This is a genomic window from Hymenobacter frigidus (assembly GCF_014640435.1).
In the GTDB taxonomy this organism is placed as follows: domain Bacteria; phylum Bacteroidota; class Bacteroidia; order Cytophagales; family Hymenobacteraceae; genus Hymenobacter; species Hymenobacter frigidus.
This window is the reverse complement of sequence record NZ_BMGY01000029.1, coordinates 1-56,848: the sequence shown is the minus strand read 5'-3', so window position 1 is coordinate 56,848 and position 56,848 is coordinate 1. Positions and strand designations below refer to the sequence as shown.

44 protein-coding genes are annotated in these 56,848 nt (G+C 61.8%); 18 read left to right on the top strand and 26 right to left on the bottom strand.

The features are described from left to right. Nucleotides 1–1,362: 1,362 nt before the first annotated feature. From IEW17_RS14555 to uvrA, 5 genes are all read right to left on the bottom strand, one after another. A complete protein-coding gene (locus IEW17_RS14555) occupies nt 1,363–2,529 on the bottom strand; it encodes a hypothetical protein (RefSeq protein ID WP_229749015.1) in 1,167 nt (388 codons plus the stop codon). Nucleotides 2,530–2,553: 24 nt separating this feature from the next. Then, a complete protein-coding gene (locus IEW17_RS14550; RefSeq protein WP_188562782.1) occupies nt 2,554–2,712 on the bottom strand; it encodes a hypothetical protein in 159 nt (52 codons plus the stop codon). Between the two features lie 267 nt (nt 2,713–2,979). Further along, nucleotides 2,980–4,308, bottom strand: coding sequence for a tyrosine-type recombinase/integrase (locus IEW17_RS14545; RefSeq protein WP_188562781.1), 1,329 nt, complete (start codon nt 4,306–4,308; stop codon nt 2,980–2,982). A 232-nt stretch (nt 4,309–4,540) separates the two neighbouring features. Further along, complete coding sequence (locus IEW17_RS14540) at nt 4,541–5,182, bottom strand: methyltransferase domain-containing protein (RefSeq protein WP_188562780.1); 642 nt, start codon at nt 5,180–5,182, stop codon at nt 4,541–4,543. A gap of 56 nt (nt 5,183–5,238) precedes the next feature. Further along, the gene (gene uvrA / locus IEW17_RS14535; RefSeq protein ID WP_188562779.1) at nt 5,239–7,779 is read right to left on the bottom strand and encodes an excinuclease ABC subunit UvrA; all 2,541 of its coding nucleotides are present in this window, start codon (nt 7,777–7,779) and stop codon (nt 5,239–5,241) included. A gap of 123 nt (nt 7,780–7,902) precedes the next feature. Between uvrA and IEW17_RS14530 the strand changes: the two genes are divergently transcribed. Continuing rightward, entirely contained in the window at nt 7,903–9,333 is a 1,431-nt protein-coding gene (locus IEW17_RS14530) for a hypothetical protein (protein ID WP_188562778.1), read from the top strand. Nucleotides 9,334–9,418: 85 nt separating this feature from the next. Here the strand turns inward: IEW17_RS14530 and IEW17_RS14525 are convergent, their stop codons facing one another. The 6 genes from IEW17_RS14525 to pxpB all read right to left on the bottom strand — a co-directional run bounded on the left by IEW17_RS14525 (nt 9,419) and on the right by pxpB (nt 16,690). After that, the gene (locus tag IEW17_RS14525; RefSeq protein WP_188562777.1) at nt 9,419–10,948 is read right to left on the bottom strand and encodes an NCS1 family nucleobase:cation symporter-1; all 1,530 of its coding nucleotides are present in this window, start codon (nt 10,946–10,948) and stop codon (nt 9,419–9,421) included. Between the two features lie 155 nt (nt 10,949–11,103). Then, nucleotides 11,104–12,705, bottom strand: a complete 1,602-nt coding sequence (locus tag IEW17_RS14520) for a glycerol-3-phosphate dehydrogenase/oxidase (protein WP_188562776.1) — start codon at nt 12,703–12,705, stop codon at nt 11,104–11,106. A 175-nt stretch (nt 12,706–12,880) separates the two neighbouring features. Continuing rightward, the gene (locus IEW17_RS14515) at nt 12,881–14,086 is read right to left on the bottom strand and encodes an NRAMP family divalent metal transporter (RefSeq protein ID WP_188562775.1); all 1,206 of its coding nucleotides are present in this window, start codon (nt 14,084–14,086) and stop codon (nt 12,881–12,883) included. Further along, complete coding sequence (locus tag IEW17_RS14510) at nt 14,083–14,865, bottom strand: LamB/YcsF family protein (RefSeq protein ID WP_373286167.1); 783 nt, start codon at nt 14,863–14,865, stop codon at nt 14,083–14,085. The genes IEW17_RS14515 and IEW17_RS14510 overlap by 4 nt, the downstream gene beginning before the upstream one ends. 68 nt (nt 14,866–14,933) lie before the next feature. Beyond that, on the bottom strand, nt 14,934–15,941 hold the full coding sequence (locus IEW17_RS14505) for a 5-oxoprolinase subunit C family protein (RefSeq protein WP_188562774.1): 1,008 nt from the start codon (nt 15,939–15,941) through the stop codon (nt 14,934–14,936). Continuing rightward, nucleotides 15,938–16,690: a 5-oxoprolinase subunit PxpB gene (gene pxpB / locus IEW17_RS14500; RefSeq protein WP_229749014.1), complete on the bottom strand. Its 753-nt coding sequence runs from the start codon at nt 16,688–16,690 to the stop codon at nt 15,938–15,940. Before pxpB ends, IEW17_RS14505 begins: the two co-directional genes overlap by 4 nt. A 47-nt stretch (nt 16,691–16,737) precedes the next feature. Between pxpB and IEW17_RS14495 the strand changes: the two genes are divergently transcribed. Further along, nucleotides 16,738–19,395, top strand: coding sequence for a M1 family metallopeptidase (locus IEW17_RS14495; RefSeq protein ID WP_188562773.1), 2,658 nt, complete (start codon nt 16,738–16,740; stop codon nt 19,393–19,395). Nucleotides 19,396–19,703: 308 nt separating this feature from the next. On the opposite strand, the gene IEW17_RS14490 is transcribed toward IEW17_RS14495, so the two are convergent. The 7 genes from IEW17_RS14490 to IEW17_RS14460 form a co-directional block, all read right to left on the bottom strand. Then, complete coding sequence (locus IEW17_RS14490; protein WP_229749013.1) at nt 19,704–20,192, bottom strand: hypothetical protein; 489 nt, start codon at nt 20,190–20,192, stop codon at nt 19,704–19,706. A gap of 191 nt (nt 20,193–20,383) precedes the next feature. Next, entirely contained in the window at nt 20,384–21,082 is a 699-nt protein-coding gene (locus IEW17_RS14485; protein ID WP_188562771.1) for a hypothetical protein, read from the bottom strand. Between the two features lie 163 nt (nt 21,083–21,245). Then, nucleotides 21,246–21,770, bottom strand: a complete 525-nt coding sequence (locus tag IEW17_RS14480) for a GNAT family N-acetyltransferase (RefSeq protein ID WP_188562770.1) — start codon at nt 21,768–21,770, stop codon at nt 21,246–21,248. Nucleotides 21,771–21,809: 39 nt separating this feature from the next. After that, the gene (locus tag IEW17_RS14475) at nt 21,810–22,025 is read right to left on the bottom strand and encodes a helix-turn-helix domain-containing protein (RefSeq protein ID WP_188562769.1); all 216 of its coding nucleotides are present in this window, start codon (nt 22,023–22,025) and stop codon (nt 21,810–21,812) included. Nucleotides 22,026–22,028: 3 nt separating this feature from the next. Then, complete coding sequence (locus tag IEW17_RS14470) at nt 22,029–22,646, bottom strand: hypothetical protein (protein ID WP_188562768.1); 618 nt, start codon at nt 22,644–22,646, stop codon at nt 22,029–22,031. Nucleotides 22,647–22,751: 105 nt separating this feature from the next. After that, complete coding sequence (locus tag IEW17_RS14465; RefSeq protein ID WP_188562767.1) at nt 22,752–24,323, bottom strand: ABC transporter permease/substrate-binding protein; 1,572 nt, start codon at nt 24,321–24,323, stop codon at nt 22,752–22,754. Then, nucleotides 24,311–25,258 carry an ABC transporter ATP-binding protein gene (locus IEW17_RS14460; RefSeq protein WP_188562766.1) on the bottom strand — a complete coding sequence of 316 codons (948 nt, stop codon included), beginning with the start codon at nt 25,256–25,258 and terminating at the stop codon, nt 24,311–24,313. The genes IEW17_RS14465 and IEW17_RS14460 overlap by 13 nt, the downstream gene beginning before the upstream one ends. Before the next feature lie 161 nt (nt 25,259–25,419). Here IEW17_RS14460 and IEW17_RS14455 point away from each other — a divergent pair, with 161 nt between their 5' ends. From IEW17_RS14455 to IEW17_RS14435, 5 genes are all read left to right on the top strand, one after another. After that, on the top strand, nt 25,420–26,547 hold the full coding sequence (locus IEW17_RS14455) for an alpha/beta fold hydrolase (protein ID WP_188562765.1): 1,128 nt from the start codon (nt 25,420–25,422) through the stop codon (nt 26,545–26,547). 281 nt (nt 26,548–26,828) lie between these two features. Then, nucleotides 26,829–27,824, top strand: coding sequence for a DUF1028 domain-containing protein (locus IEW17_RS14450; protein ID WP_188562764.1), 996 nt, complete (start codon nt 26,829–26,831; stop codon nt 27,822–27,824). Between the two features lie 54 nt (nt 27,825–27,878). Then, the gene (locus IEW17_RS14445; protein WP_188562763.1) at nt 27,879–29,531 is read left to right on the top strand and encodes a M28 family peptidase; all 1,653 of its coding nucleotides are present in this window, start codon (nt 27,879–27,881) and stop codon (nt 29,529–29,531) included. A gap of 178 nt (nt 29,532–29,709) precedes the next feature. After that, nucleotides 29,710–32,244 (top strand): zinc-dependent metalloprotease, encoded by a 2,535-nt coding sequence (locus IEW17_RS14440; protein ID WP_188562762.1) that lies wholly within the window; start codon nt 29,710–29,712, stop codon nt 32,242–32,244. Between the two features lie 145 nt (nt 32,245–32,389). Next, a complete protein-coding gene (locus IEW17_RS14435) occupies nt 32,390–32,812 on the top strand; it encodes a BrxA/BrxB family bacilliredoxin (RefSeq protein ID WP_188562761.1) in 423 nt (140 codons plus the stop codon). Nucleotides 32,813–32,941: 129 nt separating this feature from the next. Here IEW17_RS14435 and IEW17_RS14430 read toward each other — a convergent pair whose 3' ends face one another. Then, a complete protein-coding gene (locus IEW17_RS14430; RefSeq protein ID WP_188562760.1) occupies nt 32,942–33,340 on the bottom strand; it encodes a GxxExxY protein in 399 nt (132 codons plus the stop codon). A gap of 111 nt (nt 33,341–33,451) precedes the next feature. Next, entirely contained in the window at nt 33,452–35,656 is a 2,205-nt protein-coding gene (gene recQ, locus IEW17_RS14425) for a DNA helicase RecQ (protein WP_188562759.1), read from the bottom strand. A 344-nt stretch (nt 35,657–36,000) separates the two neighbouring features. Here recQ and IEW17_RS14420 point away from each other — a divergent pair, with 344 nt between their 5' ends. Further along, nucleotides 36,001–37,014 carry a KpsF/GutQ family sugar-phosphate isomerase gene (locus IEW17_RS14420; protein WP_188562758.1) on the top strand — a complete coding sequence of 338 codons (1,014 nt, stop codon included), beginning with the start codon at nt 36,001–36,003 and terminating at the stop codon, nt 37,012–37,014. A gap of 53 nt (nt 37,015–37,067) precedes the next feature. Further along, nucleotides 37,068–38,150, top strand: a complete 1,083-nt coding sequence (locus tag IEW17_RS14415; RefSeq protein ID WP_188562757.1) for a mannose-1-phosphate guanylyltransferase — start codon at nt 37,068–37,070, stop codon at nt 38,148–38,150. Between the two features lie 373 nt (nt 38,151–38,523). On the opposite strand, the gene rlmB is transcribed toward IEW17_RS14415, so the two are convergent. Both rlmB and IEW17_RS14405 read right to left on the bottom strand, forming a co-directional pair. Beyond that, complete coding sequence (rlmB, locus tag IEW17_RS14410; RefSeq protein ID WP_308420623.1) at nt 38,524–39,585, bottom strand: 23S rRNA (guanosine(2251)-2'-O)-methyltransferase RlmB; 1,062 nt, start codon at nt 39,583–39,585, stop codon at nt 38,524–38,526. Continuing rightward, the gene (locus IEW17_RS14405; RefSeq protein WP_188562756.1) at nt 39,522–40,853 is read right to left on the bottom strand and encodes a GWxTD domain-containing protein; all 1,332 of its coding nucleotides are present in this window, start codon (nt 40,851–40,853) and stop codon (nt 39,522–39,524) included. The genes rlmB and IEW17_RS14405 overlap by 64 nt, the downstream gene beginning before the upstream one ends. Nucleotides 40,854–40,970: 117 nt before the next feature. Between IEW17_RS14405 and IEW17_RS14400 the strand changes: the two genes are divergently transcribed. Together IEW17_RS14400 and IEW17_RS14395 are read left to right on the top strand one after the other, a co-directional pair. Further along, nucleotides 40,971–41,192 carry a hypothetical protein gene (locus IEW17_RS14400; RefSeq protein ID WP_188562755.1) on the top strand — a complete coding sequence of 74 codons (222 nt, stop codon included), beginning with the start codon at nt 40,971–40,973 and terminating at the stop codon, nt 41,190–41,192. Further along, nucleotides 41,185–41,367, top strand: coding sequence for a hypothetical protein (locus IEW17_RS14395; RefSeq protein ID WP_188562754.1), 183 nt, complete (start codon nt 41,185–41,187; stop codon nt 41,365–41,367). Before IEW17_RS14400 ends, IEW17_RS14395 begins: the two co-directional genes overlap by 8 nt. A gap of 57 nt (nt 41,368–41,424) precedes the next feature. Here IEW17_RS14395 and IEW17_RS14390 read toward each other — a convergent pair whose 3' ends face one another. From IEW17_RS14390 to IEW17_RS14375, 4 genes are all read right to left on the bottom strand, one after another. Continuing rightward, nucleotides 41,425–44,436 carry a glycosyltransferase family 117 protein gene (locus IEW17_RS14390; protein WP_188562753.1) on the bottom strand — a complete coding sequence of 1,004 codons (3,012 nt, stop codon included), beginning with the start codon at nt 44,434–44,436 and terminating at the stop codon, nt 41,425–41,427. 200 nt (nt 44,437–44,636) lie between these two features. Continuing rightward, nucleotides 44,637–45,290 (bottom strand): T9SS type A sorting domain-containing protein, encoded by a 654-nt coding sequence (locus IEW17_RS14385; protein ID WP_188562752.1) that lies wholly within the window; start codon nt 45,288–45,290, stop codon nt 44,637–44,639. A gap of 273 nt (nt 45,291–45,563) precedes the next feature. Continuing rightward, nucleotides 45,564–46,187: a hypothetical protein gene (locus IEW17_RS14380; RefSeq protein ID WP_188562751.1), complete on the bottom strand. Its 624-nt coding sequence runs from the start codon at nt 46,185–46,187 to the stop codon at nt 45,564–45,566. Nucleotides 46,188–46,555: 368 nt separating this feature from the next. After that, nucleotides 46,556–47,308 carry a biotin--[acetyl-CoA-carboxylase] ligase gene (locus IEW17_RS14375; protein WP_188562750.1) on the bottom strand — a complete coding sequence of 251 codons (753 nt, stop codon included), beginning with the start codon at nt 47,306–47,308 and terminating at the stop codon, nt 46,556–46,558. Between the two features lie 73 nt (nt 47,309–47,381). Between IEW17_RS14375 and rsfS the strand changes: the two genes are divergently transcribed. The 7 genes from rsfS (at nt 47,382) to IEW17_RS14340 (ending at nt 56,758) form a co-directional block, all read left to right on the top strand. Continuing rightward, nucleotides 47,382–47,762, top strand: a complete 381-nt coding sequence (gene rsfS / locus IEW17_RS14370) for a ribosome silencing factor (protein WP_188562749.1) — start codon at nt 47,382–47,384, stop codon at nt 47,760–47,762. A gap of 234 nt (nt 47,763–47,996) precedes the next feature. Then, nucleotides 47,997–50,120, top strand: a complete 2,124-nt coding sequence (gene ftsH / locus IEW17_RS14365) for an ATP-dependent zinc metalloprotease FtsH (protein WP_188562748.1) — start codon at nt 47,997–47,999, stop codon at nt 50,118–50,120. Nucleotides 50,121–50,213: 93 nt separating this feature from the next. Continuing rightward, nucleotides 50,214–50,873: a LutC/YkgG family protein gene (locus IEW17_RS14360; protein WP_188562747.1), complete on the top strand. Its 660-nt coding sequence runs from the start codon at nt 50,214–50,216 to the stop codon at nt 50,871–50,873. 100 nt (nt 50,874–50,973) lie between these two features. Then, nucleotides 50,974–51,741 carry a UDP-2,3-diacylglucosamine diphosphatase gene (locus tag IEW17_RS14355; protein WP_188562784.1) on the top strand — a complete coding sequence of 256 codons (768 nt, stop codon included), beginning with the start codon at nt 50,974–50,976 and terminating at the stop codon, nt 51,739–51,741. A gap of 22 nt (nt 51,742–51,763) precedes the next feature. Next, nucleotides 51,764–52,642 carry a hypothetical protein gene (locus IEW17_RS14350; protein WP_229749012.1) on the top strand — a complete coding sequence of 293 codons (879 nt, stop codon included), beginning with the start codon at nt 51,764–51,766 and terminating at the stop codon, nt 52,640–52,642. Nucleotides 52,643–52,755: 113 nt separating this feature from the next. Beyond that, nucleotides 52,756–53,922 (top strand): zinc-dependent alcohol dehydrogenase, encoded by a 1,167-nt coding sequence (locus IEW17_RS14345; RefSeq protein ID WP_188562745.1) that lies wholly within the window; start codon nt 52,756–52,758, stop codon nt 53,920–53,922. Between the two features lie 157 nt (nt 53,923–54,079). Then, nucleotides 54,080–56,758, top strand: coding sequence for a S8 family serine peptidase (locus IEW17_RS14340; protein WP_188562744.1), 2,679 nt, complete (start codon nt 54,080–54,082; stop codon nt 56,756–56,758). Nucleotides 56,759–56,848: the final 90 nt, after the last annotated feature.

The window sequence follows — 56,848 nt, the reverse complement described above, 5'->3', positions numbered from 1 at the left end:
CTATCAAGCTGATTTTAGCTCAAAACTCACCCTCACCCCTTAATTTTTAACACAGTTCATGTTAAGCACCACGGTTTCCCATTTACCGAACAGCCGCTTCAACTCTTCACGTGTGGTGGTGAGCTTCTGGGCATCGATAGCAAGATGTAGCTTACTAAAACGGACCGCTAATCCCCTGAACTCTGCACGGTATCGGGCTTCCCAAGCTGCCAAGGCCTGCACGGCTTCTGGCTCTAGTGGTTCGCTTATAGAGTAGTGTTTGATGAATTGGCTGTATCTCATGCGAATACCTTAACTCTTGGCAACAAGTAGGAGTAGGGATTTGGTCATAAGTCAGTGTTCTTGGTGTACGTTACCTTGGCGTTGTTCACCGTCTGGCTGTTTTGGATGGTATAGGAGCGAAGATGGAAAACCAAAGCTAGCACCACCGACGATGTAGTCGGGCTTACTGCTGTTTGTAACTCAATGCGTCCTTCCTGTACTCCGCTTGGCACCGGCCGGATAGCCAAGTTTAAACCAATCATGGTGAAAGGGATTACTATAAATTTTTATAGTTCTCTATGCTCAGGTAAGAGGCAATCCTGTTTCCACAGCGGGAGAGACCTTAGGCATTGAAAGCGCAGTCCCACGTTTGTAAATGGGGTGCCACTCACCCACTGATTGACAGCAATATGCAGGCATTGGGCCTAAAAAAAGGCAAAATCGGCTTTTTAAACTTGTCGCGCTTGTAGGTAGGTAGCAGATTGCTGTTTAAAGCCGCGCAGAGGCCAAAAATGCTGTTATTATTAGGTACGAAAAGGTGCCTTACACCATTGTTTTTACTCAAGTAGACCTCAATAAAGTGGGGTTAGCTGCTATTCAGGAACGTATAATTTAACTTCTTAAAGACCAAGCGAAATCGGAGTGCTAACGGCATGCAACGGTTCAGCCTGACGGACCCCTGGAGAGCCATAGTAATTACCGAGGGCTTCTTTTTAAGGGGTTTTGGGCCGCTACTACACCCCAGGATTCACCAAATTTCCATCAGGTAACAACGTTCTGCTCTCCTCTGCGTGGAGTCATTCGCTGCGCTGCTTCCTTCGCTGGCGCCGGTGGCCACGGTGCTACCGTAGACGCTGCTGGTTGCGCTTCTCGTTGCGCTGTGCTGCATTCCAAACCCAAGCCCCACGGGCAGCAGCTAGCCCCGTTGAGGGTGCTGAAGTTCTTTCTCTTGGGAAGCAAAAAAGTCCCGCGATGCCAGCCACAACCGGTGCCAGCCGATTGTTTTTGATACCACGAGACTCTTTGCCTAGTAACTGATTGATGTATTGTTGCTTACATAGGTCTTACTTGTTTTTGAAACGGCATTGTTATACGGGTGGGTTATGCAGCTACTTGCTGGGCTTCTGTTGGAGCTGGTAACGCTGACGAAGCCGGAGTGAATTTGGCGAGCTGCTTAGCTAGGGTTTCGGTTAGCTGATGACGCTGGGCAACGGCGCGGGCCATGTCGAGGTGAATACTTTCACCGGTGTGGGCGAATTCGGCAACATGGTATTTGATAACGTTTTTCTCCATCGTCAGGGTGCTGGTAGTAGGCCGGAGTTCGACTGTTTTGTTAAGTTCGGCTTCACCGTGAATAGTGTAGTCAATCAGCGAAACACGGGTGCAATTCTGAGGACGGGTAGCATCTTTCTTGCGGATGTCGAGCGGCCAAAAATGCTGAAACAACTGCGCGAGGTAAGCGGGACTGTTGAGTCTTTGTAAATCAATGCAATAACTAGTTGCTTCCGTCTGTTTGCCTGTGTTTGAAACGGCATTGTTGTACCGGTACTCTTTCAGGGCGCGAGCCTTGATGCTGACTTCGACGCTGTACACTGGCTTACTGGGGTCGAACCCATTGGCAAGGTGCCAGTCGGAAACGTACTGTTTTGGCTGGCTGGCCAGCTTAAAGGACTTGTCGTAAATCTTAACGGTTACTGTCTCGCTATCCTTGCCGAAATAGGTAGTATTGAAAATCTTGCCCGTACGTTCGTCCCTGGCCCCAATGACGGTTTCGTGCTTGTCATTGCGGCGCATGATGCGCTGGTATTTACCCGTTTTGCCGGTAAGGCGCTGAATAAGTTTGGCGGGGTCGATTTGTTGCGTGTAAAGGCAAATGTCGAGTTGGCTAGAGTTAGCTACTTCCAGCCCAAAAGCCTGAAGGAATCCGGCCAATTCCCCGCCGTGGTTGAGGGTGTAAAAGGCTTCGTTGGTGACATGGAGCGGCCGGAGGTTCTTGCTGACCCCATACTTTTTGGTTCTATCGGTCAACATGAAGCCCAGGAGCTGGCCACCGGTGTAGATGTTGAGTTGTAGATGATAGGCGGCATCGTTGCTGTGCACCTTTTCAACGGTGTAGGTCCCGGCCGTGTAGGTGTCCTTGGCGGCGGAGTAGGTGAGGTTGACGAGGTCTGCCGGGGCCGGGCCGGTGATAGATAGCGTGGTAGCGGGCTGGACATTTACGCGGTACAAATCGGTACAAATAGCGTAACGGTTGATAACATCTGGCACTGTTAAGAGGGTAAGCGGAATCGGTTATTTGGCTCCGTGCTGGGGCTGTGCGGCAACATAGCATTCGAGGTAGCGTCGAATGACTGCGGAGAGTGTCTGGCAATTAGTTTGAGCGGTGGCGTTGGCCTTTTCGATAAGGACAACGGGGGCTTTGAAGTTGAAGAGCTTGGTGGGTTTTTCCATGTGCGGGGTTTTGCTTAAATAGTCGCCTGTCGGTAAATAAGCGACTTGACCAAACATACACCGACTACCCAATGCGACGAAAATTAATCGTACTGGTTTGACATGAAAAAAGCCCCAGCGGTGAAGCTGAGGCTGTTTTTGCCGTGGGTCTGGGAATTACTAACGGTTGTGGCTGGCAGCGTAGCGGGCTGAACTGGAGGCCTAGGGGGCGTTGGTAACTACGTCGGCGCTGTTCACCACCATGCTAAGCGGTGAAGTAGTTAAGCTTTAGGCGTTGAAGGCATCAATAAACTGCCGAGCAGCTTCAACCTCGCCCTGCATCGCGTTCTGGTACTTGCGGAAGCTTCGAGGGTCCGAGTGATTGCTCCATTTCATGGTAAAATGCTGAGGGACAGACTTTTGAATACACATTGTGACAAAACTTCTGCGAGCTGTGTGGGTTGTTATCCACTGCCATTTAGCCTTTGTGGTTTGCGTCTTTCGCTTGCCAACAGCGTGAAGCTGAGTGATTGACTTTTGAAGACTGGGCGTCGTCTCGGCTAACACTTTCATCACGTCCTTGAGCACCCTGTTATACTCCTGGTTGCTGACGCTAATTGGCTCGGTGCCGATTTCGGCGAGTATTCGCCCGGCCGTTGGGAATAGGGGTACTGAGGAAAAATCGTCTGTTTTGCTTATGTCAATTCGCACCGTGTCGCCGTCAACATGTGAGGCGTTCAGCCTTACTACGTCGGAGAACCTGAGGCCGCTCCACGCCTGCAAGAGAAACAACTGTTGAACCCGGTGCATCCTCGGGTTATGGGTAAGGTCTAAGGCCTCTAAAGCTTTGAGTTCTTCAATGCTAAGCGTTATCACGACAAGGTTCTTCGGCGGCTTAACCTTGTATTTGGGCTTGAGGTCCTTGTAATGAAAGCCTAATTGCTCTTGGTGGGACTCAAGGAACTTCTTCATCGCTATCACCCGGCGCTCCACGGTGGTGTTGTGGAACCCCCTTGATGTTAGCCAACCCTGGAACTCATCGAAGGCATCAACGGTGAGCGTCTCAACGTCCCAGTCCTGCTTTTTATCTTCCTTATAACCACGTAGGTTTTCCTGCAGCGCGGAGTAGACCTTAAGGCTGTTCGGCTTCACATCCTTCGTTTCAATGAAGGCACCCAGGGCATCGATAACGTTGGTGAGCTTGGGAGCTTCGGGGGGTGAAGCCTCTTTCGCTATATCGTTGATGACCTCCACCTGCTTAATGGTTGGCTTTTCACCGTGCTGCTGGAAGTACTCACGGATAATAGTATCAAGCTTGCTCTTGAAATCTTTGAGCTTGTTGTTAGCGGTGGCCACTGGGTTAGGCTTGGTACCCGTGGAGTTCTTTTTGTCATCCTCCACGCTGACGGGGGGAACATCTTCGATACCACTGGGGCGTATCTCTAGCTTAACAGCGTTCCAATTTTTCTCCCGGACCCGGTACCCTGTGGGAAACCATTTCACCTTACCGCCGTGGCTGTATTGCGCTACGATGCTGCCCAACTGGGTAGCTTGGCTGATGTTAACAAGACGAAGTTTGGTTTCGAGAGCGTTGCGGGTTTCGTTTACGTGTTTCATGCGGTGCCGGGGGAGTTACACAGTAGTTACACAGTAAAGTTAACGGAAAGGAGTGGAGATAACAAACCTGTTTTACCCAAAAGGCTTATTTTTGAGCTGTTTAAGCACGTTTAGCTGGTAGACAACAGAATGCATATCCGGTACGGGGAGTCCAGTCCTCGCTACCTAAAAGGCCGTTTCCAGATTGGAAACGGCCTTTTTTCTTTTTAGCCTTTTGGTTTGGGTAGCATAATCAGGAAGCTGCCCGCGCAATTACGGCGTACAGCGGGTCGGAGCTGCCGGGAGGCTGCGGACTGCGGTCAAGCAGCTCGATGCCGTGCCAGCCGCCGGCCGCCAGTAGGTACTGCCGCACCAGGGCGAGGTGGCCACGGTCGTCGAGGGCGTGCCAAGCGGCAATGGCTTTGCTGGGAAAGCACCGGTTCGAGAACGTGATGACCAGCGGCGCTTCGGGCCGGAGCACCCGGGCCAACTCGCGCAACACCGCCACCGGTTGGGTCAGGTAGTCGATGGAAACACAGATGGCCGCGCCGTCAAACGCAGCGTCGGCAAAGGGCAGGGTGGGCTGCTCGTTGAGGTCCTGCACCACAAAGGAATCAAGACGGGGATTGGCGTGCAGCTCGGCGGCGTTCATGCCCAGGCCCACCACGCGGCGGTAGGGCATTTCGGCGGGCAGGTGGCTCACCCAGCTGCTCATCAAATCCAACAGCTCCGTATCGGGCAGAAAGTAGTTGCGGTAAAGCTGGGTGACGGCCGCAATGGCGGGGGCGTCAATGTGCGTTACAAAGCGCGGGAGGCGGTAGAAGTCTGCGTCGGGCGTTTCGTCCTGGCGGCGGAAGGTGTGGTCGGGAAACGGCTGGTTGGTGTTGGGGTCCATGGGGCAGGGAAAATGCTGGGCAATGAAGGCTTGGTAGGTGCCGAAGGGCCGCGTCGCTACCCCGCCGGCTGCAAAAACCGTTTTAGGTAAGGTGCGGTTCGGCTGTCTTTCGCTTGCGCTACTTCGGCGGGCGGCCCGGCGGCCACCACGCGGCCCCCTTCCTCGCCCGCGCCGGGGCCGATATCAATGACCCAGTCGGAGCCGGCCACCACGCGCATGTCGTGCTCTACTACGATGACGGTGTTGCCGGCCGCCACCAAGCCGTCGAGCTGGAGCAGGAGCTTTTCCACGTCGGAGGGGTGCAGGCCGGTGGTGGGCTCGTCGAGCACGTAGAGCGTGTTGCCACGCCCGATGCGCTGCAGCTCGGTGGCCAGCTTGATGCGCTGGGCTTCGCCGCCGGATAGCTCGGTGGCGGGCTGGCCGAGGCGCAGGTAGCCCAGGCCCACCTCGCGCAGCACGGTGAGGGCGCGGTGTACGGGCGGCTCTTCGGCGAAGAAGGCCCAGGCGTCGTCCACGGTCAGGCTTAGCACTTCGGCGATGTTTTTGTCGCGGTACTTGATTTCGAGGGTTTTGGCGTTGTAACGGGCGCCGTGGCACACGGAGCAGGGGGCATACACGCTGGGCAGAAACAGCAGTTCCACCATCACGAAGCCTTCGCCCGAGCAGTTTTCGCAGCGGCCCTTGGCCACGTTGAAGGAAAAGCGGCCGGCGTCGTAGCGGCGCTTGCGGGCCTCGGGGGTGGCGGCGAACAGCTTGCGCACGTGGTCGAACAGGCCGGTGTAGGTGGCCATGTTCGAGCGCGGCGTGCGGCCGATGGGCTTCTGGTCCACGCGCACCAGCCGCTTGATGCCTTCCAGGCCGGCCGTAATCTGCCCGCCGAGGGTGGCCGGGGCGGGTTGGTCCAGGGCGTCGGCCTCCTCGTCTTCGGGATTGAGGACTTGGCCCAGCTGCCCGGCCACCAATTCCACCAATACCTGGCTCACCAAACTGGACTTGCCCGAGCCCGACACGCCCGTGACGGTGGTGAATACGCCCAGCGGAAATTCCACGTCGAGCCGGTCGAGGTTGTTGCGCGTCACGCCGGCCAGCCGCAGCCAGCCGCTGGGCGTGCGCGGGGGCCGGTCGGGCAGCACGGGGGCCTCAAAAAGAAACGGGCGCGTTTGCGATTCCAGCACGGTTTTCAGGCCCTCGGGCGGGCCGCTGTAGAGGATTTCGCCGCCTTTCTCCCCCGCGGCCGGTCCCACGTCCACCAGCCAGTCGGCCTGGCGGATGACGTCCAAATCGTGCTCCACCACGAACAAGGAATTACCCGCGTCCTTCAGGCCGGCCAGCGCCGTGAGCAGGGCTTCGGTGTCGGCGGGGTGCAGGCCGGCGGAGGGCTCGTCCAGCACGTACACCACCCCAAACAGGTTGGAATACAGCTGCGTGGCCAGCCGCAGGCGTTGCAGCTCGCCCGGCGAGAGCGTGGGCGTGCCGCGCTCCAGCGACAAGTAGCCCAGGCCCAAATCGAGCAGCACCGCCAGCCGGGCCGCCAAGTCTTCGGCAATGAGCCGGGCCACGATGGCCTGCTCGGGGTGCCGGTTATCGTGCGGCTGCCGGCCGGCCGTGCCTTGGGCGTAGGGGCGCAGCAGGGCTGCCAGGCGCTGGAGCGGCAGCCGCGCCATCTCGGCAATGTCGATGCCGGCAAATTTCACCGACAGGGACTCCGGCCGCAGGCGCTTGCCGTGGCAGGTGGGGCAGTCGCTGCCCAGCATGTACTGCGCCACGCGCTTTTTCATCAGCGCGCTTTGAGTGGTGGCGAAGGTGTGCCGCACGTACCGCCGCACGCCCGTGAAGGTGCCCATGTAGTTCGGCTGCTCGCGGCGCTTGATGGCCCGCTGGGTTTGCTCGGGCGAGTAGCCGGGGTACACGGGCAGCACCGGCTGCTCGTCGGTGAAGAGTATCCAGTCGCGGTCCTTCTGTGGGAGGTCGCGCCAAGGCGTATCCACGTCGTAGCCCATACTCACCAGAATGTCGCGTTGGTTCTGGCCGCCCCAGGCTTGCGGCCAGGCCGCGATGGCCCGCTCCCGGATGGTGAGCGAGGGGTCGGGTACCATCGTCTGCTCGGTCACTTCGTACACCCGGCCCAGGCCGTGGCAGTTGGGGCAGGCGCCTTCCGGGGTGTTAGGCGAAAAGGCTTCGGCGTAGATAATGCCCTGGCCGGCCGGGTAGTCGCCGGCCCGCGAATACAGCATCCGCAGCAGGTTGGCCAGCGTGGTGACCGAGCCCACCGACGAGCGGGTGCTGGGCGCGCCGCGCTGCTGCTGCAAGGCCACGGCCGGCGGCAGCCCGTCAATGGACGTGACTTCGGGCACCGCCATCTGGTGAAACAGCCGCCGGGCGTAGGGCGACACCGATTCCAGGTAGCGGCGCTGGGCCTCGGCGTAGAGCGTGCCGAACGCCAGGCTCGACTTGCCCGAGCCCGACACGCCGGTGAACACCACCAGCGCATCGCGCGGAATGTCGACGTCGACGTTTTTGAGGTTGTGCTCGCGGGCCCCGCGCACGCGCACGAAGCCGGAGAAATCAGCGGGGGAAGAGGGAGGAGTTGTCGGCATAGCGGGAAGCAGGGAAACGGTCGGAAGATGCATACGCAGGCGGCGGGCTGGCATCCGGAAAAAAGGTTGCCCGGCATTGGCGATTGGGAGCCTTACTTTGGGAAAGCCTTGAATTTCCGTCTGATGATGTCTACCCGTTTTTTGCTGCTGGCCTTGCTGCTAGCGGCGCTACTGCTGGCGGCTGCCCCCGCTGCCCGCGCTCAAACCTATTACCTCGATTTGACCGGCCAGCTGCTGAGCGTACCCAACCGGACCGTGACGGTAGAGCAGGTAGTGGATGGACGCGAAGGACACGCGGCCACCGGGGTGGTGTACCGGGGGCTGGGCAACAAATCGGCCGCTGTGCTCTTCCGACAAGGCCTCGCGCCCGAGCTAACGGCGTTCGTGCAAGCCCAACTGCCGGCCCGGCCCACCGACCACTCGGTGGTGCTGTGCCTGCGGCAGCTGCGCGTGAGCGAAACCATAACCCGGATGACCGAGCAGGCCAGCGCCGACCTGGCCGCCGATGTGTATGAGCACCTGACCGATGGCTACCACTTTGTGCAAAGCGTAGGAGGGCACACCAACGCCCGCGCGCTCGAAACCACGTACTTGCACGCCGAGCACGTAGCCCTGCTGCTGGGCCAGTGCATGGAACAGTTGAACCGGGCCGATTGGACGGCCGCGGCCGCCCGAAAACCTCTCTCCTTGGCCGCGCTGGCATCCGATGTGCCGGCCAGCCTGGCCGGGGGCGGCCGCCGCGGACCGGTACCGCCCATTCTGCGCCAGGCCCCGCGCCGGGGCATGTATTATCGTTTCGAGCAGTTTCTAGCCAACCGGCCCGATACTTCCCTGGCATTTCGGCTCGATACCATCCGGCTGCGGCTTGGAAGCGAGTTGGCGATGCAGAAATGGGCGGGGGTAGCGCGGGTGCGCCCCTTGCCTACCGACGGGAGCAGCCACCGCAAGGAGTTCACGGGCCTGTGGGGCTTCTCAGATGGGCAGCAACTGTTTGTGTTGCACGGCAAGCGGTTTTTCCCGCTGGTGCGGCAAGGTAGTTTTTTCACGTTTGTGGGCGAGGCCCCTCTTGACCAGGAATACGTCCTTGCCCGGGCCGAAGCGCAAGCGCGGGCTGGGGTGATGGGGGTGGCCCTGATGAACAAGCCCGACCACACGGCTGAGCCCATGCCTTACGCCCTCGACATGCGCACCGGCGAGCTGGCGGCCTATCCCGGCTCACGGTCTTCCGCCCGCCCCGACACCGCGTTTATCTACGTGTACCGGCCGGTGCCGGCTACTGGCCCGGCGCTGGTCAAGGTTCGGGTGAATGGTCGCGAAGTGGGGAGCCTGCGCCCTGGCCAGTACCTTGAACTGCCGTGGTTCCGCCACGCCCAACCGTTGCAGCTGTGCTTCGACGGTTTGCCAGTAACGACCCCCTGTCAATACCTGGTGCCTGATAAAGCTCAGCTTAACTATCTGAAAATAAATGCCTCCGGTTCGGCTAGCTCCTGGCAATGGATGCCGCCCGCCCAGGGCTCGGCCGACCTGGACGAATTGGATAAGCAGCGCCAATAGCGCCAAAGATTACTCGCGTAGCCATCATCAGCAAAAGTCCGGGACACCAGGATTGCTGAATGGCCGCGCTACTGCCAAGCGGTGTTTATCGAACGATTGAAGAAATAGTGCTGGCCCGTACGCTGGCTGAGGCAGCCGTTTCCACAGGCAGGCCAGCCGTTTGCCCGCGCATCAGCAGCCAATACACGCCGCCCGAGACCAGAAAGCCCACGAACCACGCGTAGTTGTAAACCGCCACCAGCGCCGGCCACACGGTACCCTTTTCCAGCACGCCGATGGCCGTGAGGAAGCCGGGGATGTTGGGCGCAATGCCCACGGCCAGCGCCAGCATGGCGGCCCAGTTCACGCCGTGGCGGTAGGCGTAGCGGCCGGTGTACTGGTACAGGTCGGGCACGCTGAGCTGCTGGCGGCGGAGCACGTAATAATCCACAATCATGATGCCGCCGATGGGCCCCAGCAGCCCCGAGTAGCCCACCAGCCAGGTAAAAATGTAGCCCGAGGGGTCGGCGATGAGCTTCCAGGGGAAGATGAGCACGCCGAGCACGCCGGTGAGGTAGCCGCCGGTTTTGAAGCTGATGCGGGTGGGCGAAAAATTGGCGAAGTCGTTGGCCGGGCTCACGATGTTGGCCGCGATGTTGGTGGCCAGCGTGGACAGGGCCACCGCCAGCATGGCCCCGCTCACCAGCAGCCGGCTCTCGAACCTGGCGGCCAGCACCACGGGGTCCCAAATGGTTTTGCCGTAGATGACGAACGTGGCCGAAGTCACCACCACCCCCACGAATGAAAAGAGGGTCATCGAGGCGGGCAGCCCGATGGCTTGGCCCACTTGCTGGGCCCGCTGGCTGGTGGCGTAGCGCGTGAAGTCGGGGATGTTCAACGAGAGCGTGGCCCAGAAGCCCACCATGCCCGTGAGCGAGGGGAAAAAGAAGGCCCAGAACTGGGCGCTGGAAGTGAACTTGCTCGGCTGCGCCAGTATCGGCCCCAGCCCGTTGCCGGCCGCTATGGCCCACCACAGCAGCGCCAGCGCGGCCACCGGCAGAAAAAACGCCTTGAACACCAGTAACTTGCGGATGCTCTCCACGCCCCGGTGCACCACGCACATGTTCAGCAGCCAAAACAGAAAAAACAGCAGCGCCGGCCCCGTGGCCAGCCCCCAGCTGGCCGGAAACACCGCCGGCAGCGTGGCCAGCCCCGGCACCCACAACACCGCCATCTGGTAGAGCGCGTAGCCTCCAATCCAGGTTTGGATGCCGAACCAGCCGCAGGCGATGATGGCCCGGAGCAAGGCCGGCACGTTGGCCCCGCGCACGCCAAAGCTGGCCCGCGCAAACACCGGAAACGGGATGCCGTACTGCGCCCCGGCCCGGCCGTTGAGCAGCATGGGCACCAGCACAATGCTGTTGCCCAGGAAAATGGTGAGCAGGGCCTGCCACCAGTTCATGCCGCCCTCAATGAGCGAGCTGGCCAGCATGTAGGTCGGGATGCACAGGCTCATGCTCACCCAGAGGGCGGCGTAGTTGCCGGTGCCCCAGCTGCGCTCGGCCGGGGCCACGGGGGCCAGGTCGGGGCTGGTGAGGCCGGGGGCGTAGGTTGCGGCTTGGGGCGAGGAATTCATGGCGGTCAACGGAAGAAGACGCAATCAGAACGTCATGCTGAGCGAAGTGTAACGAAGCCGAAGTATCTCTACCTCAATACTAAGCTAATAGATTGAATTACTTGCTCGGTAGAGATGCTTCGACCGCGCGGCCGCCCGATAAGCATGACGTTCATTCAGCGCGGAACTGTCGGCGTAACCAGCAAATACCCCCGCGCCAGCTCGCCGAACGCCGCCACCTGCCGCGTCTGCCAGTCCGCGTCGAACCCCAGCTCCTGGGCCAGCAGCGCGGCCACGACTGGGGCCACGCGCATAGCCGTGGCGGCGTCCAGAAATAGCAGCCGCACGCGCCGGGCCAGCACGTCTTCCACGGTGCGGGCCATCTCAAACCGGGCCGCCCACACCACTTCGGCCTGCACGAATTCCAGCTCGTCATCGAGCTTCGCGCCCAGGGCCGGGTTTTCGGCCAGCAGTTGTTGTAGCCCAGCGGCGTCGCCGCCGTAGTGCGCGAATGCCGCCTCCCCCGTGGCCGCAGTGGCCGCTTCGGCGCCGTGGATGGCCAGCTGGGCGGTTTGGCTGGCCGCGGCTGGTAGCTGACCCAAGGAAATGGCTTTGTCGATGGCGTCCTCCCCCATACGGCGGTAAGTGGTCCATTTGCCGCCCGTGATGGTGACGAGGCCGCTGGCCGAGGCCACGATTTTGTGGCTCCGCGAAATCTCCTTGGTTTTGGTGCTGCCGCTGGCGGCGGCGGCCAGCGGGCGCAGGCCCACAAAGATGCTGCGCACGTCGGCGCGGGTGGGGGCGCGGGTGAGGTAGTGGGCGGCGGTGCGCAGTAGGAAATCTATTTCGGCTTCCTGGGCCCGGGGCTCCAGGCTGGCGGTGGGCACGGGCGTGTCGGTGGTGCCCAGCACCACGCGGCCCAGCCACGGCACGGCAAACAGCACCCGGCCGTCCTCTGTGCGGGGAATCATCAGGGCGGCCCCGCCGGGCAGAAACGACCGGTCCAGCACCAGGTGCACGCCCTGGCTGGGCCGCACCAGCGGGGGCGCTCCGGGCTCGTCGAGCCGGCGCACGTCATCCACGAAAATGCCGGTGGCGTTCACCACGGTCTTGGCGCGCAGCTCGTATTCGCGGCCGGTTTCGTGGTCGGTGGCGCGCACGCCGGTCACGCGGCCGTGGGCATCTTTGAGCAGGCCCAGCACGCCGCAGTAGTTGAGGGCCGTGCCGCCGTGGTCGATGCAGGTTTGGGCCAGGTTCACGGCCAGCCGGGCGTCGTCGAATTGGCCGTCGTGGTAGCGTACGCCGCCGCGCAGGCCCCTGGGGCGCAGGTTGGGCAGCTGGCGCAGGGTTTCGGCCCGGCTCAGGTGTTCCGATGCGCCGAGGCTGCGCCGGCCGGCCAGCAGGTCGTACAGCTTTAGACCGATAGTGTAGAACGGGCCGCCCCACCAGTTGTAGTTCGGAATGATGAACGCCTGGTTGTGGCACAGGTGCGGGGCGTTTTGCAGCAGCAGGCCGCGCTCGTGCAGGGCTTCGCGCACCAGCCCCACGTCGCCCTGGGCCAGGTAGCGCACGCCGCCGTGCACCAGCTTGGTGCTGCGGCTGCTGGTGCCCTTGGCAAAGTCGGCCTGCTCCAGCAGCAGGGTTTTGTAGCCCCGGCTGATGCCGTCCAGCGCCACGCCCAGCCCCGTGGCCCCCCCGCCGATGACGATGAGGTCCCACGCGGGCACCGCGGTGAGCTGGCCCACCAGGGCATCGCGGTGAAAGGGGTTAGGGGGCATGGGCAGGGTTTAGAATAAAGCTAGACTTTCGAACGTCATGCTGAGCGTAGCCGAAGCATCTCGCTCGCATAGTTTAACGAAAGGTTAGCTCGGCTAACTATTGAGTTACTACCACACCCGAGATGCTTCGGCTACGCTCAGCATGACGTTCTTTTTTCTGCTTTTCAATACAAAATCAGCGCAGCAGCCCGCTCACTTGCTCCACCAGTACGGGCACGCTCAGGCCGCCCATCACCACCACCACCACCCAGCCGGCGGCCAGCATCCAGCGGGGGTGCTGGTAGCTGCCCATCAGACGGCGGCTGGTGGCGGCCACCAGCACAATGCCCAGGGCAATGGGTAGGATGAGGCCGTTGATGGCCCCAGCAAACAGGAGCAGCTGCGTGGGCTTGCCAATCAGGACGAAAATTCCCGTTGAAAGTAGAATGAACACCGAAATGCATACCCGCTCGTAGCGCGCAAATACGGGGTGGAAAGTCTTGAAAAACGAAACCGAGGTATACGCCGCCCCCACCACCGACGAGATGGCGGCGCTCCACAAAATCACCCCAAAAATGCGGAAGCCCACCTCGCCCGCCGCCGACCGGAACACGCCCGCCGCCGGGTTGTCGGCCTCCAGCACGGCCCCGTGGCTGAGCACGCCCACGATGGCCAGAAACAGCACGAACCGCATAAGCGTGGAAATGACGATGCCGCTGATGGCGCTGCGCGTCACTTCCGCCTGGTTTTCTGGGCCGGTGATGCCAGCATCGAGCAGCCGGTGCGCGCCCGAAAACGTGATGTAGCCGCCCACCGTGCCGCCCACGATGGTGACGATGGCCGCCGCGCTCATCTTCACCGGCAGCAGCGTGTGGTGCAGCGCCTGCAGCAGGGGCGGGTGCGCGCTGAAGGCAATGCCCAGCGTGAGCAGAATCTTGACCGTGCCCAGAATCTTGGTGAAGCCGTCGAGCATCTTCCCGATTTCGCGCACCCAAAACAGCGTCAGGGCCACCGCGCAGCTGATGAGGGCGCCCTTTTCAAACGACATGCCCGTGAGCACGTTCAGCCCCAGTCCGCAGCCGGCAATGTTGCCGATGTTGAACGCGAAGCCGCCCAGAATGACCGTCGCGGCCAGGAAGTAGCCCAGCCCCGGCAGCAGCTTGTTGGCCAGGTCCTGGGCCCGCAACTCGCTCACCGTGAGAATACGCCAGGTATTGAGCTGCGCGCCAATATCGAGAACGACCGAAACCAGAATCACGAACCCGAAGCTGGTGAGCAGCTGCTGGGTAAAAACCGTGGTTTGGGTGAGGAAGCCCGGCCCGATGGACGAGTTGGCCATCAGGAAAGCGGCCCCCAGGCTGGCCCCGCCCCACCAGCGGGCCTTCGGTAGCGCCGGCCTCATTGGGCGCGGCCGGTAGTGCCCGCGGCCAGCTGCACGCCCGCGGCGCGCAAGGCCTGATTGAGCTGCTGGGCAAATTCCAGGGCGTGCGCGCCGTCGCCGTGCAGGCACACGGTATCGGCCCGCAGGGCTACGTCGGGGCCTTGCTGGCTGCGGACCCGACCCTCGGTCACCAGGCGCAGCACTTGGGCCGTGGCGGCGGCGGCGTCCGTAAGCAGGGCGTCGGGCTGGCGGCGGGGGGTGAGGGTGCCGTCGGCCTGGTAGGTGCGGTCGGCAAAGACTTCGTGGGCGGTGCGCAGGCCGAGTTTCTCGCCGGCCTTGGTCAGCTCCGAGCCGGCCAGGCCGTAAAGCGTGAGCTCGGGCTGCACTTTGTACACGGCTTCGGCCAGGGCTTCGGCCAGGGCAGCGTTGGTGGCGGCCATGTTGTAGAGCGCGCCGTGGGGTTTGAGGTGGTGCAGCGCGCCGCCTTCGGCCCGCACGATGGCGGTCAGGGCGCCGAGCTGGTACACCGTCATTTCAAACGCTTCCTCGGCTGAAATATCCATGTTGCGCCGGCCAAAACCGACCAAGTCTGGCAGCCCGGGATGCGCGCCAATGGCCACGCTATGGCGTAGGGCCAGGCGCACAGTGCGCTTCATCACGGCCGGGTCGCCGGCGTGGAAACCGCAGGCAATGTTGGCCGAGGTAATGAAGGGCATAATGGCCGCGTCGTGGCCCAGGTGCCAGGCCCCGAAGCTCTCGCCCATGTCGCAGTTCAAATCAACGGTAGGGATGGGGGGCATAAAGTGGGGTACGGTGGTGAATGAGCCAACAAGAACGGCACGCCGGGCCCGCCGAAGCACAGCGTCCCTCAGATTTTGAAAAAAGCCCCGATGGCCCGCCGCAATGCCGCCACCCGTCGTTCCTGGGCAAGGTACAGCGCCTGCGCATCGGCCAGTGAAACTTCCTGAAAGCGGAGGGTCTGGCCCGGCCGCACTTGCGCCAGGGCCGCAAAATCGACCGAAATAACCTGCGCCAGCCGGGGGTAGCCGCCCGTCGTCTGGTGGTCGGCGAGCAGCACGATGGCCTGCCCGCCGGCCGGCACCTGCACCGTGCCAAACGCGACGGCGCTGCTCAGCAGCTCGGTATCAACCAAGCGTTCCAGCTTCGGCCCTTGCAGGCGGTAGCCCATGCGGTCGGCCTGGGGGCTGACGGTGAACGGCCGTTGCCAGAACGCCCGCTGGCTGCCGACCGAAAACTGCCCGTACTCCGGTCCCGGCAGTGCGCGAATAATGGGGTTGGGCCGGGGCACGGGGCAGAGGTCGGGCCCGGGCGTCCAGCGGGCCTGGCTCCAGTTTTTTTCGGGTTGAAATTCGGGCAGGGCTTGCAGCAGTTGTTGGCTCAGCGGCGCTGGCTCGCCGGTGGGCAGCTCGTCGCCGGCCCGCAGCGCCCGGCCGTGCAGGCCGCCCAGTTCGGCGCGCAAATACGTGGCGCGGCTGCCCAGCACCACAGGCACGGCCACGCCCCCGGCCACCGCCAGGTAGGTCCTGCTGCCCGCCACCGGCGCGCCAAAAGCCAGCGTAGTGCCGGCCCGCACCCTAATGGGCCGGTTCAGGCCCACCGGCTGGCCGTCGAGGGTGGGGGAGAGGTGGGCACCCGTGAGGGCAATGAGGTGGGCGGCCCCAAAGCGGATGGTGGGGCCGAGCAGGGTGATTTCGAGGCCGGCCGCGTGCTCGGCATTGCCCACCAGCAGGTTGCCCACGCGCAGGGCCACGGCATCCATGGCCCCGCTCACGACGAGGCCGTCCTGCTGGTAGCCGAAACGGCCCAGGTCCTGCACGGTGGTGAGCAGGCCGGGACGGAGGATGCGGAGGCTCATAGCAGAAGCTCTTGTTGCTGAAGCCGCGTAAATTCGGCGGTATCGATGGGCACGAAGCGCAGGTGTTGGCCGGCCCGCAGCCGGCTCGGGTGCGCCCATTCGGGGTTGAACAGCCGCAGCGGCGTGCGGCCGATGAGCTGCCAGCCGCCCGGCGTGGGCAGCGAATAAATACCCGTTTGCGGCCCGGCGATGCCCACCGCGCCGGCTGGCACCAGCGCCCGCGGCTCCGGGCGGCGCGGGGTGGCCAGCCGCGCATCCAGCCCGCCCAGGTACGGGAAGCCGGGCGCGAAGCCAATCATGTGCACCAAGTATTCGGCTTTGGAATGCAGTTCGATAACCTGGTCCGGGGTCAGTCCGGCGTGTTGGGCCACGAATTCCAAATCAGGCCCAAACTCACCGCCATAGCACACCGGGATTTCCACAACGGAAGTTTCGGCGGTCGCTTCAGTGGCCGTAGCAGTTGCCAGCAATTGGCGTAGGACTTCCGCTACCCGCTCATACGGCTGGCACTGGCCGTTTTCGCTCACCAGCCAGGGGTCGTAGTACACGGTGAGGGTGGTGAAGGCGGGCACGTATTCGCGCAGACCCACGAACGGGTGCGCCGCCAGGTAGCGGCTGAAAGCCGCAATGGCGCCGTGCGTCAGGGGGCTGATGCCCGTGCCGAATTCGAGCACGACGGCCGAGTCACCCAGCGGAAACAGCCGCACGGCGGGCGGCGGGGCGGGGAGCGGCAGGGGGCGGTTGCTCACGGGGCGGCGGCGGTTACTTTTGAGGCTCTCTGCACCGGTTTCTTCCAATGACTTTTAGCTTCCGCAAATATGGCGGCACCGGCGCGCTCGCGCTCGGCCTGCTCGCCGCTGCCTGCCAGCGCCAGCCCCTGTCCCTGCCCCGTACTGCGAATGCCGCCAGCGCGGTGCTTCCCGTCGGGGCCTTGCCCTTGCCGGAGCCGCCCGTCGAAAAGGGCGTGTCCGAAGCCTTGGCCGTGGCCCGCAAGCAGCTCATCAGCGGGGTGGCCTACAAGCTCAGCCTGACGGTGCCAGCCCAAAAAACGACGCCCATCGAGGCCGTTGAGTCGGTATCCTTTTATTTGAAAGACAACCGGCTGCCGGTGCAGCTCGATTTCAAAGCTCCGACGGCAAACCTGCACGGCCTCACGGTAAATGGCCAGCCCGTGGCAATCGACCACCGCGCCGAGCACCTCGTATTGCCCGCCGCCGCGCTCAAGCCGGGCCACAACGTGGCCGAAATCCGCCTCATGGCCGGCGAGCAGTCCCTCAACCGCAACGACGAGTACCTCTACACCCTGCTGGTGCCCGACCGCGCCCGTACCGTGGTGCCCGTTTTCGACCAGCCCGATTTGAAGGCCACCTTCGCGCTGGCCCTCACCGTGCCGGCCGGTTGGCAGGCCGTGGCCAACGCCCCGGTGCGCGATTCGGTGCTGTCCGGCACCATCAAACAGTACATCTTCGCCACGTCCGACAGCATCAGTACCTACCTGTTTTCCTTCGCGGCGGGCAAATTTTCGCGGGTAAACCGAACCCTGAACGGCCGGGCCATGCGCCTGCTGCACCGCGAAACGGACGCTGCCAAGTTGCGCCTCAGCCTGGGCCCCATCTTCCAGCTGCACGCCGATGCGCTGCAGTTCATGGAGCAGTACACCGGCCTGCCTTACCCGTTTCAGAAGTTCGATTTCGTGTCGATTCCCGATTTCCAGTACGGCGGCATGGAGCACGTGGGGGCCATCGACTACAAGGCTTCGACGCTGTTTTTGGATGAGGGCGCCACCCAGGACCAGCTGCTGGCCCGTTCCAACCTGGTGGCCCACGAAACGGCCCACATGTGGTTCGGCAACCTCGTGACTATGCAGTGGTTCAACGATGTGTGGATGAAGGAGGTATTCGCCAATTTCATGGCCGACAAGGTCACGCGCGTAGCGGTCCGGAATTCGAACTACGACCTCAAGTTCGTCATCGACCACTACCCCGCCGCCTACGGCATCGACCGCACCGCCGGGGCCAACCCCATTCGCCAGCCGCTGGCCAACTTACAGAACGCGGGCTCGCTCTACGGCAACATCATCTACCACAAAGCGCCCATCATGATGCGCCAGCTGGAGCGCCTCATGGGGGAGGAAGCCTTTCGGGAGGGCCTGCGGGACTACCTGCGCCGCTATGCCCACGGCAACGCCACCTGGCCCGCCCTCATCGACCTGCTCGATGCCCGCACGCCCGCCGACCTCCAGGCTTGGAACCAGGTGTGGGTGAACCAGCCCGGCCGGCCGGTTTTCAGCCACGAGCTGACAACCAGTGCCGGTAAAATCACCGGCCTCAGCCTCACCCAGCGCGCCGAAGATGGCTCCGACCGCCTCTGGCCCCAGCTCTTTGAGCTGCTGCTGGTGTACCCCGGCGGCCGCACCAAGGAGCTGACCGTGAACATGAATCAGCGCACCGTGGCCGTGCCGTTGGTCGTCGGCGAGCCCGCGCCGGCCTTCATCGTCTTCAATTCCACTGGTCTGGGCTACGGGGTGTTTCCGGTGGCAAAAGAGCTGCCGGCCCAACTGGCCACGCTAAAGAGCCCCGTGGCCCGCGCCGCCGCCTACGTCAACCTCTACGAGAATATGCTCAAGGGCCAGGTTCTCAAGCCGCAGGAATTGTTGGCCGTGTACCGCCAGGCCCTCGCCCGCGAACCCGAGGAGCTGAACCTGAAGCTGCTGCTCGACCAGGCCACCGACATTTTCTGGCAATTTCTCGGCCCGGCCCAGCGGCAGGCCGTAGGGCCCGCCTTTGAGCAGAACCTCTGGGCCGCCCTCCAACAAAGCCCCTCGGCCAACGCCAAGAAGCAGCTCTTTAAAGCCTATCAGTCCGTGGCCCTGACCCCGCCCGCCCAAGCGCGCCTCTACCGCATTTGGCAAACGCAAGCCGCCCCCGTCGGCGTGAAGCTCACCGAGGACGACTACACCGCCCTGGCCCTGGCGCTGGCCGTGCGCGCCTATCCTGCCGGCCAGGGCGCCGCGCCGCAGCCCATCCTGCCCGCCCAGCTCGCCCGCATCAAAAATCCCGACCGCCGCCAGCGCCTGCAGTTTCTCATGCCCGCCCTGGCTCCCGACGCGGCCACCCGCGATGCGTTTTTTGCCAGCCTGAAAGACGAGCAGAACCGCGAAAAAGAAGCCTGGGTAACGTCCGCGCTCGGCTACCTGCACCACCCGCTGCGCCAGGCCACGTCCGAAAAGTACCTGTCCGCCAGCCTGAACCTGTTGGAAGAAATCCAACTCACCGGCGACATTTTCTTTCCGTCTTCCTGGCTGCAGGCCACGCTGGGGGCTTATCAGTCGCCCGCCGCGGCGGCCACCGTGCGCACTTTCCTGGCCGCCCATCCCAACTACAATCCGCCGCTGCGGGCCAAGCTCCTGCAAGCGGCCGACGACCTGTTTCGGGCCGAGAAGCTGGTGCGGTAAGCCGCGCCGCCGAAGCAGGATACTTGGGGCAACTCCCCTAAACTGGCGCGAGTTTAGCGCAGCGTAACTCGTGACTGTAAATCCGGGCGAGGCTGTGCCTCTCAGTAGAACGATGTCGTCGGATAAAGCTAGCGGCGCAATCCTGCCGTGCCGCTAATACGGCAGTAGAGGTGCAACCTCCACCGCAAAGCTGGTCACGAGTTACGCTACGCTAAACTCGCGCCAGCATGAGGGAACTCGCACTCGACACCAGAAGGTGTTCGCAGCACTTGTGAGCACTACCGGTTGCTGTTTAGGGAAAGGAGGGATTAGTAGCAACCATAGGCTCCATGACAACTGGGGTCGTTTTCTCCACTGCCATCCCCCTCGTTGAACAGCCACGTTTTGCTGTCGTAATTCGAGATGAAAAACCCAAAAAATCTTTCCCGGGCATCGTCTATTGTGTACCCCTGGAGTTGGTCCTCCTCAAAGGTTAAGGTCACTTTTTTGTGCCCAACGGGTAGCAAGAGAGGGACCGGAATGATGAGCCATACTTGAGCTCCGCGCCAAGCCAGTTCGTCGGCCCGGTACTGCCAGCGTTGCTGCAAACCGACTACTGCTTTGCGGCGCGGCTCGCCCCAGAGGCGCAGGGCATCGGCCGTGGTGACCCCGCCCTTATTCAATCCGTTGTCGCCCACATGCAGACCCAGGGTGGTGCCGACCGGCCGTTGGCGGGTGCCAGCGACGAGGCTAAGGCCAACACAGCCGGATAACCCCACCGGCACAAGCAGAAAGAGGAGGCGCAATCGATGCAGCATATATCAACGGAAAGGAAATGACTTACTTTTGGTTAGGCTGCAAAATGCACTTTTGCGCGTTCACGAAAACGGTGGTATATCTACTCCAGCCCCAGCGGTTTCTCCAGCAGCAACATTAGGAGCGTGAGCGGCGGCCGGGGGATGCTGTGGCGTTGCCCAGGCGGTGTGGGCCGCTTGGGGTAGCCGGCGGGTTATCGAAAAAGCGTGGCTGCTTCCTCGTAGGTTACCTGGTCAATTTCTTTGCGAAAAACATAGGAATACACGATGCGCTTAAAGTCGGCGGGGCCTACCAGCCCCGCCCGGATGTGCTGGGCCAGCAGGGGATAGTCGACGAAAAAAGCGGCCGCATGCTGCGCAAACTCTTGGTTATTAGTAGGCATCATTACCAGGTCAGCTTCTTTGGTGGGGCGCAGTACCCAGGTGCGGTAGTGGCCCGCCCCGTACTGGCCCGTCCCGCCGTACTGGCCCGCCCCGTACTGGCCCGGTCCGTACTGACCCGGCACCAGCCGGTCGTGCTCCAACACCTGAAACTTGCCCTTTAGGACGACCCGGTAAACGTCGGCTTCGCCAAAAGGCATGGTGGTCGGCTGGCCAGCTACGGCAACCTCCCGCGCGACGGTGAACGAATCGGTTCCCATTGTGAAATGGCGCAACGCTTCGGGCGCCAGGTTGATGGGGTCGGCTTTGCCCTGGTCCACCTGCACCGCATTACGGGTCAGGGTTTGCCACAAGCGCAGCCTGCCCGCGTGCCGCGTGCCGTCCAGCAGCGTGTACCAGCCCGGTTGGTATTTGCCGTGCGCGGCAGGCTCCAGGAATTTGGCCCGCCGCCCCTGGCCGTGGCTTTGCGCGTGTCCGAGTAGAATGAGAAGGCCAAGGCCAAGGTATTTCATGTGGGCAAGGAATGGGAGAACGAACCGAATTTGAGCGGTACGCCGAAGTATTGCAACGGTACAACCGCGACAAATTTACCCCGCCGCAACGGGCAAACAACGCTGGCTAAAATCGTCGGAAGGTCGTTGGTAAGTCGCTGCCCGCACCGGGGCTCGGTGAAGACTACCCGAGCGGCTTCTGCAGCACCAGCAGCTCCAGCGGCTGCTTGGGAACGCCGAAGCGCGGGTCGGTGGGGAAGGGCTTGGTGGCCCCGGTGGGGTGGTAGCCCTGCCGCTCGTAGTAGGCAATGAGTTCGGGCCGCACCGAAATGACGGTCATCTTGCTCACCGTGCAGCCGTGCTGGCGGCCGTAGTTTTCGGCGGCGCGCAGCAGGAACTTGCCCACGCCCTGGCCCTGCCCGGCGGGCGCCACGGCCAGCATGGACAGGTGCAGCCGTTCGGCATCGGCCTGCACATGAAAACTGCCGAGGAGTTCACCCGCCGCGTTTTGGCACAGCAGGGTGGCGGCCTGGGGCAGGGCCAGCATGTCGAGCAGGCCCGCTTCGTCGATGCGCTGGCCGTCGAGCAGGTTGGCTTCGGTGGTCCAGCCCTGGCGGGACGAATCGCCCCGGTAGGCCGCGTTTACGAACTGGGTGAGGCGCGGCGCATCGGCGGGCGTGGCGGTGGCTAGGGTGAAATCGGCATTCATGCAGCGAAAGTAAAGGAGGGGTATCAACCAACGACTGGTTTAGACAGGAGCATTTGGTGCGTATTCCAGCAGGTCGGCGGGTTGGCAGTCCAATGCCTGGCAAATGGCAGCCAGAGTTGAAAAGCGGATGGCCCTGGCCTTGCCACTTTTTAGCACGCTCAAGTTGGCCAGCGTGATGCCCACCCGCTCGCTAAGCTCGGTCAGACTCATTTTGCGGCGGGCCAACATCACATCGAGCTGCACTAGAATGGGCATAAGTCAAATGGTCAGGTCGGCGTCCTGCTGTAGTTCTTCACTCCGCCGCAAAAGTTGGCCGCAGGCAAGCAGTAGTGAGCCCATGAAGACGTATACCATGCTGCTCGGCTGTGGGCTGAGGTAAAATAAGTGGTTGGTCCGGGTTTCAAATAAGCGGGCAATGCCTAAATCGAAGGTCATTTTGATGACGTACATGGCCGCCGTAAGCCCGCCAATTACCGTAAAAACCCGGCCGGGCCGCAACGCAAATTCCTGGCCGGCCCGCAGCCTCAGCAGCACCCGCCACAAATACAGTCCGACCGCGAACATGAAAAGCGCATCAACAATGGTTATGCCGCTGATGCGGTAGAGCAGCAGGTTTTCCCAAAACGAAGTGGGCTGGTACAGCAGCATACCTTGCGTGCCGGTGAAGTAAGCGCCCACCGGCGAGTTGATGACTGTGCTCAGGTGCGGCCGGCCATTGGCGATTTCGTGGGCCTGAACCTGCACCACCAAACCATTCCTGGCCCACCAGAAACTATAACCCGCCGTTCCCAGGAATAGCAGTAACTGCGCGGAGCTTACGTAGAGTAACGCGTTGGCGCTCCGACGGACGGAAGCAAGTGTAAAAACAGGATGCATGGCACAATAGCTTGGTAGCGAAAAGAAGTTGCCAAGGTACACTATTTACTGTTTATCAATAAATAGTGTTTGTTAATCAATGTTTGTCTAAACGCTTTTTGGCAATCACTGCCGCAAGTAGCCGCCCAAATCCGACACGCTGACGATGCCCAGTTCCTGAGCCTGCTGGCCCCGCATCAGCAGGGCGTAGGTGTTGTTGAAGCCCAGCGGGGCCAGCCACTCGAGGCCGAAGCGGCGGCGAAACTCGGCCCGCACGTAGCCCAGCACCGCCGCCGGCCGGCCACCCAGCGAGTCGACTACAGCGGGCGTGGGCTGCAGCAGCACCAGCAGGCCGGTACCGGTGTATTCGGGGTACATATCAATGGCCCCATCGCGCAGGGCCTCGAAGCAAATGGTGGTGCCGCCGAGGCCGGTTTTGGTTTCCACAGCCAAATCGGTATTGCCGCGGATGAGGGCGGCGTACAGCTCGGCCAAAATGTATTGCTCGGCAAAAATCTTGGAGCCCAGCTTCACCACCGCCGCGCCTGCTACGGCCGGGCGCGGGGCGCGCCACAGCCCGCGTAGCCGCAAAAAGGCTTCGGCAATGGCCTTGGGGTCTTGGTGGAGGTAGTCGGCGCGGTAGTTCAGGTCGGTCATCACCGAATCGGAAATCTGGCCATCGAGGCGGGCCAGCACGGCGGCCAGCTCGGGGTGGGTGCGCAATAGCGCGGGGCGCACCACCGGCACGGCGTAGTAGGGTGGGAAAACGCGGCGGTCGTCGCGAAGCACGCGCAGGCCGTAGGCCCGAATGCGGCCATCGGTCGAGTAGCCGTCAATCACGTCCACATCGGCGTGGCGGGCGGCCTCGTACACCAGCGCGGGGGCCAGCACCACGCTGGGCAGGTGCACCAGGCCGTAGCTTTTGGTGAGGCCCGGCAAGCCATCGGCCCGGCCCACAAACTCGGGGCTGAAGCCGGCCAGCAGCTTGCCCGTGGCGCGGGGCAGCAAATACAGCCCGCCCAGCAGGGGCAGCGCCACCAGCAGCGCCGCGCCCACCTGGCCCAGGCGCTTCGTGCTCAGCCTCTGCACGCCGCCCAGCAGGGCATCGAACGCCAGCGCAAGCCCGGCGGCGGGTAGGGCCCCGGCCAGTATCATCACGGGATTATTGAGCGCGATGCCGCCGAAGATGAACTCGCCCAGCCCGCCGGCCGCCACGTAGGCCGCCAGCGTGGCCACGCCCACGTTTATCACCGTGGCCGTGCGAATGCCGGCCATGAGCACCGGCAGGGCCAGCGGCAATTCGACCCGGCGCAGCACCTGGCCATCCGTCAGGCCCAGGCCGCGGGCGGCTTCCACCACGGCCGGCGCCACGCCCCGAATACCGGCCAGCGTGTTGCGGATAATGGGCAGCAGCGAATACAGAAACAGCGCGAAAATGGCCGGCTTCGGCCCAATGCCCAGCAGCGGAATCAGGAAGCCGAGCAGGGCAATGCTGGGCACCGTTTGCAGCACGCCCGCCAGGCCCAGCACGGCCGGGGCCCAGCGCGGCCTGCGCGACAAAAACAGCCCCAGCGGCACGCCCAGGAGCACCGCCAGCAGCAGCGAGCCCGCCGTGAGGCCGATGTGTTGCAGGGTTTGCTCGCCCAGTTTGCCGGCTTGCTCGTGCCAGAAAGTGAAGAGGGCGGCTAGCGTTTCCATGCCTTCTCCTCTTGTTGTAGGGCCTCGCCGAAAGCGGCCATGAGCTGCGCCACCGTGAAGCGGGCAGTGGCCGGAGCAGCGCCTGTCAGGGCCTCCAAGGCATCGTGTACTGTGGTGGTGGCGGTCAAATCGAAGGTGTCGGTTTCGGTGCTGGGGAAAAGGTCGCCCAGGGTGAGGGTGCGCAGCTGCAGCGCCAGCCGCTCGGCGGCAAAGAAGCGGCGCACAAACGCATTGGCGGGCCGAAACAGCAGCGCCCGCGGCGTGTCCAGCTGCTGTATCTGGCCCGCATCGAGCAGCATGATGCGGTCGGCCAGCTCGAAGGCTTCGGTCACGTCGTGGGTCACGAGCACGACGGTTTTATTCTTCAGCTCCTCCAGCTCCCGAAATTCGCGCCGGATGCTGGCGCGGGTGAGCGGGTCGAGGGCCCCGAAGGGCTCGTCGAGCAGGATGATGGGCGGGTCGGCGGCCAGGGCGCGGGCCAGGCCCACGCGCTGCTGCTGCCCGCCCGAAAGCTGGTGCGGGTACTGCCCCGCATAGCGCGCCGGCGGCAGGTGCAGGCGGGTGAGCAGCGCTGTGGTGCGGGCCGCAATGGCGGCCGGGGCGTGGCCGAGCAGGTGCGGCACCACGGCCACGTTTTCGGCCACGGTGTAGTGCGGCAGCAGGCCCACCTGCTGAATAACGTAGCCGATGCCGCGCCGCAGCACTTCTACGGGCTGCTGGCGGGCGTTGCGGCCGTTGATTTCCACCGTGCCCTCATCGGGCTCAATCAGGCGGTTGAGCAGCTTGAGCAGCGTGGTTTTGCCGCAGCCGCTGGGGCCGAGGAGCACCAGCGTTTCGCCCGCGGCCACGTCGAACGATACGTCCTGCACCACGGCGTGCGCCCCAAAGCTTTTGCAAAGGTGAGTGGCACGGATGACAGGCGGGGCGTCGGGCATGGGGAAAGGTAACGCCGTTTCCAGGCCGACGAGCTGCCACGCGCCCCAAAATTCCGCGTGGGGTTCGGACTTGTAAAGCCGCGTTACTTGCAGGCTAAACCCAATTGCGTTGCTTGGGTTTCCGCTACTCCGGCAATATCGCCATATTCCCAACTCTCATCATGCGTCCCCTATTACCGTTTTTTGCCCTTATTGCCGCGGTGGTTGGCTTCAACCCAATCGGCCTACGCGCCCAGGACGCGCCCGCCAGCCCGCGCCCCGACCGCGCTCAGCACCATGTGTTCGTGCTGGAAAAATTCCGGACCGAAAGCGGCCCCACCCTCCCGCAGGCCCGCGTGGTGTACGGTACCTACGGCCACCTCAACGCCGCCCGCGACAACGCCATCCTGCTGCCCTCGCACTACATGGCCGACCACCACGGCTACGAGTGGCTCATCGGCCCCGGCAAAGCCCTCGACACCGCCAAGGTATTCCTGGTGGCCACCGAGCTATTCGGCAACGGCCATTCGTCGTCGCCCAGCAACACGCCCGAGCCCTTTCACGGCCCCCGCTTCCCGGTGATGACCATCCGCGACAACGTGGAAGCCGGACATCAGCTCTTGGCTCAGGACTTGAAAATAACCCACCTGCGGGCCATCATCGGCTTCTCGATGGGCGCGCAGCAGGCGTTTCAGTGGGCCGTGAGCTACCCCGCCTTTGCCGACCGCATCGTGGCGACCTCGGGCACGGCCAAAACCTACCCCCACGGCATCGTGCGCCTCGAAGGCCAGATTGCCGCCCTCACCGCCGATGCCGCCTTCAAAGACGGCGACTACACCGCCCCGCCCACCAAGGGCATCGAGGCCTTTGCCACCGTCTGGACGGCCTGGCTCTATTCCCAGGAGTGGTGGCGGCGGGAGCTGTGGAAAGCTGATTCCAAGCCCGGCACCACCTTCGAGCAGGTGCTGCACGAGTACCGCACCAACTTCATCCCCGGCGGCGACGCCAATGACCTGATTTTGCAGATGCGCACCTGGGAAGCCAACAACGTGGGCAACACGCCCGGCTTCGGCGGCGACGTCGAAAAGGCCCTGCGCTCCATCAAAACCCCCATCATGTACATGCCTTCGGAAACGGATTTGTACTTCCCCCTCACCGATGCTCGCTACGAAGCCGCCTTCATCCCCGGCGTGCTGCTAAAGCCCATTCCCTCGCTCTGGGGCCACACCGCCGGCGCCGCCCCCAACCCCGTCGATGCCAAGTTTCTCAACGACAACATCCGCAATTTCCTAGCTCCTAAGCGCCGCTAGCTTTGCAGCGCAGCCACACACGCCTTTCCCGGACAATCAACCGATGCCCTGCGCAACAGCAGTAAAAAAGCCCGTCATGCCGAGCGCAGCCGAGGCATCTCGCCCGCTTCGTTGAGCCGCCCACAACGAAGCGGGCGAGATGTTTCGGCTGCGCTCGGCATGACCGTTTTTATTGTGACGTGCTTGGCGTGCCTGTTATCCTCACTATGACCTCGTGAGGTTGTTCTTTGCACCCCCAACCATTCACACGGCCTCACAAAGGCTAAATATCCCCCGATTCCATGCTGCACAAGCACCTCTTGCCGCTCTTGTTTCTCCTGTTGCTGCGCCTGCCCGTTGCCGCGCAGATGTATTCCACCACCGACCCGTTCGCTCACACGTTCAGCATTGTGGCCCGCGACCCGGCCACCGGCGAAATGGCCGTGGCCGTGCAAAGCCACTGGTTTTCGGTAGGCACCTCGGTGAGTTGGGCCGAAGCCGGTGTGGGCGTGGTGGCTACGCAGTCGTTCACCAACAAGTCCTTCGGTTTGCGCGGCCTGGCCCTGCTCAAGAGCGGCAAGTCGGCCCAGCAGGCGCTCGATGAGCTGTTATCCGACGACGAAGGCCGTGAGGTGCGCCAGGTCGCCATCCTCGACAATCAGGGCCGCGTGGCCACCCATACCGGCAAAAAATGCGTCGATATGGCCGGCCACCAGCAGGGCAATCAGTTTTCGGTGCAGGCCAACATGATGCTGAACGCCACCGTGTGGCCGGCCATGGCCAAGGCCTACGAGCAAAATGCCAAGCTGCCGCTGGCCGAGCGGGTGCTGGCCGCGCTCGATGCCGCCCAAGCCGTGGGTGGCGACATCCGGGGCCGCCAATCGGCCGCGTTGCTCGTCGTGCGCGGCACCGTCACCGCAGGCCCCTGGGTCGACCGCCTCGTGGACCTGCGCGTGGACGACAGCGCCGCCCCGCTCCCCGAGCTGCGCCGCCTCCTCAGCCTGCACCGCGCCTACGAGCATATGAACGCCGGCGACTTAGCCGTGGAGAAAAACGACATGCCCAAGGCCATTCAGGAGTATCAGGCCGCCGAAAAAATGTTTCCTCAGAACCTGGAAATGAAGTATTGGCACGCCATCACCCTGGTTAACAAGCAGCAGGTGCCCGCCGCCCTGGCCCTGCTCCGCCCCATCTTCAAGCAGGAGCCCAACTGGCGCACCCTCACCGAGCGCCTCCCCAAAGTGGGCCTGCTCACCGTCACCGATGCGGAGTTGAAGCAGATTCTAGGTTTGAAATAACGCGGGCCGCCGTTATTCGCAATGCCGAATAACGGCGTTTGCCTACCCCAACTCATGAAAATTCTTATTTCGTTAAGCATCCTCGCCGGGCTGTTGAGTTACGGCCCGGCCCAGGCGCAAGCGCCGCTGGTGGTTGCCAAGCCCGTGGCGCAGGCCCTGGAGCAAGTGCAGCCCGCCGCCATCAAAGCCCATATCGCCTACCTGGCTGATGACCGCCTCAAAGGCCGCCAGCCCGGCACCGAAGGCTACAAAATGGCGGTCGATTACGTCACCCAACAGCTCAAAATCCTGGGTGTGCAGCCGGCCGGCGAAGGCGGAACATACGTGCAAAAAGTGCGTTTGCGCCGCGCATTTCTGAAGCCCGGGGCCACGTTCAATATTCGCGATGCCGCTGGCTCGGCCCCGGCGCTCATCGCCGGCCAGGACTACATTGCCTACCCCAGTCCCGAGCTGCCCGCTACCAGCGTGACCGATGCACCACTGGCTTTTGCGGGTTTCGGCATCAGCGCCCCCGAGTTGGGGTACGATGACTACGCCGGCCTCGACGTGCGGGGCAAGGTGGTCGTGATTGTGCGGGGCGCGCCGCGCACGTTCGCGTCCACGGTGGCCTCGGCCAGCCAGGATTTGGCGGGGCTGCTGCAAGCGGCGGCCCGCCACGGAGCGGTTGGGGTAGTTGTGGGCACTACCCACGCCGGCCCCTTGCCCGACCTCAAACGCGGTACCTACAGTGTGCTGGGGGCCAATGGCAAAGTGACGGCTTCGCGCAGCTTTGCCGTGGGCAGTCAGCAGCAGGTGTACGCGGCGGTGAATGCCGCCACGCTGGCCCGTTTGCTACAAACGGCCGCGTTGGATACCGGCCGGGTCTTGGCGGCTATCCGGGGCGGCACGCCGGCTTCGGCGGCTTTGCGCCACACGGTCAGTGCCGCCTCGCAGGCCACTTATCAGGACATCGAGAGCTACAACGTGGTGGGCAAAATTCCGGGCTCCGATGCCAGGCTGCGCGAGGAGTACGTGGTGCATTCGGCCCACCTCGACCACCTCGGCATCGGGGCGCCGGTGCAGGGCGACTCCATTTACAACGGCGCGCACGACAACGCCTCGGGCGTGGCCTGCGTGCTCGAAATCGCCAACGTCTATTCCCGGCTCAAGCAGAAACCCAAGCGCACCCTGCTCTTCGTGTTCGTGACGGGGGAGGAGCTGGGCCTGCTGGGCTCGGCGGCCTTTGCCGCGAATCCTACCGTGCCCAAGGCCCGCATCGTGGCCGATATCAACATGGACATGCCCACCCTCATTGCTCCGCTGCTCTCGGTGGTGGCGCTGGGCGGGCAGCACTCCACCTTGGCCGCGCCGGTGGCCCGCGCCTGCGCCTACATGGGCCTTACTCTGGAGCCGGACCCCGAGCCGGCGCAAAACCGCTTTATCCGCAGCGACCAGTACAGTTTCGTGACGGCCGGTATTCCGGCCCTGCACCTCAAATACGGCAACAAAACCGCCGACGGCCGCAACGACCTCAGCCAGCAAGTGCAGGAGTGGCGCGCCCGCACCTACCACAAGCCGCAGGACGACAGTAACGGCCGCTTCGATTTTGAGGCCGGCAAAAAATACGTGCAGCTGTGTTTTTTGGTGGGCTACCAGGTGGCTCAAAACCCGGCCCGGCCCACCTGGAACAAGGGCGACTTTTTCGGGCAGCGCTACGGCGTCCGGTAGCGTTTCGGGAGCAGAACGGAGGTCCCGATGGCCAACGGCTACCCTACGCAACGCTTTCGTCGTGCGCTGAAGAATGAGCACCGCGAAACCCTGCGCTTTAACCCTGCGAAACCCTGCGAGAAAGGCCCTTGAAAAGTCGTAACCTTGCTGGCTCAATCCGTACCCACTTACGTTCTGCATGAAGGTTATTCTCCGCTATTCAGTGGCCCCCGGGCTGCTTGGCCTGCTGGCCGTCATCGGTCCCGCCGCACTGGCCCAACGGCCTGTGCCTGTCGGCGTTTCCGCAAGGGCTGCAACTGCCCCGCCCGCGGCCTCCCTGGCCGCCTTCACCAAGGGCATGCAGAAATTCGATGGCTACTTCCCTTTCTACTACGAAGAAAAAACGGGTAAAATCTACCTGGAAGTGACGCGCTTCGATGAGGAGTTTCTGTACTTCGGGGCCTTGGCCAGTAGCGTGGGCAAGGGCATTGAGCGGGGGCAAAGCTCGGCCAACATTGCCCGGTTCAGCCGCGTAGGCGGCAAGGTGCTGCTGGTAGAGCCCAACTACGGCTACCGGGCCCTGACCGCCAACGCCGACGAGCTGCGGGCCGTGGACAATGCGTTTGCCAAATCCGTCATCTGGGGCTTTGCGCCCGTGGCCACCGACGGCGCCAAGGTGCTGCTCGACCTCACGCCGTTTCTGGTGCGCGACAGCCAGAAAATTGCCGAAAGCCTGAGCCGCCGCGGCTACCAGGGCCCCGGCGCCAGCCTGATGGGCAGCACGGGCAGCGGCGCGTCCGTCAGCTACAAAGTCGACGACTCCCGCTCGGCCGTGTACCTGGAAAACACCCGCAACTTCCCCAAAAACACCGAGTTCGAAGCCTTGGTCACCTTTACAAGCACGGTCGTGCGCGACGCGGATTCGGACCTGGCGCCGGACCCCAACGCGGTGACGGTGCAGGTGCACCAGGCCTTCATCGAACTGCCCGATGGCGGCTACCGCCCCCGTAAGTTCGACCCCCGGTCCGGCTTTCAGGATTTCAGCTACCTCGACTTTGCCGCGCCCATGAGCCAGCCGCTCACGCAGCGGTTCAGCGTGCGGCACCGGCTGGCCAAGCGCGACCCCGCGGCGGCCGTGAGCGAAGCCGTAAAGCCCATTGTGTACTACGTGGACCGGGGCGCGCCCGCGGCCATCAAGCAGGCGCTGCTCGAGGGCGGCGCCTGGTGGAACCAGGCCTTCGAGGCTGCCGGCTACCGCGACGCGTTCCAGATTAAGGAGCTGCCGGCGGGGGCCGACCCCATGGACATCCGCTACAACATGGTGAACTGGATAAACCGCTCGGGCACTCCCCGGGCCTATTCCTACGGTGCCTCCTACGTCGACCCGCGCACCGGCGAAATCATCAAAGGCGTGGTGTCGTTGGGCGCCGACCGGCACCGGCAGGACTACCTCATTGCCGAAGGACTGCTGCAGCCCTACGAGGACGGCAAGCCCGTGCCCGAGCAGATGGAGCAGCTGGCCCTCGCCCGCATCCGCCAGCTGTCGGCCCACGAAATCGGCCATACACTGGGCCTGCACCACAATTTCACGGCCAGCTCCAAGGAGCGGGCTTCGGTGATGGACTACCCGTTTCCGCGCTTCAAGCGGCAGGCCGATGGCCGCATGGACCTGTCGGACGCCTACGCCACGGGCATCGGCAGCTGGGACAAGCGCGCCATCCTGTGGGGCTACGCCGACTTCCCGCCCGGCGCCGACGAAAACCAGGAGCTGGCCCGCATCATGCAGGAAACCCTGCGGCAGGGCCACCGCTTCATCCCCGGCATCGGTGGCTACGTGCACCCGGCGTCGCACCAGTGGGACGAGGGCACCGACCCCGTGGCCCAGCTGACCACGCTGATGCAGGTGCGCCGCTACGTGCTGGATAGCTTCTCCGAGCGGGCCATTCGCGCCGACGCACCTATGGCCACGCTGGAGGAAGTGCTGGTGCCCATGTACCTGCTGCACCGCTATCAGGTGGAGGCCGTGGCCAAATCCATCGGCGGGCAGTTCTTCACCCACGCGCTGAAAAACGACGGCCAGGCCCCCACCCAAATGGTGGACCCGGCCGTGCAGTGGCAGGCGCTGGACGCCCTGCTCGCCACCATTACGCCCGCCGCGCTGCAGCTGCCCGAAGCGCTGATTGCCAAAATTCCGCCCCGGCCCTCGGGCTACCCCGCCTCGGCCGAAACTTTTACTGGCTACTCCGGCCCCACGTTCGACCCGCTGGCCGCGGCCGAAGCGGCGGCGGGCCCCACCCTGGCGTTCATCCTGGACCCGCAGCGCGCCGCCCGCCTCATCGAGTACCAAGCCCGCGATAGCAAGCAGCCTGGTTTTCTGCCGGTGGTGGAGCAGCTGTTGGCGCACACCTGGCGTGCCCAGCCTGCCGCCGGCTACGCCGGCGCTTTGCAAACCGTCGTCAACAACGTGACCTTGAAATACCTGTTGCAGCTCGCCGCCGACACCAAGGCTGCCGCCAGCGTGCGCGGCCAGGCCCTGCTGGTAGTCGACGGCTTGCAGCAATGGATGCGGGCGCAGGCCAAGCGGAGCAAAGGGCCGCAACAGGCTAACCTGCTGTTCGGCTTGTCGCAAATCGAGCAGTTCCGGGCCGAGCCCAACAAGTTTTCGCCCCCGCCCGCGGTGCTCATGCCGCCCGGTGCCCCCATCGGCACGCCGGGCCTGCATTTTGTGGACTAGATGGAATGAGACAGGTTGCGGCGGTGTGTCGACAGAAGCGCTTCGTCGCGGCCCATCGGAAACCTTTCGCCGCGGCTGAAGGGTTACCGGTTCGTACTTTTGCAGCCTCCGCGGCCCGGCCGCCTTACCTTTTATCCCTACGACAATGGCAGTTTATCCCGAATACATGGTGGCCCCCATCCGCCAAGACCTCACCGAAGTTGGTTTCGAGCAGCTGATGACCGCCGAGGAGGTGGATTCCGCTCTCGCTTCGCACGAAGGCACCGTGCTGGTGGCCGTGAACTCGGTGTGCGGCTGCGCCGCCTCCAAAGCCCGCCCGGCCCTGAAAATGGCCCTGGCCAGCGCCGACAAAAAGCCCGGCAAACTCGTGACCGTGTTCGCCGGCATGGAAACCGAAGCCGTGGCCAAAATGCGCGAACACCTGCTCCCGTACCCTCCCTCGTCCCCGTGCATTGCCCTGTTCAAGGACGGCGAGCTGGTGCACATGATTGAGCGCTACCACATCGAAGGCTCCGACGCCATGCGCATTGTGAACAACCTGCAGGGTGCGTTCGAAGAGTACTGCTAAATCACTGATTTTTCGGATTTAAACGGATTTCACTGATTTTGTGGACGAGTACAGAGAGGCCCAACTGGCATGTGCGGTTGGGTCTCTTCGCGTTTTACTGATTTTTGGGTGAAGGCGGCCGGAGCGCAATCAATGGGAAAGCGGGCGGGCGGTGTTGTGGAGAAAGCGCTTGAACCGCAAGCTGGATTCGCCGAAGTTGATGAGAAGGGCAACTTCCAGCCGGTAAGCTTTGAGGTAGTTGATTACTTGTGCGTAGTTCAGAGAGGTCAACTCGCTGGTTGCTTCCAACTCGACCAACACTTGGTTGTCAACCAGAAAATCAGCCCGTCGAGACCCAATGGACGTCTTCTTATAGAAGACCGGCAAGTGTATTTCTGCCTGAAAAGCAACATCTGCCGCCATAAGCTCCACGCCCAGTCCCCGCTGATAAATCACCTCCGGAAACCCGCTGCCCAGCTCATTGTGCACGCTCATCGCGCAGCCAATTATGATTTCCGTAAGCTTGTTTAATCGGATGTCAACTAACATACTACGTCCAGTAAAGCCCAAAAAAATCGTCGACAAAATTCGCGAAACAGAGCCCGAAAAAAATCGTCTACAAAATCCGTGAAATCCGCTTAAATCCGAAAAATCAGTGATTTAGTTGGCCACCTCGCTGATGAACTTGATGCGCACCAGCCGCAGCTCTTCCTCCGTGAAGTCGTCGCCCAGCTCCTTCATCGCCACGGCAATGTTGTCGGTGCTGGCCGACATGAAGTAGTCGTATATCTCGTCCTGGCGGTCTTCCTCCACCATTTCGTTGAGGTAATAGCCCAGGTTCAGGCGGGTACCGGAGTAGCAGATGTGCTCAATTTCTTCCATCAACTCGGCCATGCCGATGCCCTTGGACGAGGCAATGTCCTCCAGCATCATCTTCTTGTCGATTTGTTGGATGATGTAAATCTTGATTTTTGAGCGGTTCACGGCCGACTTCACCACCACGTCCTCGGCGGTTTCGATGTCGTTGTCCGCCACGTACTGCTTGATGGCGGCCACGAAGGGTGCGCCAAACTTCTGGGCCTTGCCCTGACCCACGCCCGATACGTGCGTGAGGTCGTGTAGGCTCTGGGGGTAGGTGGTGGCCATTTCCTTCAGGCTTGGGTCCTGAAAGAGGACGTAGGGCGGCAGGTTTTTCTGCTTGGCCACCTGCTTGCGCAGCTCCTTGAGCTGGGTGAATAGGGCTTCGTCGTGGCCGGCGGCTTGCTGTACTTCCTCCTTTTCCTCGTCGGCCTTCTGCTCTTCGTCGAAGTTGTGGTCTTTGGTGAGCGTAATGGAACGCGGGTTTTCGATAAAATCGATGCCCTTGTCGTTGATGCGCACCAGGCCGAGGCTGTCGATGTCCTTCTCCAAAAAGCCGTTGAGCAGGCACTGGCGCAGCACCGAGTGCCAGAACTGCGCGTCGCCCAGCGCCTTGCCCTGGCCGTACACCGGCAGGGCATTGTGGGCGTAGCTCTCAATGTGCGGGTTGTTGAGCCCCAGCAGCACCTGGCCCACGTGCTTGAGGTTGAAGCGGGCTTCCGTTTGCACCACGGCGCGCAGGCCCAGGCCCACGGCCGCTTCGCCCTCAAACCGCTCCTTGGGGTGGCGGCAGTTGTCGCAAAAGCCGCAGTCCGTGTCCAGCTGCTCGCCGAAGTAATGCAGCAGCTGCCGGCGGCGGCACACCGCGCTTTCGGCGTAGTTGGTCATTTCGGCCAGCAGCTGGTGGGCGTTGTCGCGCTCGGTCACCGGCTTGTCCTTGCTGAACTTCTCCAGCTTCAGAATGTCGTCGTAGCTGTAAAACATCAGGCAATTGCCTTCCAGGCCGTCGCGGCCGCCGCGGCCGGTTTCCTGGTAGTAGCCCTCAATGCTCTTGGGGGCATCGTAGTGAATCACGAAGCGCACGTCGGGCTTGTCGATGCCCATGCCGAAGGCGATGGTGGCCACAATCACGTCGCAGTCTTCGCTCAGGAAAGCGTCCTGGTTATCAATGCGGGTTTGCTGGTCGAGGCCGGCGTGGTAGGGGCGGGCGCGCACGTCGTTCACGCGCAGCAGCTCGGCAATTTCCTCCACCTTCTTACGGCTCAGGCAGTAAATGATGCCGGCCTTGCCTTTGTGCCCCTTCACGTACTGAATGAGCTGCTTCTTGGTGTTGTGCTTGGCGCGCACCTCGTAGTAGAGGTTGGTGCGGTTGAAGCTGGTTTTGAACACCGAGGCATCGTCCATCTGCAGGTTTTTCTGGATGTCCAGCTGCACTTTGGGCGTGGCCGTGGCCGTGAGGGCAATAATCGGTACGTTGCCCCCCAGGTTGTCGATGATGCCGCGAATCTTGCGGTACTCGGGCCGGAAGTCGTGGCCCCATTCCGAAATGCAGTGGGCCTCGTCAATCGCCACGAAGCTGATGGTCGATTTCAGCAGAAAGTCAATGGTATCGTCCTTGGTCAGGCTTTCCGGGGCCACGTACAGCAGCCGGACGTCGCCGTTGATGACGTCCTTCTTCACCCGGTTCATCTCGGTTTTGGTCAGCGTCGAATTGTACACCTGGGCATTCACCCCGAAGGCACTGAGCTGGTCGACCTGGTTTTTCATCAGGGCGATGAGGGGCGAAATCACGATGGCCGTGCCCGGAATCACGAGGGCTGGCAGCTGGTAGCACAGGCTTTTACCCGCGCCGGTGGGCATAATCACAAAGGTATTGTGACCGGCCAGTACGTTCTGAATGACAGCCTCTTGCGTTCCCCGAAACTGGCCGTAGCCAAATACCTTTTTGAGGGTGTGTTTCAAATCGGCCGTGGGAGCCGGGGCCTCCTGGAGGGCAACTGATGACATAATAAGAATGCGCTGGTGTACTGGATGCAGATAAGCGGTGCTTAACGAAGATAAGCAACAACCCCTGTTTTCAGCATGAAAAATGGTGTTTTTCTTGAATTGTGGAAAACAATTTATTCACATTAGCGTCTGGCTTTCAACGCCCGAGCTGACGAATGGCAAGTCTGGAATTTATCATGTTTTTTTGAGTGATGCGCCGTGCCCCTGCCCACCTGGCAATTGGGGCAGCGTGGTTTTGTCAGCAAGTCGCGTGTTTGGCTGTGCATAATTGGCTTTCGTTTTCTGTTTCAGCTTCGGGGGAGCTTCTTTCCCCCAATTTTGCAATAACAATCCGCCCCTTGCCCATGTCCGCTTCTTCCCCCTCCGAGAACGTTATTAATGCTGCCCCGGCGGCCGTCGATGTGTTGGCTATTGGCCGCCAGGTGCTGCGCGAAGAAGCCGCCGCCCTGCACGACGTAGCCGACGCGCTGGCCGCCACGCCCGATTTTGTGAACTGCGTGCAGGCCATTCTGCAGCTCAAGGGCCGCGTGGTGGTCACGGGTATTGGCAAAAGCGCCCACATCGCGGGCAAAATCGTGGCCACGCTCAACAGCACCGGCACGCCCGCCCTGTTCATGCACGCCGCCGACGCTATTCACGGCGATTTGGGCATGATTCAGCCCGAAGATTTCGTGGTAGCCATCAGCAAAAGCGGCGACACGCCCGAAATCAAGGTGCTGGTGCCGCTGCTGCGCCGCAAGGGCGTGCCGCTGGCCGCGCTGGTCAGCAACGCCGACTCCTACCTCGCCCAGCAGGCCACCTACGTGCTGCACGCCCCCGTGACCAAGGAGGCCTGCCCCAACAACCTGGCCCCCACCACCAGCACCACCGCCGCCCTGGCCCTGGGCGATGCCCTGGCCGTGTGCCTGCTCGAAAGCCGCCAGTTCAGCGCCGCCGATTTTGCCCGCCTGCACCCCGGCGGCACGCTCGGCAAGCGCCTCTACCTGAAAGTGGGCGACCTGAGCCGCCAAAACCAGCGCCCCCAGGTGGCCGAAAACGCGCCGCTACGGGACGTGCTGCTCGAAATTTCCGGCAAGCGCCTCGGAGCCACCGCCGTGCTCGACGCTGCCGGCCAGCTCGCGGGCATCATCACCGATGGCGACCTGCGCCGTATGCTGGGCAGCTTCTCCGACCTCGAAAAGCTCCGCGCCCGCGACATTCTCACCCCGCACCCCGCCACCATCGACGTGGAGGACTTTGCCGCCGAAGCCCTGGTCCGCATGCAGCTGCGCAACATCACCCAGCTGGTGGTGACGGAGGAGGGGCAGTTTGCTGGTTTTATTCATTTGCACGATTTGCTGCGCGAGGGACTGGTGTAGCCCGTACCCTGGCTTCGCGACACACGTACTGTGTCAGCATTACCTTTGTAGCAATGAATTCAACTTACCTCATCGTAATGGCCGGCGGCATTGGCAGCCGGTTCTGGCCGTTCAGCCGCACCCATCATCCCAAGCAGTTTCATGACGTACTGGGCACTGGCCGGTCCATGCTTCAGCTTACTGTGGACCGGTTTATGGGGGTTTGCCCGCCCGAAAACGTGTTTGTGGTGACCAATCGTGACTACATAGGTTTGGTGCAGGAACACCTGCCCGATTTGCCCGCCGACCAGATTCTGGGTGAGCCAATTGGGCGCAACACGGCCCCGTGCATTGCCTACGCCAGCTACCGCATCGCGCAGCGCGACCCGAAGGCCATCATCATTGTCACGCCGGCCGACCACGCCGTACTGCGCGAAGATGAGTTCCACCGCGTCATCGGCGTGGCCGTGGAGGCTGCCCGGACCAACGATGTCCTCATTACGCTCGGCATTCAGCCCTCGCGGCCCGATACCGGCTACGGCTACATTCAGTACATGAGCGAACAGTCGCTGCCCGGCGGCCAGCTGCACAAAGTCAAAACCTTCACCGAGAAGCCGAACTTGGAAATTGCCCGCATGTTCGTCGACAGTGGTGATTTCCTTTGGAATTCCGGTCTGTTCGTATGGCGCGCTGAAGTTATCATCGCCGCATTCCATCAATACCTGAGCGACATTGCCGAGGTATTCGACGAAGGTCTGAAGCAGCTGGGAACCGCTGAAGAGGGAAACTTCATCAGCGAAGCTTACTCGCGCTGCCGCAACATCAGCATCGACTACGGCGTGATGGAAAAGGCTGACAACGTGTACGTTATGCCCGCCGACTTTGGCTGGAGCGACGTGGGAACCTGGGACTCGCTGCACCGCATCGGCCAGCACGACGAGCATGGCAACATGGTGAGCGGCGACGTGATGCTCTACGACACCACCGGCTGCGTCATCAAAACCCCCGCCGACCGCCTCGTAGTCGTGCAGGGCCTGGAAGACTACATTGTGGCCGAGTACGACAATGTGCTGCTCATCTGCAAGCGCAGCGAGGAGCAGCGCGTGAAGGAATTCGTAGCCGATGTGAAAGCCAAGAAGGGGGCCGGGTACAACTAGTCGTCCGTCATTGCGAGAAGGCACGACATTCCGCGTTTCAAGCGGCGTCAATCCGTTCTGTTCTCAACGACAAACCTGATAATGAAGCTGTTTAGGAATTCGATTTTTTATCGTTTGTCATCCTGAGCTTGCGAAGGACCTTATCACCGACGAACAGTTTGCGGTAATTGCAAGCGGCGCAGGCCTGATAAGGTCCTTCGCAAGCTCAGGATGACAGGATTTTCGATTTACCAAACAGCTTCAATGTGAAAGGCCCCGAATCTGCTTAGATTCGGGGCCTTTTGCGTCAAGTAATGAGTCTGTCACCTCTCAGAGCTGGTCGCTTGGAGAGGACGGATTATCGCGTTCCGCTATGCTCCACTCGCAATGACAGTTACTGCGCGCTCACCCGCTGGCGGGCCACTTCAAACAGCATGATGCCGGCCGCCACGCTCACGTTCAGCGACTGAATCTGGCCGCTCATGGGCACGCGCAGCTTCACATCGGCCAGGTTCAGCAGGTCGGGCGAGATGCCGTCTTCTTCCGAACCCATGAGGATGGCTACGGGGCCGGTGAAATCGACCTCGGCCGCGCCTACGGCTTCTTCCGCTTTCTCGGTACAGGCCACGATGGTTACGCCCGACTGTTGGAGGAAACGGATGGTTTCGTGCAGGTTGTTTTCGCGGCAAACCGGCAGAATGTTCAGCGCGCCAGCGGACGTTTTCAGGGCGTCGCCGTTGATTTGGGCCGCGCCGCGGCCGGGCACTACAATGGCTTGCACGCCCAGGCACTCGGCCGTGCGGGCAATGGCCCCGAAGTTGCGCACGTCGGTAATACGGTCGAGCAGCAGCAGGAAGGGTACTTTGCCTTCTTCAAACAGGCCGGTCACGATGGTATCCAGCGGGGCGTAGTCAATCGGCGATACGAAGGCGACCGCGCCCTGGTGGTTTTTGCGGGTGAGGCCGTCGAGCTTCTCGCCCGGTACCAGCTGCACCGGGATGCCAACGGCACGGGCGGCCGTCGAAATATCAGCCACGAGGCTGTTTTTGGTGCCGCGCAGCAGGAAGATTTTTTCCAGCGTGCGGCCCGCGTTCAGCGCTTCCAGGATGGGACGCAGGCCAAAGAGCATGTCGATGCTGCGGTCGGCGGCGGGGCGATTTTCGTAGCGGGGCCGGTCGTTGCCAGCGTCCTCGCTGCGCTCGCGAAAGGGCGGGCGCGATTCGCCCCGGTCCGAGCGACCGGTGCGGTCGCCGGCGGCTTCGTCGCGGTTGTCGCTGCCGCCGCGGCCTTTGGGGCGGGCGGGGCGTTCGTCGAACTCGGTGCCCCCCCGGTCGGGGCGGAACTGTTTCGGGGTAACGGGCCGGTTGGCACCGTCGTAGAAGCGGCGGCCGGCTACCGGTCGGGCAGGTCGGTTGGGACGTTCGGGCCGGTCAGGGCGGTCGGTGGGGTTCTCCATTTTTCAACGGCGGCATACCAGAGCAGTTCGTACTCGGGTCGGCGCACCAATTCGTAATAATCAGGTGCAAAGGTACTCGGCCGGGGCCGGAAGGTGTAGCTGATGGGCCCGCCGCCCAGGCCGCCCTCCGGATAAAACCACCGTTCCTCGCCATTGAACGAGCGCCGGACGCTGGGCGGGGGGCCTAGCACAATGTAAAGCAGGCCCCTATCGGTGAGCCAGCCGGCTTTGTGGGCGGCGAAGAGGTGGTTGGCCGCCGTCACGCGGCCGTAGTAGCGCTTTATCAGGTCGCGCCCCAGGCGCTGGTTGCCCCGGGCAATATCGAGCCAGAACTTATCCACGGCGCGCTTGGGGTCGGGGGCGTTGGTGAGTTTCTGTCGCTCCTGGCTGGTGGTGAGGTAGCGCAGCGGCTCAATCAGCTCCGAAGCCGTGGTGAGGGTGGGGTAGGCGTTGGGGGCCACCAGCACGGCCAGCGTACGGGGCACGGTCCCGTTCAGGCCGCCCACGCGCAGGGCATACAGGCCGGGCTCGGTGAAGCGCAGCATATCGCCGGGCCGGGCGGTGGCCGAATCGAGCACGGGCAGGGTTCGGGGGCCACCGGGCAGCGCGGCCGGGTTGGTCATGGGCGGCAGGGCCGGGGTGGGCGTCACGACGTACTGTTTCCAGCGCACGGGCTGGTAGAGGCCGTAGCTGTCCACGCCAAAGGTTTCGCCGGCCTGCACGTAGCGCCGCAGCAGCGGCCGGCCCACCGAATCGGTGAGTACGAAAGGGCGGGCCAGCTGGGCCTCGGTGAGGCGCAGCCAGGCGGTGGTAGCGGGGAGCTGGTAGTCTCCTTTATTATCGGGGGCGGCGGTGCTCAGCTCCAGCACGGCCCCGGCGGGCACGCGGGCCGCCGCGATGCAGAAGCTCAGGCGCACGCCGCCATCGGGTTCGGGGCGTGGGTGCTGCCGGCGGCGCGGAATGCTGTCCTGCCACAGCGGCTGCTTGGCATCGAAGCTGGGCCAGGCGGCCAGGCGCAGCGGATGGCCAGGCCCCAGGCGGGCGGGGGCGGGCAGCAGCAGGTAGAGGCGCAGGCTGTCGCCCTCGCGGCGGATGTCCACGTCCAGGTGCGCCGCGTCGCGGTAGAGGCCGGCGTAGTCGGGGCGCGGAGCCAGCGGGGCCGCGGAGGCCAAGCGAGCCGCCGCGCGGAAGCTGCTGCTGAAGCTAAAGCTGCCGGCCATTAGAAGCAGCAAGCTGCCGATAACGCTCATTTTAGCAGTGCGTTTCATGGGTTGGCTTTGAGGAATGGCCGGACCGATTACCGGTTGGTGAGGCGGCGGTTGGCTCCGGTTGCTTACGTAAATTTGGTGCCAAGTTCGGTCTTCCTCCTTGTCCTCACCCCGCCCATGTCCTTCCGCCTCGACCGCACAGCTTTTCATGCCGGCACCCACGCCGAAACCGAAGCCTACCACCGGGCGCAACAGCCCGAAACTCTGGCCGAGCGCCTGCGGGCGGCCATGTACCTGAACAGCGTAGCATTCAACTTCGACATCAATCACCCGCCGCGGATGGACCGCACGGCGTTTTCGTGCCGCGCCCACGCGCATCGGTCCGTTCACAATGGGTAATATCTTTAACGAGGATTTCCGCGATTTTCCCGAAGCCCACGCGCAAGCTACGGATGCGCTGGTGGAAGGGCTGACGGTGCGGCTGATTCACTACCAGCACCTGCTGCAAGCCAAGCGGGCCGCCGGCCGACCCCGTGACCAAAACGACCTGGATAACCTGCTGAACCGCGTATAAAAAAAGGCCGGCCCGCGCATTGCGAACCGGCCTTCTAATTGCTGACCCAGCGAAGAGCTAGCGCGGATAATACAAATTCATCAGGCCCAGGGCCTTTTCGCTGCGGGCCTTGTCACCGCTGAGTTCGGCGGCGCGGTACACGCTTTGCAGGCTGAGCACGTAGCCGCGCTGGTCGTCTTCAAACAGGCTGGCATCGGGCTTGGTGGCGTAGTAGGCCAGCATTTGCTCCGAGCGGCGGGTCATGGTGTCGAGCATCTCGTCGGCTTTCTGCTTCTCGCCGCCGGCTATCAGGGCGGGCACCAGCTGGGGCGAATAGTAGTCGTAGGGCACTGTGTTGTCGGGCATCAGCGCCAGGCACTTGTCGGCCACTTCCTTGGCCTTGGCCACGTTGCCGGCGGCCAGGTAGGCCATGGAGAGGCGGGCAAACTTGTCGCGGTAGTTGGCCGGGAAGCGCAGGTGGTTTTCGTCGTAGAAAATGTTCGGGTTATCAAGGCCCCGGTAGCTGAACTCCTTGAACAGACGCTGGTAGGTCAGGTCTTTTTCCACGTAGCCGTCGTCGCCGCTGCGGGGGTCGTAGTTTGGGTCTTTGAGGGGCAGCAGGCGGTAGGCCATGCCTTCGAGCTGGAAGTAGGGCTGCAGGTTCATGTAGTCCTGCGGGGCCACGGTGCTGCTGAAGTAGATGGGCCGCTGCCAGTTATTGGTGGCAATCATGTCCAGAATCACCAGGTTTTTCTTCTCGATGGCGCGCTTGCCCATGCTCCACTCCATGCGGGACACCAGCTGGCCCGCCCGCTCCTTGGGAATAATGCCGAGCTTCTTCACGGCCACCGTATCGATGGGCAGGAAGAAGTTGGGCGTTGGGAACGACATCATGCTCGGGCCGCCTTCCTGGTACTGCACCTGTAGCAGTGGGTTATTGGTTTTCACCAAGTCGATAAACTCCTTGAGATTTACGCTCTGCACGGCGGGGTTGGCCGCGAAGGGCACCATGTCGTTCGTACCCTGCGCGTAGGCTTCCGGACCCATGCTGATGGGGAAGCCCTGCGAGAGGTAGGAGCGGCGCTTCATCTGGGCGATGTACCAGTCGGTGTTGAGGTAGCTGAGCACGGCCACGCGCACGTCGGTGCGCACGCCTTCCACCTCCTGGGCGTACCAGAGGGGGAAGGTGTCGTTGTCGCCGTTGGTGAACAGGATGGCGTTTGGGGCGCAGCTGTTCAGCAGGTTCTTGGCCGAGTCCACCGAGTTGTAGCGGTCGGAGCGGTCGTGGTCGTCCCAGCCCTGGGCCACCATAATGCCCGGAATGAGCAGGCCCACGGCCAGCGCCAGGCCGGCCCGCAGGCCGTCAGACTTCACCACTTTGCCAAACAGCTCGGCCAGCCCCAGTACCCCCAGGCCTATCCAGATGGAGAAGGCGAAGGTGGCCCCGGTGAAGGTGTAGTCGCGCTCGCGTGGCTCGCGTGGCGGTTGGTTGAGGTAGAGCACAATGGCCAGGCCGGTCATCAGAAACAGCAGGCCCGTCACCCAGGCGTCCTTGCTGTCGCGCCTGCTCTGGAAGAACAGGCCAATCAGACCCAGAATGAGCGGTAAGGCCAGAAAGTTATTATGCGCCGGGCTCTCACCGATGCGGGCCGGCAGGCTCTGGGCGCTGGCGCTGAACGGCGTGACTGTGCCGGCCTGCTGCACGTCGGACTCGCGCCCCACGAAGTTCCACATGAAGTAGCGCCAGAACATGTGGCCCATCTGGTAGCGCAGCAAAAAGCCAATGTTCTGGCCCATGGTGGGCTTCACGCCGTCCTGAATATCCACCCACTTCTTGTAGTTGGCAATCTGGTCGGGCTCGTAGCTGTAGATGCGCGGCAGCAGCATCTTGTCCTCGTCGCGGTACACGGGCTCCTGCTGGCGGGGCAGAATCTCCTTATAGGTATTGGTCTTGGGGTCGCGGGCGTAGCGGGGGGCACCCAAGGTGTAGTCCACCGGCTGGGCGTTGAACTGCGGGCCGTAGAGCAGGGGCCGCGAGCCGTACTGCTCGCGCTTGAGGTAGCTCACGAAGCTGAGCACATCCTCGGGGTCGTTTTCGTTGATGGTGGGCTGAAACGAGCTGCGAATCGGCACGATGAGGTAGCTCGAATAGCCAATCAGAATAAACACGAAGGCGAGCATGGCCGTGTTCAGCAGTTGGCTGCGGCGCTGAAAGGACAAGCGGAAGCCGAACCAAATCAGCCCAATAAACACAATCAGGAAGATAAACAGACCCGAGTTGAAGGGCAGCCCGATGGTGTTGATGAAGAATACCTCAAAGTTGCCGGCCAGCGTGGGCAGGCCCGGGATGATGCCCACCAGAATGGAACCCACAATCACCATGCTCACCACCATCACGATGATGCCGCCCTTTACCGACGGATTGGCCGTGCGGCGATAGTAGTAGATGAAGCCCAGCGCGGGCAAGGTCAGCAAATTCAGCAAGTGCACCCCGATGCTCAGGCCGATGACGTAGGCAATGAGAATGAGCCACTTGTCGGAATCGGGCTCGTTGGCGTGGGCTTCCCACTTCAGCATTATCCAGACCACGGCGGCGGTGCAGAGGGCCGACATAGCGTACACCTCGCCCTCCACGGCGTTGAACCAGAAGGAGTCAGAAAACGCGAAAGCCAGCGCGCCCACGGCGCCCGCACTCAGAATTAGGAATGTCTGGAAGCGCGAAGGCTCGATGGCTTCGGCCGCCAGGGCGCTGTTGCTCACGGCCTCTCGCAGTACCAGCTTGCGGGCCATGCGGGTGATAATCCAGAACAGAAACAGGACGGTGAAGGCACTGCTCAGGCCCGAAAGGGCGTTGATGAGCACGGCCACCTTGGTCACATCGCCAAACGAAAACAGCGAAAACAACCGGCCCAGCAGCAGGAACGTGGGTGCCCCCGGAGGGTGCGGTACCAGCAGCTTGTAGGAACAAGCAATGAACTCGCCGCAGTCCCAGAACGAAGCCGTGGGCTCCAGGGTAAGCAGGTAGGTGGCGGCGGCAATGGCAAACACGAGCCAACCAACGAGATTATTCAGGCTTTTAAAGGAGCGCATAGAAACGAGTGAGGCACAAGGGCCCAGCCGGTACCGGGTACAAGCCGGAGCTGGAAATAGAAGCGGACGAATCGGTGAAAAGGCAAAAGTAGGCAATGCACCGTTGCACTGGCACTCCGCTCAATCCAATTCGGGCTAGAAACACAAAAAGCAGCCGAAGGCTGCTTTTTGTCAGGATACCGAGTTGGAGTGGGGTCTGCTCAATTCTGCAGCACCAGCCGCTTGGTGGTTATCGCCTTGCCATCCACGAGCAGCGTGTAGAAGTACATGCCGGCGCGCAGGTCGCTCAGGTCCACGGGCAGGCCGGTGGTGAATGCCTCGGACTTGATGACCACGCGGCGGACTTCCTGGCCGATGATGTTGCTCAGGCGTAGTTGGTAGTCGCTGTTGCTCAGCTTCTGGTCCAGCTTCACGGTAACCTGACCGCGGCTGGGGTTTGGAAATACATTCACGCTGATGCCGGCTTCCTTGGCATTGAGTGTGGCCGTGGGCGTGCGGGCAACGACTGTCAGCACCCCGTATTGGTTTTGGCCTGGGAGTCCATGCGCTTGGCAATGGTAGGGAAAAACTCCAACTGTATTAAAGGGAATAATAACAGAGGGCAGGCTCGCGCTCGGCGTGAAAGTTGCCCAGGTCTGTGGGGAACTGTCCGACACCGTGGGGTGGAAGCCGGCCACCCACACAAAGTTGATTCGGTCGCCCACCGTGATGGTACGGATGTCGGCATTTCCGGTCGTGCCCGGCCCACGGTAGTAGTTATTGCCAACCAAAATGGTGATGTCCACCGCCAGTGACGGTGCCAATGAGCCGACCATCAAAAAAAGGGCAATCAGTGAACGAGTAAAGAGTTTCATAATCGAAGCAGAAAAAATAAAGGATGAAAAGAAGCAGAATAGCTCCCAGTTAAAAACAAGCACCGTGCCGGGTTGGCTCTTTCATTGCCCTTACGGCAGTGGTTGAACCCGGTTCATGCAGAATAAACCGGCGAAAACGGTTAAAGTTGGCTACGCTGGCAAAACAAACTCGGGGTGAGTAACGAATTGGTTGCCTGATGCATTCAGGTCCTTAGCAGAATCTAAATATACTACCCAGATGCCAAAACGGCCGGAAGGGTTGGGTCGGAGTGACTAAAAAGAAATGCGCACGGTCAGCGTGTCTAAAGCAGTCGGTTTTATCGCTTGCTCATATTGCGTGTCGATTCCTTGCTGATTAGTAATAACCCAAATGATTTTTCCGGGGAAACCAGCAAGCAAGGGCCTGATTAGAGTCGTGTCACGGGGGTAATATAACTGGGTGCCACCTCCTTCATAGCCAGAGATGAACATATACACCCGGCTCCTGGGCAACGCATCTACGAGTTGCAGGCGGACCCAGGCGGGGGCGTACATGGGAATGAGCAGGCCGGTATTTTTGCGTCCGGCGGTTAGGTTGGGAGCTAGGCCCCAGTCGGTGAGGTAGCCGGGCGGGGCGCTGGCTTTCACCAGGTAGCCGCTTTTGCTGGTGGCGTCGAAGTGGAAGGAGAAGCGGCCCTGCACATCGGTGGGGTAGGGGCTGCCCACCGCGCCATAGCCCCCCCCCCGCCCGGCCTGGTACACCTGTACCAAGGCCCTGGCCACGGGCTGGCGGCCCTGGATTTCCACCACCTGCCCTTCCACCAGAGTCGCACCCGTGGTGGGGTCGTTGTTGCACCCGCTCATCAGCAGGGGCATAACCAAGAGAAGCGTGGCTACGAAAGGAGATGCGTTTTTCATGGAAAGATGATGGAAGAGGTGGGGTGCTGTGCTCAGATAACCAATAGCTGGGGCCAGATGAAAATGAGTCATATACCACATCCGGGTCATCTCAGTGATTTGCCGAAAAATAGCGGGTTCGTGTTCATGAAATGGCGGATACAGGTATTGAAGCTGTTTAGAAAGTCAAGAAGTCTGTCATCCTGAGCGCAGCGAAGGACCTTATCACAACTGAAGGGTCTCGTTCAAGCGTGTTGTAGCCGGGATAAGGTCCTTCGCTGCGCTCAGGATGACAAACGCTCAAAAAAATTGACTTTCTAAACAGCTTCATTGTAACGAAAAGAAAATACAGACCGTCCAATTCTGGATGACCATAAACAAAAGGGTTGCTAGACGTGCCGGATTTCCTGCAAGCCAAACCGCCGCAGCTCATTTTCAACGGCCACCGCCAGCCGCCCATCCTCCTCCACCCCGACAATCTGGCCGCTCACCGGGCGGCCTTCAATTAAAAATAAATGTTCCTCCTGGTAGCGGTACAGCACCCGCAGGTAGTCCTGCCGCAAGTGGCCCACCTGCCCGGCGCGCAGCTGCAGATAACGCCGCTCCAGACTTTCGAGCAAGCGGGCGACTAGTTCCTCGCGCAGGTAGCGCCGGCCCGTGACCTGGCTGAAGGAAGTAGCCGTGGTGTTATCGAATACTTGTTGGTTGATATTTAGCCCAATACCAATGATACTGTGCTGAATGGTAGTGCCGCTCAGGCTGTTCTCAATCAGGATGCCGCCCAGCTTTTGGTTGCCGTAGTACAGGTCGTTGGGCCATTTCAGCTTTAGGTTGGGGGCGGGGCCGAGCAGGGCGGCGGCCCAGTCGTGCACGCCCAGGGCCACGGCCTGGCTGAGCTGAAACTGCTGGGCAGCGGCCAGAAACCGGGGCTGCCACACCACCGAGAGCATCAGATTTTCGGCGGCGGCACCCTCCCAGTGGTTGCCGCGTTGTCCGCGGCCGGCCGTCTGAAAGTCCGTAATAATCGTGCAGCCGTCGCTGGCCCGGTTTTGGACAACAAAATTCTGGGCCTCCGAATTGGTGGAGGTACAGGTCGGCAGCCAGATTAATTGCTGGCCCGTGAATAGGGTTTGAGGGGTCACAACCACAGCCTTCTTTCGCGTATCGTTAACTTCGTGGACTTTCGGCTGTAAAGCTCACACCTAACAAGACAATATGAAAAGCACGTTGGTCCGTCAGGATTCAGACACATTGGCAGATTTGGTCGTTCGCGGCATGCAGGATAAGAAGGCAGCGGACATCGTGGTGCTGAATTTGAAGGAGCTAAAAAACGCCGTCGCGGATTATTTTATCATCTGCTCAGCCAATTCCGATACCCAACTCGAAGCCGTGGCCCGCTCGGTAGAAGAGGAAGTTGAAAAAGTAACCGGCGAAAGCCCCTGGCAGACCGAGGGCCGCACCAATCGTGAGTGGGTGCTGCTCGACTATGTCGACGTAGTGGTGCACGTTTTTCTGCGCGACCGCCGCAAGTTTTACGCGCTGGAAGAGCTGTGGGGCGACGCCGATATTAGCTACATCGAGTCGGAGCCGGCCTAAGTTGGCCCAGCACCTGCCATCCTGAGCGCAGCGAAAGACCTTGTCACGCCATAGCAGTGTGGGATTATTGCCAGCTGTTCAATCGTGAGAAGGTCTTTCGCTGTGCTCGGGATAACAGGCAAAAAATAATCCGGTAAAATAAGGACGATTCTCACGCGTCTTGCATTTTACCGAACATTTGTTTTCGGCGCGGTGTTTTGCTCATAGTTATTCCTGATTTAACTAGCTATTTTCATGTCGGATAAAAATCCCAATAACAATAAAAAGAAGAAGCCCTTAGTGCCTTCCCCGACTCCGCGTCCGGGAGTGCAACTTTGGGTGCTGGCGGGTTTGCTGGTATTCTTGTTCGGGGTGATGTGGGTGAACAACCTGAATTCGCCCGCCCGAATCAACCAGCAGCGCTTCGAGCAGATGCTGGCCGCCGGTGATGTGCGCGATGTCACCATTGTAAGCGAGAAGAAGGAAGTTGAGATTACTTTAAAACCCGAGGCGCTGGCCAAGTCAGAGTACCGGCAGGAGCTCACACGCCGCACGCCTTTCGGGGCTACCGGCACGGGTTCGCAGTTCTACTTCCCGATAGTGGATGCCAAGCTGTTTCAGGAAAACCTGGACAAGCTGCAGGCCGCCCAGCCCGCCGCCCAGCGCCTGCCGCTCAACATTGATACCCGGCAGAGCCCCGGCGACTACGTGGGTACCTACGGCTTCATCATTCTGATGATTGTCGGTTTCTGGTTCCTGATGCGCCGCATGGGCAGCGGCGGTGGCCCCGGCGGCCAGATTTTCAACATCGGCAAGAGCAAAGCCGCCTTGTTTGAGGGCGGCGATAAAGTGAAAATCACCTTTAAAGACGTAGCCGGCCTCGAAGAAGCCAAAGAAGAGGTGCAGGAGATTGTGGAGTTTCTCAAGAACCCCAGCAAGTTCACCATCCTCGGCGGTAAGATTCCGAAAGGTGCGTTGTTGGTAGGCCCTCCCGGCACAGGCAAAACGCTGTTGGCCAAAGCCGTAGCCGGTGAAGCCGATGTACCGTTCTTCTCCCTCTCAGGCTCCGACTTTGTCGAGATGTTCGTGGGTGTGGGTGCGGCCCGAGTTCGTGACTTGTTCAAGCAAGCCAAGGCCAAGGCTCCGTGCATCATCTTCATTGATGAGATTGACGCCGTGGGCCGCTCGCGCAGCAAAGGCAACATGCCCGGCGGCAACGACGAGCGCGAGAACACCCTGAACTCGCTGCTGGTAGAAATGGATGGTTTCGGCACCGATTCCGGCGTCATCATCCTCGCCGCCACCAACCGCCCCGATACGCTGGACTCCGCGCTGCTGCGCCCCGGCCGCTTCGACCGGCAGGTGAGCATCGACAAGCCGGACATTAACGGCCGCACCGAGATTTTCCAGGTTCACCTCAAGCCGCTGACGCTGGGCCCCGATGTGGATGCCCGCCGCCTTTCGGCCCAAACGCCCGGTTTTGCCGGCGCTGAAATTGCCAACGTCTGCAACGAAGCGGCCCTGATTGCGGCTCGCCGCGATAAGAAGTTCATCACCGACCAGGACTTCACCGACGCCATTGACCGCGTGATTGGGGGCTTGGAGAAGAAGAATAAAATCATTTCGCCCGGCGAAAAGCGCATTGTGGCTTATCACGAAGCTGGCCACGCTATCACGGGCTGGTTTTTGGAGCACGTCGACCCTTTGGTGAAAGTTAGCATTGTACCCCGTGGCGTGGCCGCGCTGGGCTACGCGCAGTACCTGCCCAAGGAGCAGTTCCTCTACAATACTGAGCAGCTGATTGACGAGATGTGCATGGCCCTGGGTGGCCGCGCCGCCGAGGAGTTGGTGTTTGGCAAAATCTCCACGGGTGCCCTCAGCGACCTGGAGCGCATCACTAAAATGGCTTACTCGATGGTGACGATGTATGGCATGAACACCAAGCTGGGCAACGTGTCGTTCTACGACTCGAAGGGCCAGAACGAGTATGGTTTCTCGAAGCCCTACTCGGAAGCCACTTCGCAGTTGATTGACGAGGAAGTTCGCACCATCATCGAAAACGCCTATATCCGCACCAAGGAGCTGCTCACCGAGCGCCGCCATGAGTTGGAAGTAGTGGCGAAAGAACTGTTGGAGAAAGAAGTGCTTCAGCAGGAAGACCTGACCCGTTTGGTGGGTAAGCGCCCCTTCGACAACCAGACCAACTACCAGGCCCACATGGCTGGCACCGACCGGAGCGAAACCGCTTCGGAAGTGAAAGGCGAGCTGGCTGCTGGTGGCAAGTTGGGTAGCGACCTGCCCGAGCTGCACTTGCCCGGTATCGATGACAACCGCAACAACGAAACGTCTACGCCCAGCGGCAACGCCATTGCCGGGTAGCGGATTACTAGTCGCGTAGGTTGATACTTACGCTATTTAAAGAGCCAGTCCGGTTTTGGGCTGGCTCTTTTTTATGTGCGTTACTTTTGCGCTATGTCTGAAACTTCTCGTGATGCCGTTTTGGCCCGTATTCGGCAGGGGCTGGCGGCTGGTCCTGCGCCGTTGCCGCTCCGGCCCGACTTCGTGGCCCCCGTGCACCCGCCCCTGAGCAGCCCCGACCCCGTGGTGGCTTTCGCCGAGAGCTTCCAGCGCGTGGGCGGCGAGTTCTACTATTGTGAGACGTTGGAGCATTTGGCCAAGCAAATTGCCGGGTTCCGGCAGCGGCAGCAGGTGGGCGCGCCCTATGTATGGGAGCCTGATTTGCAGGCCGTACTGCGGGCCGCCGGCGTAGCTTTTCGGGCCGATGAGCAGGACTTTATCGCGCAGGCTGACTTGAGCCTGACTTCCTGCGAGGCGCTGGTGGCCCGTACCGGTAGCGTGCTGGTGTCGGCGGCCACGGCCAGCGGGCGGCGGCTGAGCATCTATCCCGACCAGCACCTCGTGCTGGCCCGGCCCAGCCAGGTTGTGAGCGAAATAGGGGAGGCGCTGCGGGTGATACAGTCGCGTTACGGCTCCCAAATGCCCTCGATGGTATCGCTCACCAGCGGCCCCAGCCGCACTGCCGACATCGAAAAGACCCTCGTGCTGGGAGCCCACGGCCCGCGCCGTATCGCACTGTTCCTGCTGGAAGAAGGTGAAAATAACGGTGAATGATTAGTGGTTAACGGTTGACGAGAATCATTGCCGGGCATTATCACTCATCTACTATTAACCACTGACCGTTACTCATTAACCATTGATTAAGTCCCCCCACATGCTGGCTGACCTGGCGCTGCCCCCCGGCAAGCGGGTTTATTTTGCTTCCGATTTTCACTTGGGCGCCCCCGATGCGGCTACGTCGCTGGCGCGGGAAAAGCGCATTGTGCGCTGGCTCGATGCAGTGGCCCAGGACGCGGCGGCCATCTACCTGCTGGGCGACTTGTTCGATTTCTGGTTTGAGTACAAGCACGCCATTCCGCGCGGGTTCAGCCGGCTGCAGGGCAAGCTGGCCGAGCTGACCGATGGCGGGCTGCCCATCACCATCTTCACCGGCAACCACGATATGTGGATGTTCGGCTACTTCACGCAGGAAATGGGCATTCCGGTGCTGCGCCATGAGGTATCGCAGCGCATCGGCAATCGGCTCTTTCATATCGGGCACGGCGATGGGCTGGGGCCGAAGGATTATCAGTACAAGGCGCTGAAACAGGTGTTTTCGTCGGGTGTGGCGCAGTGGCTGTTTGCGCGGCTACATCCCAACTTAGGCATCGGCATGGCCAACAAGTGGAGCCGCCGCAGCCGCATGCAAACCGGTAAAGACGATACGGAATACTTCGGCGATGAAGAGTGGTTGTTGCAATACTGCCGCGAGCTGGAAACGCGTTTGCACCACGACTATTACGTGTTTGGCCACCGCCATTTGCCCATTGATGTAGAAGTAGCGCCCGGCAGCCGCTACGTGAACCTGGGGGAATGGGTCAATTATTGTTCTTACGGCGTGTATGATGGCAACGAGCTGGCCCTGCGGCATTTTGAGAAGTAGCCGGTTCGCCGCCCTGCTCTTAGTGACCGCCGCGGCCCAGGCCCAGGTTACCGTGCCCTCGGCAGCTTCCGTTGCGCCGGCGGCCCAGCAGCCGGTGGCTCCCGTGCAGGCCACGCCGCCCGCCGCCGACGCGACTACTGCCGCCACCGCCACGTCCTGGAAACAGCTGCGCCTTATCAAGCTGCCGAATCCGGGGGCCGCGTCTCTTGACCGGCGCGGGGCGCTTTACGTGGCCGATGCGGATAACAACCTGCGCCAGTACGGCCCCGAGGGCCTGCCCCTGAACACTTACGCGCCCGCCCAGCCCGGCCACGTGGCCCAGGTGGAGGCCTGGAACGTGACCACCACGCTGGTGTTCAACGACGACCGGCAGCAGCTGGTGCTGCTCGACCGCTTCCTGGCCCCCATCACCGAAGTGCGGCTGGCCGACTACCTCGATGGCACCGTGCGCGTGGCTACTCTGGCCCCCGACAACGTTATCTGGCTGCTTGATGAAAGCAACCTGGTGCTGCGCGAGTTTGACCCTAACACCCTGCGCCTGGTGCAAAGCACGCCGCTGGATTTAATCATCGGCCGCTCGCGCCCTGATTTTCGGTTCATCCGGCAGTACCAGAACAACATCTACCTTGTCGACCGCAGTACGGGCATCTACGTGTTTGATAACCTCGGTAACTACAAAAAAAAGTTGCCCTTCACCGGGCTGGGGGCTATCGGCTTTCGGGGCGATGAGCTGTACTACCTCGATGCCGGGGCCATTCACTTTTATCACCTCTACACCCAGGCCGAGCGCCGCGTGGCCCTGCCCGCCGGGCTCGACCCCGCCACGGTGCGGCAAGTGCTGGTGGGAGAAACGTACGCGTACATTTTTATGGCAACGGGAATAGCAGTCTATCAGCTTTAAAAGCAAAATTCATAGTCGAGTTTTTCAGGGGAAATAGCTGACTGGCAACAACCTGAGTTATTGACCGGGCGTTAGGGGTAAGAGAATTTTTCTCCACTTACCACCTACTCCTTATGAAAGCTCTCCGAATTCACGGTGCCAAAGATGTCCGCGTCGACAACGTGGATGACCCCGAAATCAAAGAAGCACGCGACATTATTCTGCGTGTGACCAGCACGGCCATTTGCGGGTCCGACCTGCACATCTACAACGGCAGCATCCCCCAGCTCCATCCCATGACCTTGGGCCATGAGTTTATGGGCATTGTGGAAGAAGTAGGCAAAGGCGTGAAAAACCTCAAGCGTGGCGACCGAGTGGTGGTGCCGTTCCCGGTAGCCTGCGGCCATTGCCTGTTTTGCAGCCACGACCTGCCCGGCCACTGCGAAAATTCTAACCCCGACCACTACGGCCCCGAAGGCGGCCTGATGACCGAAAAAGGCGGCGCGCTGTTCGGCTACACGGATTTGTACGGCGGCTACGATGGTGGGCAGGCCGAATTTGTGCGCGTGCCTTACGCCGACTACGGCCCCCGCAAAGTGCCCGATAACCTTACCGATGAGCAGGTGCTGTTCCTCACCGACATCTTTCCCACCGGCTACACCGGCATCGACTGGGCCAACGTGCGGGGCGGCGAAATCGTGGCCATTTTTGGGGCTGGCCCGGTGGGCATTATGGCCGCCAAGTCAGCCTGGCTGCGCGGGGCTAAGCGCGTTATCATCGTCGATACCCAGCAGTATCGTCTCGATTTGGCCAAGCAATCGGCCCGCGCCGAAGGCATCCTGTGGGAAAGCCAGCAGCAGGTGGTTGACGAAATCCGGAGCATGAGCAAGGGCTACGGGGCCGATGTGGTGGTAGAAGCCGTGGGCTTCGAGCCCGACCGCAACCTGGCCGACCGCGCCAAAGCCGTCATCAACCTGGAAAAAGGGTCCGACAAGGTGCTGCTAGCCTGCATGAGCGCCGTGCGCCGCGGCGGCTTCGTGTCGGTGCTGGGCGTGTACTCCTCGCCGTTCGATAACTTCCCCATCCACCAGTTCTTCGACAAGGGCATCACCCTGAAAGGTGGCCAGGCTCCCGCCCACAAGTACATCGATAAGCTGATGGGCCACGTTGCCAACGGCGATGTGCGGCTTGATGACATTATTTCGCACCGCTTGCCGCTCTCGCAGGCTCCACACGCCTACGACATCTTCCGCAACAAGAAGGATAACTGCACCAAAGTGGTGTTGAAGCCCGGTGAATAAGCGGGAGGTTTTTGGTCAAGCATAAAAAAAGAAACCTGCTTACTGCAGGTTTCTTTTTTTATGCGCAGCACACTGGCGATGAAGCGGCGGCGGGTTTCGCTTTATCTTTGGCAAGAGGCATTTTGAAGGGGCTTTAATCAGTTAAAATACCGGCTGCATGAGTCAAAATCAAGAAGTGCCAGCTAAAGTGGTTGTGTTGCTAAGCAAGTTGCTGACCAGTTGGCGATGGCTGGTTCTGGTGCTGCTGACGGCTCCCAATATGCTTTTGGCGCAACTCGCCCCGCGGAGCCAGGCCTCTGCCAAACTGGCCCCGGCCCTGCAAACGGCTGCCGCCCAGCAGGGTACTCGCACCGTGAGGGTGAGCGTGCGCGATAAAGCTGCTTTCCAGCTTTGGATGCGACAGTACCTGCCCGGCGCGCAAGTGTCGCAGCCCAGCGCGTCGGCGCGCACGCTACTGGTGGCGGGCCTCAATGCTACGACGCTCGTCCAACTTGCTGCCTGCCCGTGGGTTGATTTTGTGGATGTGCCCGACCGCCGCGCCCATGAGGAGCGCCGCCTCAGCAACTCTGATTTATCGGTCAACGCTATTTCGGCGTTGCACGCCCGTTTTCCGCAGCTCCGGGGGCAGGGCCTCACGGTTTCGGTAAAGGAGCAGCCCTTCGACCCTAACGACATCGACCTGCGGGGCCGGGTGACCACGGCCGGAATCTTTCCGGGCCCGGCCTCGGACCACGCTACGGGCATGGCCACGCTCATCGGCGGCGCCGGCAACTCTGACCCGCTCGGCCGGGGCGTGGCAGCGGCCGTACGGCTGACTACCTCCAATTTTGCCCGCTTGCTGCCCGATGACGGCCAGCAGCTGGCCCAAGCCGGTGTGTCGGTGCAAAACCATTCCTACGGGGTTGGTATCGAGAACTATTACGGCGTAGAGGCACAGGAATACGACCGGCAATGCCAGCAGTTTCCGGCGCTGCTGCACATTTTTTCATCGGGTAATGCTGGTACCCTGGCTAGCCCCAGCGGCATTTACCAAGGCATTGCCGGCTTCGCCAATATCAGCGGGCAGTTCAAAATGTCGAAAAACACTCTGACCGTGGGCGCCACCGACCCCAGCGGGCAGGTATCCGCCCTCAGCTCGCGGGGGCCGGCCCATGATGGCCGCGTGAAACCCGAGCTGGTGGCCCACGGCGAGGGCGGCTCCTCCGAGTCGGCGGCGCTGGTGTCGGGCCTCAGCTTGCTCTTGCAGCAGACTTACCGCGACCAGCACAACGGCGCGCTGCCGCCCGCCGCGCTGGTAAAAGCGGTGCTCTTGAACAGCGCCGATGACCTGGGCCGGCCCGAAGTAGACCATTTGAGTGGGTTCGGCCAAGCGGATGCCTTGGGTGCCGTTGCGACCATGCGCAATGGCCAGTTCTTCGCCGGTACTGCGACGCAGGGTGTCGACCAGGTTTATACCCTGACCGTGCCGGCCGGCCAGCAGCAGCTGAAAGCTACCCTCACCTGGAGCGACCCCGCCGCGGCCGCCAATGCCGCTAGCGCCCTCATCAACGACCTGGACGTGGAACTGGTGGCCGTGGGCAGCGGGCAGCGCTGGCGGCCGTGGGTGCTCAGCAGCTTCCCGCGTGCCGACTCGCTGGCCCTGCCCGCCCGCCGTCGGGCCGACCACCTCAACAACGTGGAGCAAATTACCCTGGCCCTGCCCGGCGCGGGTACCTACGAGCTGCATGTACGTGGTTTCGCAGTGCCGCAAGGCCCGCAGACTTTCAGCTTGGCCTATGAAATCAACGCGCCGGGCCTGACCTGGGTGAAACCCGCCCGCCCCGACAACCTGAAGCCCGGCACTCCCAACACCCTGCGCTGGCAGTGGAGCGGCTCTGCTGCTGCCACGGCCCGCCTCGAATACCGGCCCGTGGGCCGCTCCCAATGGCGTGAAGTAAACCCGGCCGTGGTGCTGGCTCAAAAACGGTTTGCCTGGTTTGTGCCCGATACTACTACGCTGGCCCAGTTGCGCCTGGTGGCTGGCAGCAGCGTCTTTGTCTCCGATACATTTTCCATTGTGCGACCGCTGGCGTTGCAGGTCGGCTACACTTGTTCCGACGAAACCTTGCTGCATTGGCCCCGTGTGCCGGGGGCCGGCACGTACCAGCTCTATCAGCTAGGGAGTACGTACTTGGTGCCTTTTGCCCAAACTACCGATACGGCCCTGGTGCTCAACCGCAGCCAGATGCAAGCGCGGTACTACGCCGTTGCACCCATCCTGCGGGGCCGGGCAGTGGCTCCAAGCCTCACCATCGACTACAGCAGCCAAGGTACGGCCTGCTATTTCCGCTCCTTTCTGGTTCGCCAGCTGGTTGATGAGGTCGTGCGCTTCGATGTGGTGCTGGGCAGCGTGTATCGCCTGCGCTCGGCCACGCTCGAGCGGTTGGGGCCGGCTGGCTACGAAGCCGTACAAGCCATAAGGCCCATCACACAAACTTCCTTTGCATTCTCTGACCAGCCACCGGTTGCCGGGCGCTACCTCTACCGCGTGCGGCTGGACAATGTAGTTGGTCAATCATTCTACAGCCAGCCCGAAGAAGCGTACCTGTTGAGCACGGGCGCGGCCCAGGCATATCCCAACCCCGTGCTGGCCGGCGAAAAACTGAGCTTGGTGGCCAATACTGCGGCTCCGATGTCCGTTCGCTTGTTCGACGCGCTGGGGCGGCTTCAGCGGGAAGCCCTTGTCGATGGGCTCATCAACCGGGTTGATACCGATGGGTTGAAGCCGGGGCTGTACCTGTTGCGGGTGCAGATGGCTGAGCAGGCTGTTCAAACCATTCGCGTGGTCATCCAATAATTTTCGGGGCAATGATTCAAATGCCTAGAGCGTGAGGACAATCAAAAATTTATTTATTTACCTAAGCCAATCTAGCGTAGCACCAATATG

What these genes read in the sequence shown, in the direction of transcription:
- IEW17_RS14550 (WP_188562782.1), bottom strand. Translation starts at nt 2,712, where the DNA reads ATGGAAAAACCCACCAAGCTCTTCAACTTCAAAGCCCCCGTTGTCCTT.
- IEW17_RS14545 (WP_188562781.1), bottom strand. Translation starts at nt 4,308, where the DNA reads ATGAAACACGTAAACGAAACCCGCAACGCTCTCGAAACCAAACTTCGT.
- IEW17_RS14540 (WP_188562780.1), bottom strand. Translation starts at nt 5,182, where the DNA reads ATGGACCCCAACACCAACCAGCCGTTTCCCGACCACACCTTCCGCCGC.
- uvrA (WP_188562779.1), bottom strand. Translation starts at nt 7,779, where the DNA reads ATGCCGACAACTCCTCCCTCTTCCCCCGCTGATTTCTCCGGCTTCGTG.
- IEW17_RS14530 (WP_188562778.1), top strand. Translation starts at nt 7,903, where the DNA reads ATGATGTCTACCCGTTTTTTGCTGCTGGCCTTGCTGCTAGCGGCGCTA.
- IEW17_RS14525 (WP_188562777.1), bottom strand. Translation starts at nt 10,948, where the DNA reads ATGAATTCCTCGCCCCAAGCCGCAACCTACGCCCCCGGCCTCACCAGC.
- IEW17_RS14520 (WP_188562776.1), bottom strand. Translation starts at nt 12,705, where the DNA reads ATGCCCCCTAACCCCTTTCACCGCGATGCCCTGGTGGGCCAGCTCACC.
- IEW17_RS14515 (WP_188562775.1), bottom strand. Translation starts at nt 14,086, where the DNA reads ATGAGGCCGGCGCTACCGAAGGCCCGCTGGTGGGGCGGGGCCAGCCTG.
- IEW17_RS14510 (WP_373286167.1), bottom strand. Translation starts at nt 14,865, where the DNA reads ATGCCCCCCATCCCTACCGTTGATTTGAACTGCGACATGGGCGAGAGC.
- IEW17_RS14505 (WP_188562774.1), bottom strand. Translation starts at nt 15,941, where the DNA reads ATGAGCCTCCGCATCCTCCGTCCCGGCCTGCTCACCACCGTGCAGGAC.
- IEW17_RS14495 (WP_188562773.1), top strand. Translation starts at nt 16,738, where the DNA reads ATGACTTTTAGCTTCCGCAAATATGGCGGCACCGGCGCGCTCGCGCTC.
- IEW17_RS14490 (WP_229749013.1), bottom strand. Translation starts at nt 20,192, where the DNA reads ATGCTGCATCGATTGCGCCTCCTCTTTCTGCTTGTGCCGGTGGGGTTA.
- IEW17_RS14485 (WP_188562771.1), bottom strand. Translation starts at nt 21,082, where the DNA reads ATGAAATACCTTGGCCTTGGCCTTCTCATTCTACTCGGACACGCGCAA.
- IEW17_RS14480 (WP_188562770.1), bottom strand. Translation starts at nt 21,770, where the DNA reads ATGAATGCCGATTTCACCCTAGCCACCGCCACGCCCGCCGATGCGCCG.
- IEW17_RS14475 (WP_188562769.1), bottom strand. Translation starts at nt 22,025, where the DNA reads ATGCCCATTCTAGTGCAGCTCGATGTGATGTTGGCCCGCCGCAAAATG.
- IEW17_RS14470 (WP_188562768.1), bottom strand. Translation starts at nt 22,646, where the DNA reads ATGCATCCTGTTTTTACACTTGCTTCCGTCCGTCGGAGCGCCAACGCG.
- IEW17_RS14465 (WP_188562767.1), bottom strand. Translation starts at nt 24,323, where the DNA reads ATGGAAACGCTAGCCGCCCTCTTCACTTTCTGGCACGAGCAAGCCGGC.
- IEW17_RS14460 (WP_188562766.1), bottom strand. Translation starts at nt 25,258, where the DNA reads ATGCCCGACGCCCCGCCTGTCATCCGTGCCACTCACCTTTGCAAAAGC.
- IEW17_RS14455 (WP_188562765.1), top strand. Translation starts at nt 25,420, where the DNA reads ATGCGTCCCCTATTACCGTTTTTTGCCCTTATTGCCGCGGTGGTTGGC.
- IEW17_RS14450 (WP_188562764.1), top strand. Translation starts at nt 26,829, where the DNA reads ATGCTGCACAAGCACCTCTTGCCGCTCTTGTTTCTCCTGTTGCTGCGC.
- IEW17_RS14445 (WP_188562763.1), top strand. Translation starts at nt 27,879, where the DNA reads ATGAAAATTCTTATTTCGTTAAGCATCCTCGCCGGGCTGTTGAGTTAC.
- IEW17_RS14440 (WP_188562762.1), top strand. Translation starts at nt 29,710, where the DNA reads ATGAAGGTTATTCTCCGCTATTCAGTGGCCCCCGGGCTGCTTGGCCTG.
- IEW17_RS14435 (WP_188562761.1), top strand. Translation starts at nt 32,390, where the DNA reads ATGGCAGTTTATCCCGAATACATGGTGGCCCCCATCCGCCAAGACCTC.
- IEW17_RS14430 (WP_188562760.1), bottom strand. Translation starts at nt 33,340, where the DNA reads ATGTTAGTTGACATCCGATTAAACAAGCTTACGGAAATCATAATTGGC.
- recQ (WP_188562759.1), bottom strand. Translation starts at nt 35,656, where the DNA reads ATGTCATCAGTTGCCCTCCAGGAGGCCCCGGCTCCCACGGCCGATTTG.
- IEW17_RS14420 (WP_188562758.1), top strand. Translation starts at nt 36,001, where the DNA reads ATGTCCGCTTCTTCCCCCTCCGAGAACGTTATTAATGCTGCCCCGGCG.
- IEW17_RS14415 (WP_188562757.1), top strand. Translation starts at nt 37,068, where the DNA reads ATGAATTCAACTTACCTCATCGTAATGGCCGGCGGCATTGGCAGCCGG.
- rlmB (WP_308420623.1), bottom strand. Translation starts at nt 39,585, where the DNA reads ATGGAGAACCCCACCGACCGCCCTGACCGGCCCGAACGTCCCAACCGA.
- IEW17_RS14405 (WP_188562756.1), bottom strand. Translation starts at nt 40,853, where the DNA reads ATGAAACGCACTGCTAAAATGAGCGTTATCGGCAGCTTGCTGCTTCTA.
- IEW17_RS14400 (WP_188562755.1), top strand. Translation starts at nt 40,971, where the DNA reads ATGTCCTTCCGCCTCGACCGCACAGCTTTTCATGCCGGCACCCACGCC.
- IEW17_RS14395 (WP_188562754.1), top strand. Translation starts at nt 41,185, where the DNA reads ATGGGTAATATCTTTAACGAGGATTTCCGCGATTTTCCCGAAGCCCAC.
- IEW17_RS14390 (WP_188562753.1), bottom strand. Translation starts at nt 44,436, where the DNA reads ATGCGCTCCTTTAAAAGCCTGAATAATCTCGTTGGTTGGCTCGTGTTT.
- IEW17_RS14385 (WP_188562752.1), bottom strand. Translation starts at nt 45,290, where the DNA reads ATGAAACTCTTTACTCGTTCACTGATTGCCCTTTTTTTGATGGTCGGC.
- IEW17_RS14380 (WP_188562751.1), bottom strand. Translation starts at nt 46,187, where the DNA reads ATGAAAAACGCATCTCCTTTCGTAGCCACGCTTCTCTTGGTTATGCCC.
- rsfS (WP_188562749.1), top strand. Translation starts at nt 47,382, where the DNA reads ATGAAAAGCACGTTGGTCCGTCAGGATTCAGACACATTGGCAGATTTG.
- ftsH (WP_188562748.1), top strand. Translation starts at nt 47,997, where the DNA reads ATGTCGGATAAAAATCCCAATAACAATAAAAAGAAGAAGCCCTTAGTG.
- IEW17_RS14360 (WP_188562747.1), top strand. Translation starts at nt 50,214, where the DNA reads ATGTCTGAAACTTCTCGTGATGCCGTTTTGGCCCGTATTCGGCAGGGG.
- IEW17_RS14355 (WP_188562784.1), top strand. Translation starts at nt 50,974, where the DNA reads ATGCTGGCTGACCTGGCGCTGCCCCCCGGCAAGCGGGTTTATTTTGCT.
- IEW17_RS14345 (WP_188562745.1), top strand. Translation starts at nt 52,756, where the DNA reads ATGAAAGCTCTCCGAATTCACGGTGCCAAAGATGTCCGCGTCGACAAC.
- IEW17_RS14340 (WP_188562744.1), top strand. Translation starts at nt 54,080, where the DNA reads ATGAGTCAAAATCAAGAAGTGCCAGCTAAAGTGGTTGTGTTGCTAAGC.